The organism is Exiguobacterium sp. UBA6282, assembly GCF_002440475.1.
Taxonomy (GTDB): domain Bacteria; phylum Bacillota; class Bacilli; order Exiguobacteriales; family Exiguobacteriaceae; genus Exiguobacterium_A.
Map to the genome: position 1 here is coordinate 1 of NZ_DJUM01000016.1, position 42,854 is coordinate 42,854.

General features: G+C 46.6%; 48 protein-coding genes and 3 pseudogenes. 23 read left to right on the forward strand and 28 right to left on the reverse strand.

Annotated elements, in window-relative coordinates; translation table 11 throughout:
• From B2751_RS04505 to B2751_RS04520, 4 genes and pseudogenes are all read right to left on the reverse strand, one after another.
• Positions 1 to 216: pseudogene (locus tag B2751_RS04505) on the reverse strand (dehydrogenase); the annotation flags it as partial.
• A 15-nt stretch (positions 217 to 231) separates the two neighbouring features.
• The gene (locus tag B2751_RS04510; protein ID WP_290773140.1) at positions 232 to 1,527 is read right to left on the reverse strand and encodes an arsenic transporter; all 1,296 of its coding nucleotides are present in this window, start codon (positions 1,525 to 1,527) and stop codon (positions 232 to 234) included.
• A 19-nt stretch (positions 1,528 to 1,546) separates the two neighbouring features.
• Positions 1,547 to 1,876 carry an ArsR/SmtB family transcription factor gene (locus B2751_RS04515; protein ID WP_052019022.1) on the reverse strand — a complete coding sequence of 110 codons (330 nt, stop codon included), beginning with the start codon at positions 1,874 to 1,876 and terminating at the stop codon, positions 1,547 to 1,549.
• Positions 1,877 to 1,955: 79 nt separating this feature from the next.
• Positions 1,956 to 2,396, reverse strand: a complete 441-nt coding sequence (locus tag B2751_RS04520) for a VOC family protein (protein WP_290773143.1) — start codon at positions 2,394 to 2,396, stop codon at positions 1,956 to 1,958.
• Between the two features lie 477 nt (positions 2,397 to 2,873).
• Between B2751_RS04520 and B2751_RS04525 the strand changes: the two genes are divergently transcribed.
• Complete coding sequence (locus tag B2751_RS04525) at positions 2,874 to 3,377, forward strand: DNA topology modulation protein (protein ID WP_035408072.1); 504 nt, start codon at positions 2,874 to 2,876, stop codon at positions 3,375 to 3,377.
• A gap of 142 nt (positions 3,378 to 3,519) precedes the next feature.
• Here the strand turns inward: B2751_RS04525 and B2751_RS04530 are convergent, their stop codons facing one another.
• Positions 3,520 to 5,226 carry a methyl-accepting chemotaxis protein gene (locus B2751_RS04530; protein WP_290773148.1) on the reverse strand — a complete coding sequence of 569 codons (1,707 nt, stop codon included), beginning with the start codon at positions 5,224 to 5,226 and terminating at the stop codon, positions 3,520 to 3,522.
• A 162-nt stretch (positions 5,227 to 5,388) separates the two neighbouring features.
• Here B2751_RS04530 and B2751_RS04535 point away from each other — a divergent pair, with 162 nt between their 5' ends.
• Entirely contained in the window at positions 5,389 to 6,441 is a 1,053-nt protein-coding gene (locus B2751_RS04535) for a C45 family autoproteolytic acyltransferase/hydolase (RefSeq protein WP_290773151.1), read from the forward strand.
• A 39-nt stretch (positions 6,442 to 6,480) separates the two neighbouring features.
• Here B2751_RS04535 and B2751_RS04540 read toward each other — a convergent pair whose 3' ends face one another.
• From B2751_RS04540 to B2751_RS04555, 4 genes are all read right to left on the reverse strand, one after another.
• A complete protein-coding gene (locus B2751_RS04540) occupies positions 6,481 to 6,957 on the reverse strand; it encodes a GNAT family N-acetyltransferase (RefSeq protein ID WP_290773154.1) in 477 nt (158 codons plus the stop codon).
• Positions 6,939 to 7,517 carry a GNAT family N-acetyltransferase gene (locus tag B2751_RS04545; protein WP_290773157.1) on the reverse strand — a complete coding sequence of 193 codons (579 nt, stop codon included), beginning with the start codon at positions 7,515 to 7,517 and terminating at the stop codon, positions 6,939 to 6,941. The genes B2751_RS04540 and B2751_RS04545 overlap by 19 nt, the downstream gene beginning before the upstream one ends.
• A gap of 34 nt (positions 7,518 to 7,551) precedes the next feature.
• Entirely contained in the window at positions 7,552 to 8,040 is a 489-nt protein-coding gene (locus B2751_RS04550; protein ID WP_214853615.1) for a GNAT family N-acetyltransferase, read from the reverse strand.
• Positions 8,041 to 8,149: 109 nt separating this feature from the next.
• Positions 8,150 to 9,055 (reverse strand): methyl-accepting chemotaxis protein, encoded by a 906-nt coding sequence (locus tag B2751_RS04555; RefSeq protein WP_035408084.1) that lies wholly within the window; start codon positions 9,053 to 9,055, stop codon positions 8,150 to 8,152.
• A 260-nt stretch (positions 9,056 to 9,315) separates the two neighbouring features.
• Between B2751_RS04555 and B2751_RS04560 the strand changes: the two genes are divergently transcribed.
• The 3 genes and pseudogenes from B2751_RS04560 to B2751_RS04570 all read left to right on the forward strand — a co-directional run bounded on the left by B2751_RS04560 (position 9,316) and on the right by B2751_RS04570 (position 11,855).
• Entirely contained in the window at positions 9,316 to 10,299 is a 984-nt protein-coding gene (locus tag B2751_RS04560; RefSeq protein ID WP_290773160.1) for an ROK family protein, read from the forward strand.
• A pseudogene (locus B2751_RS04565) lies at positions 10,296 to 11,460 on the forward strand (MFS transporter). Before B2751_RS04560 ends, B2751_RS04565 begins: the two are co-directional and overlap by 4 nt.
• Before the next feature lie 17 nt (positions 11,461 to 11,477).
• The gene (locus B2751_RS04570; protein ID WP_290773163.1) at positions 11,478 to 11,855 is read left to right on the forward strand and encodes a VOC family protein; all 378 of its coding nucleotides are present in this window, start codon (positions 11,478 to 11,480) and stop codon (positions 11,853 to 11,855) included.
• Between the two features lie 65 nt (positions 11,856 to 11,920).
• Here B2751_RS04570 and B2751_RS04575 read toward each other — a convergent pair whose 3' ends face one another.
• Positions 11,921 to 12,394 carry a hypothetical protein gene (locus B2751_RS04575; RefSeq protein WP_290773166.1) on the reverse strand — a complete coding sequence of 158 codons (474 nt, stop codon included), beginning with the start codon at positions 12,392 to 12,394 and terminating at the stop codon, positions 11,921 to 11,923.
• Between the two features lie 1,775 nt (positions 12,395 to 14,169).
• Here B2751_RS04575 and B2751_RS04580 point away from each other — a divergent pair.
• Positions 14,170 to 15,969, forward strand: coding sequence for an ABC transporter permease (locus tag B2751_RS04580; protein ID WP_290773169.1), 1,800 nt, complete (start codon positions 14,170 to 14,172; stop codon positions 15,967 to 15,969).
• A 141-nt stretch (positions 15,970 to 16,110) separates the two neighbouring features.
• Here B2751_RS04580 and B2751_RS04585 read toward each other — a convergent pair whose 3' ends face one another.
• Entirely contained in the window at positions 16,111 to 16,395 is a 285-nt protein-coding gene (locus B2751_RS04585) for a hypothetical protein (RefSeq protein ID WP_035408095.1), read from the reverse strand.
• A complete protein-coding gene (locus tag B2751_RS04590) occupies positions 16,392 to 16,694 on the reverse strand; it encodes a DUF2089 family protein (protein ID WP_056061265.1) in 303 nt (100 codons plus the stop codon). Before B2751_RS04590 ends, B2751_RS04585 begins: the two co-directional genes overlap by 4 nt.
• 187 nt (positions 16,695 to 16,881) lie before the next feature.
• Between B2751_RS04590 and B2751_RS04595 the strand changes: the two genes are divergently transcribed.
• Genes B2751_RS04595 through B2751_RS04605 form a run of 3 tightly spaced genes read left to right on the forward strand, consistent with a single transcriptional unit; the run spans position 16,882 to position 18,942 of the window.
• Entirely contained in the window at positions 16,882 to 17,295 is a 414-nt protein-coding gene (locus B2751_RS04595; protein ID WP_056061264.1) for a DUF4064 domain-containing protein, read from the forward strand.
• Positions 17,296 to 17,323: 28 nt separating this feature from the next.
• A complete protein-coding gene (locus tag B2751_RS04600; protein ID WP_290750222.1) occupies positions 17,324 to 18,013 on the forward strand; it encodes an ABC transporter permease in 690 nt (229 codons plus the stop codon).
• Positions 18,013 to 18,942 carry an ABC transporter ATP-binding protein gene (locus B2751_RS04605; protein ID WP_290773173.1) on the forward strand — a complete coding sequence of 310 codons (930 nt, stop codon included), beginning with the start codon at positions 18,013 to 18,015 and terminating at the stop codon, positions 18,940 to 18,942. Before B2751_RS04600 ends, B2751_RS04605 begins: the two co-directional genes overlap by 1 nt.
• 118 nt (positions 18,943 to 19,060) lie before the next feature.
• Here B2751_RS04605 and B2751_RS04610 read toward each other — a convergent pair whose 3' ends face one another.
• Positions 19,061 to 19,393, reverse strand: coding sequence for a hypothetical protein (locus B2751_RS04610; protein ID WP_056061255.1), 333 nt, complete (start codon positions 19,391 to 19,393; stop codon positions 19,061 to 19,063).
• A gap of 75 nt (positions 19,394 to 19,468) precedes the next feature.
• Between B2751_RS04610 and B2751_RS04615 the strand changes: the two genes are divergently transcribed.
• The gene (locus B2751_RS04615; protein ID WP_290773178.1) at positions 19,469 to 20,044 is read left to right on the forward strand and encodes a hypothetical protein; all 576 of its coding nucleotides are present in this window, start codon (positions 19,469 to 19,471) and stop codon (positions 20,042 to 20,044) included.
• A gap of 105 nt (positions 20,045 to 20,149) precedes the next feature.
• Here the strand turns inward: B2751_RS04615 and B2751_RS04620 are convergent, their stop codons facing one another.
• The 3 genes from B2751_RS04620 to B2751_RS04630 are packed head-to-tail and all read right to left on the reverse strand — an operon-like array spanning position 20,150 to position 23,077.
• Complete coding sequence (locus B2751_RS04620; RefSeq protein ID WP_290773229.1) at positions 20,150 to 21,109, reverse strand: FecCD family ABC transporter permease; 960 nt, start codon at positions 21,107 to 21,109, stop codon at positions 20,150 to 20,152.
• Positions 21,110 to 21,114: 5 nt separating this feature from the next.
• Positions 21,115 to 22,098, reverse strand: coding sequence for a FecCD family ABC transporter permease (locus B2751_RS04625; RefSeq protein WP_290773181.1), 984 nt, complete (start codon positions 22,096 to 22,098; stop codon positions 21,115 to 21,117).
• 58 nt (positions 22,099 to 22,156) lie between these two features.
• On the reverse strand, positions 22,157 to 23,077 hold the full coding sequence (locus B2751_RS04630; protein ID WP_290773184.1) for an ABC transporter substrate-binding protein: 921 nt from the start codon (positions 23,075 to 23,077) through the stop codon (positions 22,157 to 22,159).
• A gap of 183 nt (positions 23,078 to 23,260) precedes the next feature.
• Here B2751_RS04630 and B2751_RS04635 point away from each other — a divergent pair, with 183 nt between their 5' ends.
• Positions 23,261 to 24,004, forward strand: coding sequence for an arylamine N-acetyltransferase family protein (locus B2751_RS04635; protein ID WP_290773187.1), 744 nt, complete (start codon positions 23,261 to 23,263; stop codon positions 24,002 to 24,004).
• A 5-nt stretch (positions 24,005 to 24,009) separates the two neighbouring features.
• Positions 24,010 to 24,480 carry an NUDIX hydrolase gene (locus B2751_RS04640; protein WP_290773190.1) on the forward strand — a complete coding sequence of 157 codons (471 nt, stop codon included), beginning with the start codon at positions 24,010 to 24,012 and terminating at the stop codon, positions 24,478 to 24,480.
• A 31-nt stretch (positions 24,481 to 24,511) separates the two neighbouring features.
• On the opposite strand, the pseudogene B2751_RS04645 reads toward B2751_RS04640, so the two are convergent.
• From B2751_RS04645 to B2751_RS04655, 3 genes and pseudogenes are all read right to left on the reverse strand, one after another.
• A pseudogene (locus B2751_RS04645) lies at positions 24,512 to 25,208 on the reverse strand (DUF554 domain-containing protein).
• 16 nt (positions 25,209 to 25,224) lie between these two features.
• Positions 25,225 to 26,157: a multidrug resistance efflux transporter family protein gene (locus B2751_RS04650; protein ID WP_290773193.1), complete on the reverse strand. Its 933-nt coding sequence runs from the start codon at positions 26,155 to 26,157 to the stop codon at positions 25,225 to 25,227.
• Positions 26,157 to 26,822, reverse strand: coding sequence for a GntR family transcriptional regulator (locus B2751_RS04655; protein ID WP_290773196.1), 666 nt, complete (start codon positions 26,820 to 26,822; stop codon positions 26,157 to 26,159). Before B2751_RS04655 ends, B2751_RS04650 begins: the two co-directional genes overlap by 1 nt.
• Positions 26,823 to 26,963: 141 nt before the next feature.
• Here B2751_RS04655 and B2751_RS04660 point away from each other — a divergent pair, with 141 nt between their 5' ends.
• From B2751_RS04660 to B2751_RS04685, 6 genes are all read left to right on the forward strand, one after another.
• Positions 26,964 to 27,287 carry a PadR family transcriptional regulator gene (locus B2751_RS04660; RefSeq protein ID WP_056061231.1) on the forward strand — a complete coding sequence of 108 codons (324 nt, stop codon included), beginning with the start codon at positions 26,964 to 26,966 and terminating at the stop codon, positions 27,285 to 27,287.
• Between the two features lies 1 nt (position 27,288).
• Complete coding sequence (locus B2751_RS04665; protein WP_290773199.1) at positions 27,289 to 28,047, forward strand: hypothetical protein; 759 nt, start codon at positions 27,289 to 27,291, stop codon at positions 28,045 to 28,047.
• 123 nt (positions 28,048 to 28,170) lie between these two features.
• Positions 28,171 to 28,587 carry an SRPBCC domain-containing protein gene (locus B2751_RS04670; protein ID WP_308101496.1) on the forward strand — a complete coding sequence of 139 codons (417 nt, stop codon included), beginning with the start codon at positions 28,171 to 28,173 and terminating at the stop codon, positions 28,585 to 28,587.
• A 113-nt stretch (positions 28,588 to 28,700) separates the two neighbouring features.
• Complete coding sequence (locus tag B2751_RS04675; RefSeq protein ID WP_349679881.1) at positions 28,701 to 28,904, forward strand: DUF2164 family protein; 204 nt, start codon at positions 28,701 to 28,703, stop codon at positions 28,902 to 28,904.
• Between the two features lie 713 nt (positions 28,905 to 29,617).
• Positions 29,618 to 30,523 (forward strand): helix-turn-helix transcriptional regulator, encoded by a 906-nt coding sequence (locus B2751_RS04680; RefSeq protein WP_035408125.1) that lies wholly within the window; start codon positions 29,618 to 29,620, stop codon positions 30,521 to 30,523.
• Positions 30,524 to 30,599: 76 nt separating this feature from the next.
• Entirely contained in the window at positions 30,600 to 31,115 is a 516-nt protein-coding gene (locus tag B2751_RS04685) for a DinB family protein (RefSeq protein ID WP_035408126.1), read from the forward strand.
• Between the two features lie 92 nt (positions 31,116 to 31,207).
• Here the strand turns inward: B2751_RS04685 and B2751_RS04690 are convergent, their stop codons facing one another.
• Together B2751_RS04690 and B2751_RS04695 are read right to left on the reverse strand one after the other, a co-directional pair.
• A complete protein-coding gene (locus B2751_RS04690) occupies positions 31,208 to 31,771 on the reverse strand; it encodes a GNAT family N-acetyltransferase (protein WP_290773202.1) in 564 nt (187 codons plus the stop codon).
• Between the two features lie 15 nt (positions 31,772 to 31,786).
• Complete coding sequence (locus tag B2751_RS04695; RefSeq protein WP_290773205.1) at positions 31,787 to 33,022, reverse strand: MDR family MFS transporter; 1,236 nt, start codon at positions 33,020 to 33,022, stop codon at positions 31,787 to 31,789.
• A gap of 99 nt (positions 33,023 to 33,121) precedes the next feature.
• Here B2751_RS04695 and B2751_RS04700 point away from each other — a divergent pair, with 99 nt between their 5' ends.
• Together B2751_RS04700 and B2751_RS04705 are read left to right on the forward strand one after the other, a co-directional pair.
• Complete coding sequence (locus tag B2751_RS04700) at positions 33,122 to 34,756, forward strand: ABC transporter substrate-binding protein (RefSeq protein ID WP_290773208.1); 1,635 nt, start codon at positions 33,122 to 33,124, stop codon at positions 34,754 to 34,756.
• Positions 34,757 to 34,895: 139 nt separating this feature from the next.
• Positions 34,896 to 36,035 (forward strand): globin domain-containing protein, encoded by a 1,140-nt coding sequence (locus tag B2751_RS04705; protein WP_290773211.1) that lies wholly within the window; start codon positions 34,896 to 34,898, stop codon positions 36,033 to 36,035.
• Between the two features lie 49 nt (positions 36,036 to 36,084).
• On the opposite strand, the gene B2751_RS04710 is transcribed toward B2751_RS04705, so the two are convergent.
• The 3 genes from B2751_RS04710 to B2751_RS04720 all read right to left on the reverse strand — a co-directional run bounded on the left by B2751_RS04710 (position 36,085) and on the right by B2751_RS04720 (position 38,972).
• Positions 36,085 to 36,825, reverse strand: a complete 741-nt coding sequence (locus tag B2751_RS04710) for a sugar nucleotide-binding protein (protein WP_290773213.1) — start codon at positions 36,823 to 36,825, stop codon at positions 36,085 to 36,087.
• A 23-nt stretch (positions 36,826 to 36,848) separates the two neighbouring features.
• On the reverse strand, positions 36,849 to 37,487 hold the full coding sequence (locus B2751_RS04715; protein ID WP_056061209.1) for a hypothetical protein: 639 nt from the start codon (positions 37,485 to 37,487) through the stop codon (positions 36,849 to 36,851).
• A 285-nt stretch (positions 37,488 to 37,772) separates the two neighbouring features.
• Positions 37,773 to 38,972, reverse strand: coding sequence for an MFS transporter (locus B2751_RS04720; RefSeq protein WP_290773216.1), 1,200 nt, complete (start codon positions 38,970 to 38,972; stop codon positions 37,773 to 37,775).
• Between the two features lie 175 nt (positions 38,973 to 39,147).
• Between B2751_RS04720 and B2751_RS04725 the strand changes: the two genes are divergently transcribed.
• Complete coding sequence (locus B2751_RS04725) at positions 39,148 to 39,465, forward strand: hypothetical protein (RefSeq protein ID WP_023468204.1); 318 nt, start codon at positions 39,148 to 39,150, stop codon at positions 39,463 to 39,465.
• Between the two features lie 47 nt (positions 39,466 to 39,512).
• Here the strand turns inward: B2751_RS04725 and B2751_RS04730 are convergent, their stop codons facing one another.
• Positions 39,513 to 40,448, reverse strand: coding sequence for a cation diffusion facilitator family transporter (locus B2751_RS04730; protein ID WP_290773218.1), 936 nt, complete (start codon positions 40,446 to 40,448; stop codon positions 39,513 to 39,515).
• Between the two features lie 144 nt (positions 40,449 to 40,592).
• Positions 40,593 to 40,979 carry a class I SAM-dependent methyltransferase gene (locus tag B2751_RS04735; protein WP_349679882.1) on the reverse strand — a complete coding sequence of 129 codons (387 nt, stop codon included), beginning with the start codon at positions 40,977 to 40,979 and terminating at the stop codon, positions 40,593 to 40,595.
• An 85-nt stretch (positions 40,980 to 41,064) separates the two neighbouring features.
• On the opposite strand from B2751_RS04735, the gene B2751_RS04740 reads away from it, so the two are divergent.
• Both B2751_RS04740 and B2751_RS04745 read left to right on the forward strand, forming a co-directional pair.
• Positions 41,065 to 41,574, forward strand: a complete 510-nt coding sequence (locus B2751_RS04740; RefSeq protein ID WP_290773220.1) for a hypothetical protein — start codon at positions 41,065 to 41,067, stop codon at positions 41,572 to 41,574.
• A 71-nt stretch (positions 41,575 to 41,645) separates the two neighbouring features.
• Positions 41,646 to 41,972, forward strand: a complete 327-nt coding sequence (locus B2751_RS04745; RefSeq protein WP_214853536.1) for a DUF3139 domain-containing protein — start codon at positions 41,646 to 41,648, stop codon at positions 41,970 to 41,972.
• A 66-nt stretch (positions 41,973 to 42,038) separates the two neighbouring features.
• On the opposite strand, the gene B2751_RS04750 is transcribed toward B2751_RS04745, so the two are convergent.
• Together B2751_RS04750 and B2751_RS04755 are read right to left on the reverse strand one after the other, a co-directional pair.
• Positions 42,039 to 42,287: a hypothetical protein gene (locus B2751_RS04750; protein WP_290773223.1), complete on the reverse strand. Its 249-nt coding sequence runs from the start codon at positions 42,285 to 42,287 to the stop codon at positions 42,039 to 42,041.
• Between the two features lie 250 nt (positions 42,288 to 42,537).
• The coding region (locus tag B2751_RS04755; protein ID WP_290773226.1) for a DUF3139 domain-containing protein at positions 42,538 to 42,854 on the reverse strand (317 nt) is incomplete at its 5' end.

The window sequence follows — 42,854 nt, forward strand, 5'->3', positions numbered from 1 at the left end:
GTTGTAACGTTTCTTGAAGAACGCTGCGTCGCGTGGCGTCAATTCATCGAGCTCAGCGACTTCACCGCCGACGAAATAGGGAATCCCACAACCGGAATAGGAAATGTCCTCGTCCCGGTCGTAGATCGTGATCTCTAAGTCTTCGCTATTACGGCGTGCCTTCGCCCCAACTGATGTGCCGGCAGCGACCGAGCCGATGATAAGTAGTTTCGCCATATTCATGTCCTCCTCTTAATAGAGTAATAAACTGATGTAGAGCCCGAGCAACGCGATGGCGAGCGTCGGAATCGTCAAGACGGTACCAATTTTGAAATATTGTCCCCAACCGATCCGGACCCCTTTCGAGCGCAAGACATGGAGCCACAGTAAGGTTGCAAGACTTCCGATCGGCGTGATCTTTGGACCGAGATCGCTACCGATGACATTCGCGTAGATTAAGGCGTCACGAATCGCTCCCGTCGTTGCCGTATGCTCGATCGACAACGCATTGATCATGACGGTCGGCATATTGTTCATGACAGAAGACAACAGAGCGGCAAGGAAGCCCATTCCAAACGTCGCCGATGCGAGGTTCGTCGCCATCCACTCGATCAACTCCGCAAGGACTTGGGTCAGTCCCGCATTGCGCAGACCGTAGACGACGATATACATACCGAGCGAGAAGAAGACGATCGCCCACGGGGCACCGGCAAGGACCTTCTTCGTCGGAACACTCGGTGATTTTTGCGCCAGTAATAAGAAAAAGACAGCGATGATGCCAGCAACGAGACTGACCGGAATGCCAATCGCATCACTCGTAAAGTATCCGACGAGCAACAAGCCAAGGACGATCCATGAAGCACGGAACATCCGCATATCGCGAATCGCAGACGTCGGTTGCGCCAAATCCTCGACGGCATAGACTTTCGGGATCTGCTTCTTGAAATAGAGATACAAGACGAGCAGACTTCCCGCGACTGAAAAGACGTTGACGAAGACCATCCGCGCCGCATACGCCGTAAAGCCGATGTGAAAGAAGTCCGCCGAAACGATGTTGACGAGGTTCGAGATGACGAACGGAAGACTTGCCGTGTCGGCGATAAAGCCGGAGGCGAAGACATATGCCAGGACGACCGCATCCGGTAACTTCAAGTGACGGACCATCGCGAGGACGATCGGTGTCAGAATCAAGGCAGCCCCATCATTCGCGAACAAGGCCGAGACAAGGGCACCGAGTAACGTCATGTAGATGAAGAGTTTCAGACCGCCACCGCGGGCGATTCGGGCCATATGTAACGCGGCCCATTCAAAGAAGCCGATCTCATCTAAGATCAATGAGATGACGATCAAGGCGATGAAGGTGAACGTCGCGTTCCAGATGATCCCCCAGACGGTCGCGACGTCTCCCAGTTCGACGACGCCCGTTAAAAGTGCGACAATCGCCATTCCGATCGCCGAGTACCCGATACCGAGCCCTTTCGGTTGTTTGATGATTAAAAATAAGGTGATCAGAAATATTCCGATCGCAAGCCATTGTGATGCTGTCAATTAATTCACTTCATTTCTGTTAGATTTCTAATACGGTACAGGAACTGGAGCGCACATCTGCTGTATCCAGCCGTCTTAGCATCCATTCCAGTTGACCGTAATAAGGATGTTCCCGATTTAAGCGATAATAGATCCATTGCCGATCGCGGCGTTCGGAGATGATCGCTTGTTCTCGAAGTCGTTTTAAATGTCGACTGATCGCGGGTTGTGAAATATCGAATGCCGCGGTCAAATCACAGACACAGTGTTCGCGCACCTGTAATCGACGTAAGATATCCAGCCGTACCGGATCACTTAACCCTTTGAGATACTGACTCATCGTTTCTATTTCTGGATCAAATCGTGTCATGAGTTTCCCGTCCTTTCTTCATCAGGATATAATATAACCATTTGGTTATACAACAAGAAATAAAAAATCGATCCCGTGTTTATACGGAATCGATTTTTTCTGCTAGCTCTATGATCACACCTTCAGGTCCTCTTACGTAACATAGGCGATACTCATTTTCGTAATTCGCGACGTCCCCAATCGGTTGATATCCTTGATCCGCTAATCGTTCGAGGAGTGCATTGAGTCCTGTCACTTCAAAACAGAGATGACGCAATCCGCTGGCATAAACGGGCTGAACGACAGTGGACGTCTCAACTGGTCGTTTGAACCGAACCAGTTCGAGCCAGATTGCTTCACCTGGTAACCCAAGAGCGACACATTCCGTCTTTGCCCCGTCTAGATTCAACAAACGATCGAGCAACTTCCCTTCCATTTCCCATCGTCCACGTACTTCGAGCCCGCAAAGCGAAAAAAAGTGAATCGCTTCTTCTAGGTTCACGACGTTCAGACTGATATGATCCGTTCGTTTAATTGGCATCCGTCATTCCTCCTCAAGTGTGTCAAAATGTTTTCAAAACGGTGATAGAAAGCACATCTAGAGCGTTTCGAAGTGGTGGCTGAAGTTTGTATCGTCAGTTGCTATTTCATGAAACAAGCCGTTGGTGACTCCGGATCATTATCGAAAATTGATGGCTTTCTGACTGAAATCCTCTACATCGACTGGCTCGTGACGACCCCGCTCCTCTTGAATATGTCATCAGTTGTATCGCTTAGTTATATATCACTTAACTGCTGTTTACGAATGTCACAAAAGCTGCTCAAGATAACCCGACACCGATTCATAAAGCTTTGTTTCAGATACGCTTGTTCTGCATCCCAGTAAGAGAAATAGAAAAACAATCGTCATCCCTTCGATTATGAAATTTGGTACCATCTCATTCACTCCTTTCGTTCTATCCTCGACTAGAAAACCGTGATATGATCAATTCCTATGACAAAAAATAGGAGGTCTATGATGCGAAAAATCATCCTGATTGGTTCTGGTGGGTCCGGTAAATCGACGCTTGCCCGCGAGATGGGAAAAAAACTAAGTTATCCCGTTGATCACCTCGACAGCTTATTGTGGCGTCCGAACTGGGAGGCGGTTTCGCGTGAGGAACAACGCCAGATTCAACAAACACTCATATCGCGTGATACATGGATCATCGACGGTAATTACGGTGGAACGCTTGACTTACGAATCGATGCCGCTGATACGGTCATCTTCCTTGATCTGCCGCGGACGCTTTGTCTGTACCGTGCGCTGAAACGGACCTTGCGCTATCGTAAGACCGGCCGACCGGATATGGCGGCAGGCTGTCCCGAGAAACTGTCGCTTGATTTTCTGAAATGGATTTGGCGGTTTCCGATCGATAAGCGACCGAGTATCCTTTCAACGCTTAAAGCGACGTCCGATAAACAAATCGTTCATTTGCGGTCCCGCCGCGCTGTCAAACAGTTTCTTCAATCACTTTCATAACATCCGTCCATCTGTTACCTTTCGTCATCCTTAGTGATGTACATACGACGAAACAAACTTACTCTCCTGCCCGTTTTCCAGTCATTACCACAAATAAAAAAACGACCATGACGGTTACCCCTCATGGTCGTAGTGCAATATCTTACACGCTGAATCTGCCTGTGACTTGTTTTAAATCATCCGCCATCGTCGCGAGCGATTGCGATGCAGACGAAATTTCTTCCATCGACGCCATCTGCTCCTCGGTCGAAGCGGAGATGTTTTGTGTCCCGGCAGCGGTTCCTTCCGTCACCGCTTGAATCGTCCGCATGACAGAAGCGATTTGTTCACTCGCTGCCGCCATTTCCTGAACGGCGCCGGACACTTCTTCGACGTGCCCTGTCACGTCGGTGATCGCTGTCTCGATTTCCGAGAAGGATGTCCCTGCCTGATCGACGACGGCAATCCCGCTCGTCATCTCGGTCGAGACCTTCTCCATCGAGGCGACCGATGCTTCTGTCTCTTGTTGGATGACCCGAATCAAGGACTCGATCTGTTTTGCCGAGACCGCCGATTGTTCCGCAAGCGTCTTGACTTCCGCTGCGACGACGGCAAATCCGCGTCCTTGTTCACCAGCGCGTGCTGCCTCGATTGCTGCGTTTAAAGCGAGGAGGTTCGTCTGTGCCGCGACACCTTTGATCGAATCCGTGATTTGACCGATTTCCTGTGATCGGTTGCCAAGACCATCAATGACTTGGCTGAGACGCGACACGTCTTCTTGAATACGTCCCATCTGCGTTCCGAGTGATCCGACGACCTTCCCCCCGAGTGCGACTTTTTCCATCGCGTCTGTCGTCCGTTGCGTCATCTGTTGCGCATTGCCGGCGACGTAGCGGACGGACGTCGTCAACTCTTCAATCGTCCGTGAAGCATCGGACACTTGATGCAGCTGTTGACTTGCACCGCTTGCCATCTCTTCCATCGTCACAGCGACCATCTCTGTTGCTTTCGTCGTTGATTCCGCATTGACGCTAAGCTCATCCGACGCAACGGCGACGCGGTCTGCCGTTCCCGTCAGTTCAAGGACGACTTGTTGTTGTGAGGCGATCATTTCATTAAACGATGTCGTCAATTGACCAAGTTCGTCTTTCGAATCATAGTGACCTCGGACAGTCAAGTCACCTTTACCTGACTGATTCATCCAACCCTGCAGTTGACGAATCGGACGCGTGATGAGACGTGTGATGTATAAGGCAAGTCCTGCAAACAAGAGGACCGCCAGTAAAAAGATACCGAGCATTAAGTAAAAGGCGGTTTGTTTTTCCGCTTGATTCTGGGCATCTAACATCTTCGCTTGTTTCGTCATTGAGGCCATTAATGCTTTTGCCGAGTTCGCGACGTTATCCCGGACTTGTTCCAAACCATCGGAATACGCCGTGTAGGCTTCTTCCTCTTCATTTCGTGTCGCCGCATCTTGAACGAGCGTCATCGAGTTGTCGTAGGCGAGGACATTATCCTTCAACTCCTCGAGTTGTTTCTTTTCTCGCGCATCAAATTGTCCCGTTTTTTCAACCTTCGTGACCGACGATCGAATCTGAGCCTGTCGCGTATCGATATCGGCTTGGAGTTCCGTGATTCGTGCTTCATCCTTCGTTAGGATCATCTCCACTAAAAAGGAATCGAGAGCCCGTGTATCGATCCGAATCTGTGCCACTTCTTGGATCGGAATCAAGTTCTCCTGATACATCGCTCGGGAAGCGTTTGACATCTGGTTCAAGAAATAGAGTCCTGCTCCCGCAATGAGTAGCATCGCAACGACGGCTGTTGCGATCAAAGCTTGTATCTTCCGTCTGACTGACATATGTTTCATTCCATCCCCTCCCGTTTTTGTTATCGGTTCAGGATTGAAAAAGTTGACTATTTTTTCAATATTCCCATACTTTAGATGTGCTTTAGTAAAGACTTGCCATACGACTTTCTCCCTTGCGTTCGATATAATCAGCATACAGCAGTTGAAGAAAGGATGAGTCCCATGCAACGAGTAGCCAATGAAATCACGCAATTCCGCGGCAGTCATTATGAGTTCGGTCGCGAACAAGGGCGTTACGTCAAACGAAATCAGTTGCTCCATAACCGAGAGGACAACTGGAAAATCCGTGTTCCTCGCTTTCAAGTCGATCCGGTCGAGACGAAGGAGATGTTCCTTCGGTATGCTCCGCACATCTGGGACGAGTTGCTCGGACTGCAAGACGAACTCGAACTATCATTGCCAGACACCTTACTCCATTTCGGACATTACCGTGTTGAAGGTCCTAAAAGTGGTTGTTCGATCATGACCGGTGATAATTTTCTCGTTCGCAATTATGATTATCATCCGATGACGTACGACGGACGATTTTCCGTCTTTCAACCGAACGATGGCGGTTCAGCGATCATCGGCCCGGCATCTCGGGTGACCGGTCGAATGGACGGGATGAACGAACATGGTCTTGCGATGGGTTATAACTTCATCAATCGTCGGCGGCCGGGAGATGGATTCGTCAGCTTCATGATCGGACGGATCATCCTCGAGATGTGTACGTCGGTCGACGATGCGATCTCACTCGTCAAAGAGATTCCACATCGCGGATCGTTCACGTACGTCGTCCACGATAAATCCGCGCGTTCGTTTGTCATCGAGGCGACGGCACGCGACGTCCAAGTGCGGGAATCGAACATGTGTACCAATCACTTCGATTTGCTACAGCACGAAAACCGCTATCACCTGGATGACTCAAAACGTCGGATGATGGAGCTAAAGACACATCAACATATGATTCAAGATGCGGAATCCGCTTTCCGACTCTTGAACGATACTGATAAAGGCGTCTTCGCTGATTTATATGCGCAGTGGGCAGGAACGATCCATACGTCTGCCTACTTCCCGGAAGAGTTAAAGGTATGGTTCGCGCTCGGTGGTGATCAGGAACCGGTCACGTTCGACTTTTCTGACTGGCTCGCCGGCAATGACTTCACAGCAAGTGAAATCACAGGAGAACTTGAGACGACCATCCAGTTTGCAAATACACTTCAGACATGGCGTTAAACGAAAAAGATGCCTCCTGCTTGCGCAAGAGGCATCTTTTTACTGGGAAACGTCTAGTCGTTTCGACATATAATAATCCGTTTTCTCATACCCAAGCGAGTCATACACATGAATCGCCCGTTCGTTATGCGCGAAGACGTGTAACGAAATCTTTTTGACGTTCATCCGTTTTAACATCACTTCCAGTAATCGGAGTGCTTCTTTGCCGTACCCTTGGTTTTGTTTATCGGACGTAATCTTGACATCGAAGATGAAAGCGGAACGTCCGCGTGATTCTTCTTTTACGTGAACCCAGACCATTCCAATGTCGCTGTCTGTCTCGTCACGAAACGTAAACAAATAATGATCCTTCGTTTTCAGACCTTCAGGCAACAACGTCGCAAACTCATCTGTCGACTTAATATGCGCCTCGTTCTCTGACCACGTACCGGCGCGACACTTATCTGCCGCATATTCCTCGATTGCCACGGGTAGATACACCTCATAGGTCGCTTGTTTCATTGGCTCGATGCGCATGCTGCTACCTCCTGCGTTTTCGTCCAGTCCCGTCGTAACATCGCATAGACCTGGAGGTCGTGATAAGTCCCGTACAATTTCTCAGCGTCCCGTAAGACGCCTTCTTCCGTGAACCCGAGTCGTTCCGGGATCCGTCTGCTCCGGACGTTTCCAGTCGCACACTCGATGACGACGCGGTTCAAGCCGAGCGTCTCGAAACAATAATGCGTGACGAACCGGACGACGTCCGTCATGACACCTTTCCCGAGTCCTTTTTCTCCTAAGTAATAGCCGATCGACGTTTGCCCGAGATGCCGATCGATTGCATGCAAACCGATCGTTCCGACGAGCTCCTCCTGAAGATAGATGCCACACGTAAAGCCGTTGCCATCGGCGAACTGTTGCAGCCATGCTGGGATGACTACTTCCTGATATGTAATGGTATCTGTTGTACCATCAACCCAACCGAGCCATTCGCGAAGATGTGAGCGATTGGCATCGACGAGGGCGAATAATTCTTCCGCATGGTGCCGTTCGAACAATTGAAGCGATACGTGATCGGACACTTGTAACCTGAACATGACCTCTCCCCTTTCTAGTAACTGTTGTTTGACGTCACGACGTCGTTTCCCTGCTAGACGTCACGTTCCATTCCATCCGTCTTGAGCGGACAGACATTCCGAGTGCCTCGTAAAAGGCGATCGCTTCTTGATTGGCGTCATCGACGCCGAGTTCGATCCGGTCGCAACCAATTGTTTCCGCATGCGCGTAAGCGGCTTGCATCAATCGCTTGCCGACGCCTTGCTTCTGATGCGTATCCGCAACGACGAGACTGATGACCCGTAAGTAATGTTTATCAAAGACGAAGCCGCTCCCTTCGATGATATCTTCCTTTAAGACGATCACACCGGCAAGTCCTTTGTATTCCGCGACGAGGATTTCGAAATCTGATCGGTCGAGTTGCGACAAAAATAAGTCTTCCGAAACCGGCATCTCGTGCGGACGGTAGTGATCGGGGCGTAAAGCTACATGCTGCTCATGAATTTGTTGGAATAGCGGAATCAACGCCTGAAAATCGTCAGGGCGGGCAGTACGGATATTCATCAGAAATTCGCTCCCTTTTCGTTTTGTAGTATATTAACATATTATTCCAAAGTGTAGGGGTACTTTTTATACAAAACGGCACTCCGTTTATCGGAATGCCGTCTCTCACTTAAATTGCTTTTGTAAAATCTCGCGCTGTCTCCGTTAACGACGATGCTGCACTCTGCACGTCATGGAAACGATCAACCGTTTCCGCAACGACGATGACGCTTGCTTGTGCATCGGTCGTTGCTTGCGTCATCGCACGGGCAATCCGCTGTAGTTCATCGTTCATTCGCTGTGTCGTTTGCCGGACATCAACGACGGCTTGCTCGACGAGTTTCGAGAGATTGCGGACCTCTGTCGCGACGACATTGAACCCTTTCCCGTGTTCACCGGCTCGTGCTGCTTCAATCGAGGCATTGAGTGACAAGAGATTCGTCTGGGACGCGATCGTTTTAATCGTCTCGGTCACTTGGGCGATATCTTGCGCCTGGCGCTGCAAGCGTTCAATCGTCTGATGGTTATCACGGGTCGTCTCAGCCATCTGCTCGATTGTTTGCCGTAACGCTTTGCTCTCCCGCTCGCCATGCGTCGACCGCGTGTTCAGATCACTGGCGATCGCATCAAACGAAGTCGCGAATTGTTGAATCGTCTGCTGACGATCGGTGATATCAGAGGCGATCTTCAAGACACCGGTCACTTCTGTTCCATCGTATATCGGCATATAGGTCGCTTCTAGCCAAATCGATTGACCATACGCATCGATCCGTTCAATTTTATCCGCCGTACTGAAGCCGCTGAAAAGCTTCTGCCAAAATGCTTGATAATTGTCGCTCATTGCGAACTCCGTCGTACAGAATAGATGATGTTGCATCCCAATCATCTCTTCTCGTTTATATTTCATCGTCTTCGCGAACAAGCCATTGACATCAACGACACGACGTTGCCGATCGAATCGAATCATCGCGACGTTATCGCGCAGGGAGGCTACAATATCTTGGGATCCTAGGTCGGTTGATAGTTGTGTGGTCATGATTACAAACTCCTCTCGCCATCTACCTCCCGTTACAGGCTATCCAAGATATTACAAATCGGAATAGTATGAATTAAAGATATATGACTAAAATTTTTTCACTTCTTTTATTATTATCCAGAGAGAGTAAGAATGAAACATGATTTTCAGTGGATTTATTTCTTTCCTCTTTTTTGTTGTCTATATTTCCCGACCTGCTATACTTAAATCAAAACTTATTAAAATATTTTAATAAGTAATCCAAATTGGAGGTTTATCCTTTGACTGAAGTCCTCTCTCGTACGCGTCACGCTTTTTTGATCGACCATCTCGATACGATTCCGGTGATTCGGAACGTCCTAGACGTCAGTTTTCCGACTGCGAGCAAACAGATTGATCAGATGATCACTGCTCGGGAAATTGAAGAGACACCACTTGAATTGGTTCGCGGTGGTCGTCCGGCAAAACGGTATAGCTATCGCGTGAATCACTTTCACGGACTCGCTCTTTATCTCGAACGAACGTATCTGCAGTATCGCATCCACGACGTCGGTGGACATGTGATCGCAACGGATCGCCTGAACTTCGATTCGACGGATCATGTATCTGTTTTATTGAGCACGCTGACAGCATTACTTAACGATCATCCACGTATTCAGACGCTTTCGATTGGTGTCGCCGGTGCCGTTGATACGACCGGCACAATCCTATTCGCCCCGGATTATCCGACGCTAGACGGTCGCCCCTTACAACAAGAACTGACTGAACGGTTCGGGCGACCCGTCATCGTCGAAAATGATATGAACGCTGCGGTCCGTGCGCAAGCTTCTGATAACGAGACGACCGTCTATATGTATCTCGGAACGAACGGACCGGGAGCCGGTGTCGCCGTTTCAGGTCATGTCGTCCACGGAGCGCATCACTTCGCTGGAGAGATCTCGTTCATCCCGTTTGACGACAAGCGAAATGTCGGACAAGTCCTCGCGACGACTACACCACACTCTGACGACTGGTATGAGGCGTTAAGTCGAATCATCCTCTCGTTTAGCGCCACCTTAAATCCGGATGTTATCTTGTTCGCAGCGTCAGATGTCTCGGATGACGGGTTAGCTCGATTGACGGATCGATGCGCCAAGCGATTTCCGCTCAGCAAATTACCTCAGTTGCGAAAAGGCGACTGGGAAACCGATTATTTAGATGGTTTGATGCAACTCAGCATCCAGTCATTCATTGAACAAATTCCGTTAGGAGGTCTCGCCCGATGACCCGTCTACTATTACCTTTGATTTATCTCGCTTTTATCAGTCTTGGTCTTCCAGATGCGTTACTCGGTACGGCGTGGCCTGTGATGCGGCTCGATCTCGACGCCTCGCTCGACATGGCAGGTTGGCTCTTCATGACGATCGCTGCCGGAACGATCGTCTCGAGTCTGTTTAGCGGTCGACTGATCGAACGTTATTCAACAGGTCCGATCACGGCAGCTTCTGCCGGTTTGACGGCTCTGGCATTGATTGGTTTTTACGTTGCTCCGTCCTTGATTTGGCTCTTCGTCCTTGCGATTCCGCTTGGACTGGGCGCTGGAGTCGTCGACGCGGCGTTGAATCATTTCGTCGCCACGCATTATCAAGCGCATCATATGAACTGGCTCCATTGCTTCTGGGGCATCGGTGCGACGGCTGGTCCGCTCATCATGGCTGGTGTATTGCTCGATTCCGGCTGGCGTTTTGGTTACCTCGTCGTCGGCGCATTGCAACTCGTCTTGATGATTGTCTTAATCGTCAGCTTACCCCTCTGGAAGCGGGCTCCGAAACACGTGTCTGAACAGGTTCAGACCGTAAATACGTCGTCCGGAAAACCACGCGGATTGATTGCCGCTCTCGCTGCCTTCTGCTTTTATTGTGGAGCCGAAGCGGTCGTCGGGCTGTGGGGCAGCAGTTATCTTGTCCAAGTCCGGTCCTTTTCCGTAACATCAGCAGCGACGTGGATTTCCGTCTACTACGGAAGTATCACCGCGGGGCGCTTTATCAGTGGTTTTCTATCGCTGCGCTGGTCGAATCGTCGTTTGATTCGTGTCGGTCAATGGACGGCATTCGTCGGAGCCACCTGTTTCATCCTCGCACCTGCTGCCTGGATGCCGCTTGGTTTCGTACTTGTCGGGCTTGGTCTCGCACCGATTTATCCGGCAATGCTCCATGAGACGCCGGTTCGCTTCGGGGAGGCCGCGGCGCAACGGCTGATGGGGGGTACAAATGGCATTCGCCTATACCGGTAGTACCTTCATGCCGCCATTGTTCGGATGGCTGGCGACGTCCTACTCCTTATCGTTGTTCCATTGGTTCACGATCAGTCTCATCTTCTTGATGCTGATCGCTACGGAAGGATTGAACCGGATGTTATTCAGACAGCGATTGGCAAAAGCGTCTTGAAAAAAGGAGGAATGGAGATGAAGATTGAACATATCGCCCTTTGGGTGGCAGACCTGGAAGGGATGCGTCAATTCTACGAAACACATTTTGATGCTACGACAGGCGAGCGATATCATAATCCGATGAAAGGGTTCACGTCATATTTCCTGACGTTCTCGAGTGGTGCGCGTCTTGAATTGATGCAACGGACGGATATCACGGAACGGACGATGAATGCGCTCGGTTATGCCCACCTCGCCTTTTCGCTCGGCAGTAAACAAGCAGTCGATGACTGGACAGCTCGGTTACAGGATGAAGGTATACAACATCTTGACGGTCCTCGGACGACGGGTGACGGGTATTATGAAAGTACGATCGCGGACCCGGAAGGTAATGTGATTGAATTGACGGTCTAATAGATGAAACGAAACAATCCCTCATTCTGATTAGAGTGAGGGATTGTTTGTCGGTCGATGACTGTTCAATTGTTTTCTGCTTGTTGGTATTTCTCTTGACGAGCAGACTTCCGACGATTGATCATTCGTTCAAATACGAGAAGAGACCCTACTGGGTAGAACAATAAGAAGATTACTTTCAATAGAATCTCCGTATCCATACACGCTGAAAATGGTGGCAAGATGCCAAATAGAAGAAGAATTAATAATGTCAGAACTCCTCCTAACAGCAGGTGCAGGACGATCGACCATCTACGCTTATGCTTTTGCTGACTCACGATATATTCAATCCCTAATGATAGCGGTGTCCCGATCCCTAAAAAAATCAAACTCGTATAAAAGACCGTCACGACATAGACCTCGATCAGAACGAATATCGTCATGAACAGATTTTCTTCAACACTCCCGAGGTTCACTGGATTCATCAATAAATAGATGAATCCAAAATGAAGACTCATCAACAGAATTGCCTTCATTTTCTGCAATACTCGCTTTTTCATAGATGCCTCCCCCTTTCGAAAATAGTAAAAGACAGTAAAAGCCTCTATGAACTGAGGTTCCTACTGTCTTTATCGTTCGATTCACCTACCTTAAAATAACGTATAGTTCTGTAAAACATTGACAACGTTCGTTTAATAATTCATCCATTACATTTCAGAAAAGCAGTCGCTCATCCTAGTCCATTTATTTGGTAAATATGTAAATTGACTAATTTTTCAGTTATTAACTTTCTCTTTTCATTTTATCTATGGTTATAATTAGGTAGTTATTGGATTTATTTACTTACATATGGAATTTAAATCGTCATTAAGGAGGTTTTACGTATGACCAATTCGTTACACGCATTCAGTCATACTTCACTTCAGTCGATGCTTAACGCAAGATCGACTCATCGAAATCCGTTAATAACGAGACCGTACATTCAAACGCAGGAGGTTTTTGCCGATGCTTAAGTTCATCTGGAATTCCTGGTGGCGCAATAAAGAGCGCTTCATCCTGCTGCTCGTCGGTGTCCTGATCGTCAGTACCGGACTGAGTTATTTGATCGGTACGACGCAAGCCAATAACGGGACTGTCGTCGATGAGCTACAAAAGCGTTGGGGATCTTCTTACGACATCGTCGTCCGCCCGGAAGGCAGCCGGAGCGTAACGGAAGACTTGAAGTTACTTGAGCCCAACTATATGAGTGGTCTCGATGGTGGGATCACCCGCAAACAATACGAGACGATCAAAAAAGTCACTGACGTCGAGGTCGCTGCCCCGATCGCGATGATCGGCTACAATCAAACAGTTTCGAGTGTCGGTACGCACACGATCGATCAAGAAGGGATTTATAAACTGACGATCAAAGATACGCAAGATACCGGATTACAAAACGAATCATCGAGTGGGGTCACCTACTTAGCAGCAGGATGGGAACCCACAGGGGATGCAAAAAAATCAGGGGTGTCTCCCCTCCTCCTTGGAAAGCAGCCACTTTTTGAGTATGGGAGCCAAGTCATGATTGCAGGGGTTGATCCCGAAGCGGAAGCCGCACTCATCGGCTTGGACCAAGCGACGACAAAAGGAACCTATAGTAACTATTTTTCAAAAGATGATCAGGTCATCTCGTTCGGGGAAGACGGTGTTCAAATCCCAATCTTGTTGAACAATCGTGAATATGTCGATGCGTCACGCATCTACACGTACGAAAAAGTCGAGCTTCCGTCTAAAAAGAAATCCATCAACGACATGGTACAACAAGTCGAACAAAAAGGCGGAAAAGAATACTTAGACTCCTTACCGACAAGCGATGCGAAACGTTATACGATCACGACACAAGATGTCCAGAAGAAGCTCGTCAACGATATTTTGAAACACACGTTACCGACCGCTGAAGAGACGAACAGCAATTCCTTTACATGGATTGCCTTAAAACCGTCTCCGATCGACTACCGTTCGATCAAAAGTCCGTACGCTTCACGTTGGCCGTTCACCTATCAAGTCCAACCAAAACAAGTCGACCAAGATTCCTTGCTCGCTAAACGCAGCATGTACCGGGAAGCGAGGATGTTCGGAAAAGATAGCGTGGATTGGCCCAAAGTCAACTTGAACTATATTGGGGTCTTCGATCCGAAGAAATTGAATATCTCGAAAGACCCGCTGACAGAACTGCCGATGGAGACGTACTTCCCGTCGAAAGCTCAGTGGGTGATGGACAAGAATGAACGTCCCGTCAATCCGGTCCGAGACGTCAAACCNNGCCATCCGCGTCAACGTCAAAGGTGTCGAGACGATGAACGCTGCTAGCGAGAAGAAGCTCCAGCAAGTCGCAACAGAAATCGAACAGAAGACCGGACTGATCACGGACGTGACACTCGGTTCCTCGCCGCAGCTCGCCTTGACCTATTTACCGGGACTAAAAGACGAATCAGCGCTCGGCTGGGTCCAACAACCGTGGATCAAGCTCGGGTCCTCGATCGCCATTTTCCAAGAAGCAAAAGTCGGGATGAGCGGCATCATCGCTAGTGTCATCGCCGTTGCACTCGTCTATGTCTTCAGCTCGAATATCATCTTACTCTACGCTCGAAAAAAAGAGTTCGCGATTTTACTATCGCTCGGTTGGCGCCCGCGTCAGCTTTCGAAACTGCTGTTCCTCGAAGCAACAATACTTGGTACACTCGTCGTCTTGATTGCTTGGACGATTCTCGGTTCGTTCTGGGTCACGACGGACAATCCGATCGCAATCGGTCGGATTCTATTGATCGGTCTTGCTGGTTTACTCATTTACTGGGGTGGAACGCTTGTACCGATGACGCTCATCCGACACATCAAACCGTATGAAAGCATGCGTTCTGGTGAAGTCTCAAAAGGTCGTCGTTTCGTCCGCGCGCGTAGCGTGCTTGGGATGAGTACCAATCAGCTTGTCACCTACTGGCAACGAACATTGCTATCGGTCGTCGCGATTGCCTTACCGACGAGTCTGTTCATCTTCTTTCTCTTCATCACGTTCCGCTTAAAAGGCGTCTTGTACGCAACGTGGCTCGGCGAATATGTCGCGCTCGAAGTCGGGACGATGCATTACGTCGCGATGGGCGTCGCTCTATTAATCGCTATTCTAACGACGACCGAAATCATGTGGCAAAACGTTAATGAACGCAAGAGTCAGCTTGCCGTCCTCAAAGCAACCGGCTGGCAAGACAGACAAGTTCGTTTACTCGTACTAAGTGAAGGGATGATGACGGGACTCTGTGCTGGTGTGATTGGTCTTTTGACTGCACTTGGAATGATCGGTTTCGTTTACGGACAATTCCCGGTCCAAGAGCTTGGTTTCCTCAGCATCATGCTCTTGATTCCTGTGATCACTGGCGTATTAGGTGCCTTACTTCCTGCCGAGCGCGCTGTCCGGATTACACCGAATGCGGCACTCGGTAGTGTCGTTGAAAATACACAGGCGACAGAACGACGTTTCAAATGGGTTCTCGGATCGATTGCTGCTTCCTTGTGTATCGGGGTTGCGAGCCTGTTCTTGTTCGCCTCAACCGAATCCTCGACGACTACACCACAGAGTGCGTCGCCGAAACAACAGACGAGCGGACAAAAATTAAGAGACTTGGCTTCGGAAACAAAAACATCCGCTGACAAGAAAACAGACGATCAAAAAGCACTTAAAAAACTGATGAAGAAAGGAGTCATCCAAACGTATCCGGGCGATCCGGAAGCAACTTCTGAACTGTTCTATGCTAAATCACTCATTCCAACACCGAAAGAACTCGATTTAAAGGAAAAGAGCGGTTATCGGTTCGTTACGGTTCCTGTTGTCATGTACGATCCCGATAATAGAGTAAAAGGCGCTTATGCTATTTACCGACCTGGCACCTTTACATTGACGTCGCTCGACGGAAAAGAATATGAAACCGTTGATTACGTTAATCATAATAAGAAAGCATTCAGAAACAGTTATCAGTATCTCTCACCATATAAGTCAACCGTTGATTTAGTCTATCAAGTTCCTGATGACCAGAAGGTATTCGTTCTCTTTGCTGCGGATGATGCGTTTCCAAAGGATACGACAGTGAAGATTGAACTCGATTAATATGCCGTAATATGAATCTAGCACGGAACATGTAAATGAGAGTCGCCTCGGTTTCATCATCGAAACCGAAGCGACTCTCATTTTTCATGAAAAAAACGATCTCTTTCAAGATCGTCTGTATGTGAAACTATATGTACGACTTTACAGCGTATCGTGCACGCGCATTCGTTCTAGTTCTTTTTCTTGATTCTTTTTTAAAGCTTTTCGACCACGCGACCATTGTTCCCAAAGTGAAATCAACCCGATTCCTAAAATCAACACGTAGGCTAATAGGCTATTATATCTACCATCAAAGTAACGCCACGTCATCACGATCACTAAAATGATCGGCATGATGATGCCGAGATATGGATTGTGACGACTCGATAAGAAATACTGTATTCCTAAACAGATACTGATAAGTAGAGCAGAAACGAAGAAATTCATTGATTGTTACCCCTCTCAAGTCGATATTTTTCAATTATTTTTTTTGCATCCTCAATCGTGATGCGATCCTCGATTGCCATTTGTTTAATATATGTGATGAACGGTTCATTCTCGATTTTCTCATTCACTTCGATTTTCTGAATGATACGATCGACACGAATTCGGACGGTCGGATAGGACACATCATAATGTTTTGCTAGTTCCTTCAAGGAACCTGAGCTTACGATGAATTTTTTCACGAATTCCACTTCTTCCAATTCTAGAGATAAAATCCAATCGGGAACATCATCTTTCTTCATTTACCATTTCCCTCCTATGTATTCACAATAGCATTTATTTAAATAAAGTTAAAGTATTTTTGATATTAATTAAACATTTAACCAATAAAAAATTAAAATATATTCATTTTTCCACTTGTCATAGAGATTCAAGTCATGGTAGTTTAGGAATGTCAAATCGGAAAAATAAGGAAAAGGAGTGTTTTACTTGAAAAGAACAACAGAGTACATATTTGCAGTCATCGGTATCGTTTTGTTTGGATCATTGTGCTTAGGCGGTTTTCTATTGTCTGGCTCGATTGCGGATCACGCTGGCATGAAAGATTTGGTTGATCAATTCATTCGCGATGAGAACATCACGGATGTCACGGCTAATCAAATCCTCACATCCTTTCAACAATTCTTCTTGTACCTTGGTGCCGTCTCGCTCTTATGTACATTAGGAGGCATCTTCTCAATCGTCCGGATTCGCAAAAACGGTTCTGCTGGAAAGCTATTGATCATTACAGCGATTCTCGGGGGAATCTTTACGTTACTCGCCGGCGCCTTCGGTTCAATCGCTTACTTGATTGCCGGTATCACGAATGTATCGAAGAATAAGAAGCTAGCGCGACAATATTAATCTTACTTAGAGAAAGGTGCGTCTACATATGTTTGCCATTACGCTTCGCGAATTCAAATCACTTTTTCAAAGCATCCGCGCCATCCTGATCATCGTCGTCTTGTTCGGCGTGACGACTGGTTCTGCTAAACTCGTCAGCCAGTTCAAAGGGCAACTCAGTGATCTTGGTCTAGGTAACAATGCGTATATCATCGGATTGATGTTACTTCTGTTTTTAGCTGCTCCTTTATTCGTGACAAGTATTTCTCATAGTAGTGTCAATAAAGAGATCGAGTCGAAGACGATTCGTTTTCTTGCAACAAAAACGTCCCGTGAAAACATCATTTTCGGGAAGTTTTTAGGCAACGTATCGTTTTGGGTCCTCTGCCTGACAGTTGCCCTCATATTAATCGTTCCATTTTCAAAGTCGTTTCATTTCGTCGATTTGATTCAAAGCATCATCTTCGTCTCTTATTTCATTGGATTGTCGTTGTTTCTTTCAACAGTCGTCAATAATTCCTCGATGACGATGTTCGTCGGAATCTTCATCTCGATCGCGCTTCCGGTCATCGGGATGTGGAGTCTTATTTCGAAGAATGTCATCGTTGATACGTTGTCTTACTTAACGCCGTATTATTACTATACGCAAGAAAACACTGCTTATACTTACCTTGTTTTGATTCATATCGCTGTTTTCGTCTTGACGACTCTGATTATCTTTAAAAGGAGAGATCTCTGATGTTAGCCCTTCGTGCAACCAATTTAACGAAACAATACGGCAATAAGACCGTTGTCAACCAGTTGAATCTCGAGATCGAGCAAGGGGCCATCTTCGGATTCCTTGGTCAAAATGGCGCCGGTAAATCAACGTTCATCAATATGATCACTGGACTGGTCCGCCCGACGTCCGGAACATTCGAGTTACTCGGAGCGCCGAACGATTCCTTGAAAGATGTCCGGACACGGATTGGTGTTCTACCTGATTACTCGACCTTTTACGAAAACTTCACGGCGCTCGATCACTTGAAGTATTTCAGTAAAGTCCTTGGTCTGAAGACGACGATCGACGAGTTGAAGCAACTTCTGCGTGATGTACAACTCGAAGACGCAATCGATATGAAAACGAAGAACTACTCGTTCGGGATGAAAAAAAAGCTTGGTATTGCCCAAGCTTTAATCAATCGACCGGATATCTTATTTTTAGATGAACCGACATCTGGCGTTGATGCCAACTCGATTCTTGGAATTCACTCTTTGATTCGCAAGATTGCAGCAGACGGAACGACGATATTTCTAACGTCCCACAACTTGGACGAGGTCGAAAAACTATGTACGGAGATTGCAATCATGCAGGCTGGATCAATCCAAACGCAAGGTACGATGGAGGAGTTACGGGAACAATATGAGAAAAACATCACTGTTCATGTCAAACATGCGTTGCTCGACAATGAGATGCAACTACACTTGCAGTCTAAGTTGTCGACGCTTGCGAAAGACGTCAATGTTTCCCTGACTCAGTCAACGTTCATCGTCCAAAGTGAACAGGATATTGCGACGATCAATTCTTATCTTGTCTCACAACAGATCCATGTCTATCGACTCGAAGTAGAAGAAGCGTCCTTAGAAGAAATCTTCTTGAATCTAGGCACAGAAAGTCGCTCGGCTTAAACACTCGTTTTGAATCGATACATTATGAATTAAAAATCAGGCTTCCTAGCATCGTGAATATACGATGTCAGGAAGCCTGATTTATGTAGCTCAATTCTATTTTATATAAGATACCACTTTAAGGACCCGTACCGCAGGAAACAGCATACTTTTCCGCGTTTACCTTCTTTGAATAACAGATAAAAGGTGTTCCTCCCGTTTCACTTTTCCAATCATACCAAAACATATGGTACCGTTCTGCAACAGGATCTTGTTCCGTAATGACCGCAAAGTAATTTTGATAGTAATAGCCTTGTTTGTATAGTTCGTGTCTAAGAGCACCTTTAGGCGTAGCATCCGTAAACAGAATAGGTGATAGTACCGGCATGAGTAATACAATGAGGGCTATAACTCCTAAAAATAGTACCAATACTTTCTTTTTCCTTTTTTTCTTAAAATTCGATTTACTCATTTTTATACCCTTTCCTTTTTTGGTTTTTTTTGTTATATAATAACATGAACCAAACAATAGAAAGAGGTCACGATCGTGAAAAAAACTATTTTTTCATCCCTCACTTTAGGTGTCATCCTATATGCTGGTTTCTTATGGAGTAATGCGATTGCCGATTCTAATGTTGCACAAGAAAAATCTAAGAGTAGCATCACAGAGGAACAAGCTTTCGATTTTTTCACTACAGTGCTTGAGCAACAAAAAGCAGATTTCTTGAACAATACTCCGTTAGCGCATACTAACCTTTCAAAGTTATCTGAAGGGGACGAGGCTGTATTGATTTTTCTATCCACTACGGAAGTCGATAAAATTCAGCTGAATTCATTCAAATACAACATTTCTGATGTCAAAGTCTATTCAGAGAATCAAAAAAATTATGCTGAAGCGTATGTCACACGAACTTTTAACTTCGGAAAAAGTGGTCTTGAAACGGGTTTAGGTGATCAATTGGTACTTGAAATTCCATCACATGTAGACGATCAAAGCACATCGATTTCTTCGAGTAAATTAACCATTGAATCGAATCCAAACGCTAATAACGTTTCAGTTGATGAATTTTTAGAAAAGTATAAAGAGGAAGTAGAAAAATCAAACCAACTTGAAGCCAAATAAATATAGAAAGATGTCGCCATGATTCGTCAAGTGCGTACTTCTTTCCTTTCATAAAAATGGAGTCCTTCGCGTAATCGCTAGGACTCCATTTTGGTAGATCGAACATCATGCCGTCCGTTCTCTCCGTAAAAGATACAGGAAATACGGCACACCGATGATCGCTGTGATCAATCCGGCTGGTACTTCAAGTGGTGGATGTATCCCTCGACCGAGTGCATCCGCGACGACGAGTAACCCTCCGCCGAGCAACAGCGCCATCGGCAACACAGCAAGATGCTTATGACCAACGAGACGCCGTGCCATATGTGGCGCAATCAGTCCGATGAAACCAATCGCACCGACCGTCGCGACGGCAACACCAGCTAGAATGACCGCGAGCGCCAAGAAGATGTGCCGCGTCCGCTGAATTGGTAACCCAAGACCGATACTGACTTCTTCACTTAGTGATAAGACATCGAGTTGACGATGGCGATAGAAGATGATTGCACCAATCACGACGAGCACGGGCGCTAAGATCATCACTTCCTGCCACCCTTTCCCGAACAGACTCCCAGCGAGCCAGACGAGTGAATCGTTTGTCTGAAGTGGAAACTTGATCAACAAGTATTCCGTCCCGGAAGCACAAATCGCACTGACCGCGATTCCAAGTAACGCAAACGAACTACGAGAGACATTCCCGCCCCGCTCAAGCATCATTAAGGCGATCATGACAAGTGCTGCTCCGATGAAAGCAGCGATTGGTGTTAACAAGAGCGGACCATCCGGCACGAGGGCAATCGTTAAAACGGCGAACAGTGACGCACCATTCGTCACACCGATCACGTCAGGCGAAATCAATGGATTACGGATGACACTTTGTAAGATGACTCCGGCAAGTGAGAAACTCGCACCTGCTAAGAAAGCAAGGACAGTTCGCGGCAGACGGTAATTTTGGACGATGAAGGCATCCTTTCCACCAAAGAACGACTGCCATAGTTCCGATAACGATAACTGAATCGAGCCGACCGACAGTAAGGCAAAACTCGCGAAGAACACGAGCACCGCAACAATCAAAATCCGACCCATGTCTTTCATCGTAATCCCCCTTTCATCTGACGACGTGCCAGAACAAGGAAGAATGGTGCACCGAGCAATGACGTCACGATGCCGACCGGTGACTCATACGGATAGGCGATGAACCGCGCGAGGACATCGGCATACGTCAGCAGAAGTCCACCGATGACGGCAGCGACCGGCAGAACGATCCGGTAATCTTCCCCGACGAGGCGCCGCGTGATGTGCGGAACCATTAATCCAATGAAACCGATCGCTCCGGCGACGGCAACGGTGACGCCTGCGAGTAAGACGACACTGATGCCGGCAAGCAAACGGATTCGCGTCACTTTTTGCCCGAGACCGACCGCGACGTCTTGCCCCAGTTGGAAGACAGCGAGCGATTTCGCGAGACTCGCCGCAAGAAGCAAACCAGCAATCGACCATGGGAGGACGATCCGTAGTTCAAGCCAGCTCGCGTCACTGAGCGAACCGGACAACCAGTACAAGACGTTCGTGATCCGGTCGTTAAAGAGAATCAAGCCTTTCGTCAGCGACGTCAACAAGAGATGAATCGCCATCCCGACGAGGGCAAGTTTTAATGCTGTCATCCCGCGAACGGAGGCGAACGAAAAGACAAGCACTCCACCGACTAAGGCACCGGCAAAGGCGAAGTAGATCAAATTTGCCGTTCCGAGCGACGGAAAGACGAGCAGGCTTAAGACGACGAGAAATGACGCACCGGCATTGACACCAAAGACTTGCGGTGAAGCGAGCGGATTTCGTGTCACGGCTTGCATGATTGCCCCTGCAACGGCAAGATTCGCTCCGAGCAACAATCCGAGTAAGAGCCGCGGTAAGCGCAGATTTGTCAGGACGAGTCCTGCTTTTGATGTCGTGCCACTGATCCACTCCTGGACTAAGTGAATCGGATTCATCTGTGTGATGCCAAAGAACAGGCTACTATAAACCGCCAAGCAACCGAGTAATATGAGTACAAAAATCAGACGTTTCCGCTGCACCGGATGGTTCCCCTTTCATCAAGACGAAAAGCCAGATTGCTCCGGCTTTTGTCGTTCATTATTTCTGTTGTAACAATTGAATCGCTTCGTCAACAATCTGTTCTGCAGCGTCAAGTCCTCGATAGCGTGTCCAAAGGTCACGATTGACTTCATAAACTTCTTTGTTCTTAACCGCTGTGATCTGATTCCAGAGCGGGTTGTTTTTCCACTCCTTCAGCAGTTTCGGATCGGCTTCCGCCATGAAGATGACGTCCGGATCCCATTTGACCATCTGCTCTAACGTAATCGTAACGGTAGGTTCCGCTGTTTTCGTAACAGCGTTCTCGATACCGATCTTCTCGAGTAATTCACCATCAAACGACGTCTCACCGTGTGCCGTCAGTGAATCGGCGCGGAAGACACCAACCATCACTTTTCGGTCGTCGTTTGGATCCACCTTTTTCTTCGCTACATTCAATCGTTCTTCATGCAGGGCAAGTCGGTCATCCATCTGTTTAGTTTTCCCGACTGCTTCCGCAATCGTCTTGAACGATTCGATGTTCTCTTCGTACGTCGCATTCCGACTCTTCAAGATGATCGTCGGTGCGATTTTTTGCAGTTGCTTGTAGATTCCTTTATGGCGGTTGAAGTCGCCGATGATTAAATCCGGCTGCAAGGAACTGATTACTTCAAGATTCGGTTGTTGACGTGTACCGACTTCCGTGAACGCGATGTCTTTTCCGAGTAATCCGGAGACATCGGTCTTATTTTCTTGTGCGATTCCGACTGGTGTAATCCCAAGTTCGTCTAACGCATCAACGAATGAGTATTCAAGTGCGACAATCTTCTTCGGGTGCTCCGGCACTTTCGTTTTTCCTGCCTCATGCGTAATCGTCCGCGTCTTTTCGTTTGTTTGTTCTGCTTGACCTGAACAGGCCGCAAGCATCAAACTGCTCAACACGAGGAGCGTCAACGCTGTCATCCAAGTTTTCCGTCTCATGATGAGACCTCCTTTAGTTCGTGATTCGACATTGAGAATCATTCTTAATTAATCCTATTTCAGCATATCAAAGATTCCCATCGAACAAAAGGGTTATCCTTATTTTCAGATAATATATGCTCAAATCCACATTTTCTGAAGCAATATGGGATAATCAGGTAGTATATAAAGGAGGGATTACAAATGGATTGGATGAAGGACTTGGAACAACGGCTCGGATTTCCGCTTGAGACGATAACGTTTGATCAGTTACCTCGCTTACTCGAAGCCTTTGCCTACCAGTTACCGTTTGAGAATACAACTGTGCTTGAGAAACGAATCCGTCCGTTTAACGACGAGCGCTTCATTGAAACGTTTCTGACGGAGCGACGTGGTGGTGTCTGTTATGACTTGAACGGACTGCTGCACCGGGTCCTGCAGGAACTGAATTGTCCCGTTCGCCTCGTACAAGCGACCGTCTATGATCAGAAATCAGCAGCCTGGTCAGCGACGGGACCGACACACGTTGCAATTATTTGGAATGAGACACACCTACTTGATACCGGCTTCGGTGTCAATTTACCGCTCGTTCCGGTTCCCTTGAGTGGGGAGACGGTTCATTCCGCTAGCGGTAGTTACCGGATTGGCAAAGGTGATGTTCTCGAAATGCAGCGGACAGGACAAGCCGAGTTCGTGACTGGTTACAAGTTCGACCGTGAGAAGGCAATTACAAAGGGTGACTTATCGAAGATGGAACAGATCATCCAGCAAAGCGAAGCTTCACCGTTCAACAAAGGTCGTCTCATCGCAATGCGGACTCCAAGCGGTCAAAAGACGTTGACCGAGCGGACGTTACGAATCGAAGACACGACGACGACCGAATTGCCGGTCGCAGGTCCCGCTCAATTCGAGATGCTGTATCAGACTCACTTTTTAGGACAGGAGTAATGAACATGGATCAATATACGCTTTGTTTAATTCGCCACGCGGATAGTTTTTTACTCGTCAACCGCCAAAAACGACCAGCGATGGGCATGTGGAACGGTGTCGGCGGCAAGATTGAACCGGGCGAGACACCGGAAGTTGCTGTCATCCGCGAGACGTTCGAAGAGACCGGCATCCCGTTAGATTCGGTGACACCAAAAGGCATCGTTCGCTTACACGGGGAAGAAACGTCTGGCATGTATCTCTATCTTGCTGAACTAGAAGACCGCCCGTTTCCGACACCGGTCATGACGATCGAAGGCATCCTTGATTGGAAATCGCTCGACTGGATCTTAAACGATGAAAACATGGGAATCATCAGCAATCTCCGGCATTACTTACCGGTCGCTTTGTCAACGGATCAACCGTTGTTGCATGACTTCCATTACGATGGACATACAATCACTGCTTACGAGACACACGAATTGATCGAGACATAAANNCGTCCGTTATCGGATAAGTGGGGATTTTTCATGAGAACAGATGGAGACCGGTGACGATAACTGCGACGATGACGATACCCGGTAACAAGTTCGCAACACGAATCTTCGTGATGCCAGCGAGATTAAGACCGATTGCCGCAATCATCACCCCACCAGTCGCTGTCATCTCAAGAATAAATTCCTGCAGTGCGGCGTCGGGAATGAATTTCGTGATCGCAACGGCACTTAATGCAATCGCCCCTTGATAGAGAAAGACGGGAATCGCTGAGAACATGACACCGATCCCGAGCGTTGAACTAAGGACGAGTGCCGTAAAACCGTCAATCAATCCTTTTGTATAAAGGACGTCGTGATCCTGACGTAGTCCACCGTCGAGGGCTCCTAACACACCCATCGCGCCAATGACGAAAATTAACGTCGCTGTCACGAATCCTTCCGCGATGTTCGACGGACGACCCCGACTGATCTTACGTTCGAGCCACGCTCCCATCCGGTCGGNNGAGCCGGAACCACTCGCCGATTGCACCACCGAGAACAAGACTACCGATGACGATCAAGAAGTTCGTGCTTTTCATCCCCATCTGCATTCCGAGCACGACGACAGCAAGTCCAATCGCCTGCAGGACGGTCTCCTTCATGCGTTCCGGAATCCGGTGGAACATTAATCCAAGCAACGTCCCGATGATGATCAGGACGGTATTGACGAGTGTACCTGTTAAAACCATCTGACAGCCTACTTTCTCAATTGATTTTTCGTTTAGCGGAACGAACGACGGTTCGCTCTGCCTGATTCAAACTATGCAACGTCATCCCGAGCATGACGAGGATGATTCCGAGTGTCGCGAGTCCCGTTGGTAGTGCCGCGTGAAGGAAAAGAATCTCTCCGAATACGGTAAAGACAATCTCGAACGATTGCGTTGCTTCGATCGCTGCTAACCGGATCGGATCTGTCCGAACGAGCGACGTCGCGTAGAAGAAAAGCGACGTTGCGATGACGCCGGAGAACAACGCGACGAATCCGGACTGGGTCACTTGATTGACACTCGGCAAGCCGACCTGTATGTAGGCAATCACAGAAAGAACGATCCAAAACGGTAGACTGGCAAGTGTCATTCCGAGAATCCGTTCAAACACATCGAGCTCGTTCCCATAGCGTCCCATCATTTTCCGGTTCCCGAGTGGATAGGCAATTGCCGCGACGAGGACCGGTAAGGCACCGAACAACAGTGACTGTAGCGATAGGCTTCCCGCGACCGATAGTTGCATGACGACGACACCGAGGACGATCAGGACGGAATACTTCAGTGCTGACCACGGGATCCGTTGGTTGAACAAGGGGGCAAGCAACGGTCCCGCTAAAATCGTCAACTGCCATGTCCCGGCAATCAACCAGCCTGGTGCGTAGTCAGCAGCAAAACAGATGCTGCCGTAGAACAGTCCGAAGCCGATCGTTCCATACAGTAACCAAAAGCCGATATCGGCTCGAAGCGCCTGGAAGACGCGCCCGATCCCCCGTCGCATCATGACGATGACGATAAAGAACGGCAACATCAGGAAAAAGCGGAGCGACGCACTATAAATCCAGTGACCGCCTGCCCCTTGCATCGATTGATTCAAGATGAAGGTGACGGCAAAAAACATTGCCGCTAAAATTCCATAAATGATCGGTCGCATCAGCTCTCCTCCTTTAGTGTCGAGACGAGTAGACGCCCGAGCCCGTTCCAATTATGCTCCGTCGCCTGGACGAGTTGCTCGACATCCTGTTGTTGACATGCATCTAAAATCGCTGCATGGTCGGCAATCGACTGGCGTCCGAGACGATCAAACTGAGCATATTCGAGCCGGCGGATCAACGGTGTCAACCGACGGATTGTCTCTCGTAGTTGATCGTTTTGACTGCGCTGCACGAAGACATCGTGAAAGGCATCGTCAAGTGCTAGTGCCGCCTCTGTATCCTGCTGATCAATTGCCGTCGTGAATTGTTGATGAATCGACTTTAGACTCGTTAGATCGTCATCCGTCAGCATTGGTCCTGCTAAACGCGCCGCTAACCCATGCAGTGTCGCAATGATTGGATAGGTTTGCTGTGCCTGTTCGGCATCGAGTTCCGTCACGATCGTCCGTGAACCCCGTTTTGCTAAAATCAATCCCTCCTCTTCGAGTCGTTTCAAGGCTTCGCGGACCGGTGTCCGACTGACACCGAACGCTTCCGCGAGTGCTTGATCGTTCACCTTTTCTCCTGGGGCAAGACGTAAGGTGATGATGTGGTGTTGCAAGCGTCGATACACTTCCTCACTTAAAGGAAGTCGTACAATGGCTAAATCATTTGTAGGTTTCATACAAGTAATATATTACATATCAATTCATCGCGAAAGCACCATCCTAAAATTCATTGGATTTATTTTACTCACTACCTTGCAATACAAAATAGCATAGCGTATGATTACCTTGTAATACCAAGTAGCGAAAGGAAGATGCGGATGTCATCGACGCAAATGTTAAAAGGAATTCTCGACGGTTGCTTACTCGCACTGATTGCGGAAGAAGAGATTTATGGCTATGAACTGGCGACGAAACTGAAAGCGTACGGATTCGCCGACATCAGTGAGGGAACGATCTATCCTCTATTGATTCGGATGCAAAAACTGGACTGGATCGAAGCAACCTCTCGCGTCTCCCCGTCCGGTCCAAAACGAAAGTATTATTCGATCACGACGAGCGGTGTTGAAGAACTCGCCGCTTTCAAACAAAGATGGCATCACCTTTCAACGAGTGTCGAAAGCATTTTAAAGGAGGACGAATGAGATGACCCTATCGACGGAATCAACACGATTTTTGGAAGACTTAAAGGTATACCTACTTGCTTCGGGTAAAAATGAATTGGCGACGAACGAGATTGTCAAAGAACTCGAAGATCACCTGATCGAAGCGGAAGCAGACGGAAAATCCGTTCGCGCGATCACGGGTGATAGTCCCGCCGATTACATCCAATCGATTTCTAAAGAGATGGCATTTGATCCAAAAGAAGCGTTTTGGATCGTCTTGCAAGTTTTTCTCGGCGCATCCAGTTTTCTCTATCTTCAAAACCTCTTGAATGGTACAACGACGTTCAGTATCTTGCTCGTTGGCGGTTTCCTGTTGATTAGTGCCGTTTACCTGACCACCTTGGCGTTTCTCTTCCGTCAAGATGCTTTACGTGATGGCGCGCGCCCTCGTATCATGCGTTACGGCATTCATGGTAGTATTCATTTTCTGTTAATCATCGGACTATTGATCGTCAACGGACTTGTTGATTCACCAAAGATCACGTTATTCCCAAGCGTCGGCTGGATGATTGGTGCCCTATTGATTATCTGGATTCTTGTCACGGCATGGAAGACGAAGACATGGATTTTGCCGATTGCATTGCTCGTCTATTTTGTTCCCCAAATCATTCTCCGTTCTGTATTTGATTGGTCGGAATTGACCTCTGGACTTGTCGGATATGCTGTTGCTGCCATTACAATGACAGTCGCTTTTATTCGCGAATCTAAACAAGATCAGTCAAACGTCTCAAAGCACTGAAGCAACGATTTGGTTCTGATACTTAAAATGACCTCAGCGCTAAGATCATTTTTGTATATCATTGAGAAAAAATTGAGGATAGAATTAGAATAAAATATATTAAAAAAGAATAGGTGGTTGTAAATGATGCATCAATCTGTGAAAGATATTCAACATTCCATTAAGATCAATAAGCCCATTGAACAGGTATGGGAGAACATCTCGACGGCTCGCTCTTTATCTAAATGGTTTATGCCAAACGACCTTGTCGCACAAACGGGATGTGTGTTTCATATTCAATCTCCTTTTGGTCCATCTCCTTGCACGGTATTAAACGTACAACCAGAAAGAGAATTATCGTTTAGTTGGGATGAAGATGGATGGATCGTGACCTTCTCCCTAACTCCATTGAACGACCTTACCCTTTTCACTGTGACACACAGCGGATGGAAAAACGCTGATGACCTTGTGCCGAAAGCAAATCAGCCACAAGGTCGTGTCCGTAACTTTATGGACCAAGGTTGGGATGGGATGCTTCAGAAATTGAAAGCAACATTTTAAAGGAAGGCATGTACATTTTTTTACGACAAAATATAGACTGTGATTTTAAAATACATTCTCTTGTAATTTTTTTAGATCATTCAGAGATCAACAAAAATAAAGAGAGTGTCGTTATGTTCAATCGATTTAGTAAAGAACAACAACAAATTATCCAGTCTATTCAAGATTTTTTCTTAGAAGTGCCATCTGACTTCGCCGCAGAACGTGTTTTTGATTTCATCAAAGAGTCAGTTGCTATTCACTTTTATAATATTGGAATTCAAGACGCTCATGCGGCTGTGTTAAGTCATTCGCGTCACTCGACGATGAATTGTTAACGCTCAAGCGTCCCGTATCTCCATAATATATTTTTTAGCAGAGATCTTTTGTCATCCTCTACAAAAAAGTATGCGCCGGCGCATACTTTTTTGCTCTTTAGCATTCACTTTCAACTATGTTTCATTAAAATGTATCTCATTATTTTTTTATCGAACCATCCATTGTTCATTTTATAGGATGACGGATCATTTCAGTCGAATGTATTGAATCATTTTGTAAATAAAGTATAAAACGACTATAAAAATAAAGACGTTTCCTAGCATACTTATGGCTGCAACCTGATTCATTTTTTCCCACTCTCCTTCTTATTTAGATAAGGACTTTATTTGAATTGAACCGAATTTTAACATACTTCCTTTTCCATACGTAACCCTTGATTTTACATTTTTATGATTCATAAGTAATTTTCATTTTTTTGGTGTTAGCTTCCCGACTTCAAAGTGGTAGCTGTCTTATCGCCGAATAAATTCTTAAAGAAATAGGTCAAAATTACATATTGAATTAGATTCACAACTCAAACATATCTAATAAGATAAGGAAAACCACAAAAAGTATGCGCGATGCATACTTTTTTCTTTGGATTTTGATTCAATTCATTACGAAGTACTTTTTAATCTCTCCATAGAACGAATAAATCAATTATACTAAACGTAATTATTTGTATGGAATGACGGTTCAAACTATAGTCGTGCTTAATACAAAGGAGAATTTTTTGAAACTCGAACGATTACTGACTATCATATTTAAGTTACTGCATCGCTCTACGATCTCGGCCGCTCAATTAGCTAGTGAATTAAATGTCTCTCAGAGAACGATTTATCGAGATATCGAAACCATTAGTGCAGCTGGAATTCCCGTTACTTCTTATCATGGAACTAATGGAGGTTTCGGTATTATTGAGAATTATAAATGGGATAAGACCTTTTTAAATGCGTCTTCTATGGTCGATGTTCTATCTTTAATGAAAAGTTTATCAGCGCAATTACATGATCAAGATTTAAAAAATACGCTAGAACGGCTATCGATTCTTACAACAGAAGAACAAAATAACCATTTACACATTGATTTAGCTGATCAATCCATTGAGCCTACTTTCTTAATTGATCTTCAAAAGAGTATCAAAGAATCAAAAAGAGTTCTGTTTCAATACATCAGTGCTCAAAAGGAACAGACCATTCGAGAAGTAGATCCCATTTTTCTACGATATAAATTTCGTACATGGTACCTTTATGCTTATTGTTATTTAAGAAATGATTACCGCGAATTCAAAGTGTCACATATGCTCAACCTTCAAAGACTTTCAACATCTATTCAGGATAACCATCCCATTCCTGGAGACAGAGCTGTCGTGAAACCCGCACGGGAAAGTATCACGTTAAGAGTTCATCCTGAATCCATTCATGTAGTCTTAAACCATTTTCAGCATCAATCGATGGTTTTTGAAGAAGATGGTAGTGTTACGATGACTTTATTGTTACCTTCACCTTTACATGCGGAATGGTTAATCAACATTTTATTAAGCTTCAGATCAGGTGTAGTTGTTATTCATCCCTTGTACTTACAAGACATATTAAGAAATGAAGCCAAAAAAATAGTTAATCTATATGAGGATATATGACACTCAGATGTCATATATCCTTTTTTATAATGAACGTAGTTAGACAGTTCTTACTACAATTAAAGGAGCGATTTGGATGAATGCCGGAAAAACGATGTATGAATATCACAACTGGGCGATGCAGTTGATGTTAGATCATATGGATGCATTACCTGAAAATCTATTAAATAAAGAGGTGAAAAGCTCTTATCCGACAATCGCTAAAACACTTAGTCATATTCTTGCAGTTGATACTATGTGGATTCATGTTTTAGAAAAAGTAGAATTTCAACAAGCGCTACAAGATGCGATGAGTCAATTACCATTAACTGATGCATATACAATTGAAGAATTCAAAACAGCATTCAAAAATATAGCATCAAAGTATCAACTATTTATAAATCAGAACTCAAATCTTACTATGACGATACATGTGGATAATCCTTGGTCTGGTCCACGGGAAACGACTTTTGAAGAAATTCTTTTACATGTAGCCAATCACGGTACGTATCACCTGGGGAACATTACTACCATGTTAAGGCAGCAAAATGAATCCTCATTGATGATGGATTATTCTCTTTTTTGGTATGAAGATATGAAAGTTAAGCCATAACAGAATGTATTCGTTTTTAATGTCTATTTAGACATCACTAGATAAAATAAAAAGGCGTGCACCGGTGCACGCCTTTTTATTTTATCTATTTATCAATTCCCTTGTATTGCTTCATACCGCTCACGCGTCCAGTTATAGACATGACTCGTTACGGTCCGTCCGTCGATTCGCTCTAATACGAATGGTCGGTCAAGAACAGGTGTAAAACCGAGTTTCTCAACGACACGGCGTGACTGGTCATTAAAATCAAAGTGACCACACCAAACGACATCGATCGGCAGTTCCCGGAAGATGAAATCAAGTATTGCTTCAACGATTTCCGGCATCCGCCCTTCTCCCCAGTAGTTAGGCGCGAGGACATAGCCGATCTCGACTTGACGGTCATGCGTGATCGCTTCGTCCGGCCGACGATTAAAGTGAAATCCGAAGCTCCCGATGACTGCCCCCGTCTCCTTATCGGTCACGGCATACTCGCCGGGCGACGCTTGAAAGATCCCAATCACTTCCTGGCTTTCGTCAAGTGACGCGTGCGGCGCCCAGCCTGCTTTTGGTCCAACATTTGGATCCTTGGCGTAAGCATACAATGCGGCTGCATCGTTTTCTTGCCAACGGCGTAACAGGTGCCGTGGTGTTTCGATAGTATCTGGTAAGTTCATCTGTATTCCCCCTTATTAAGATACGTTTCGCTCTCGTTCGACCGATTCCTTCACGAATAGACTCGTATAGACTAATCCAAATCCCGTCAAGAGGATCAATCCGAGGTATACACTCATCATCGACGGGATCAAGAATGTCCCGACTAGAATCGTCGACCGAGAGAGTAAGTCTGCTCCAGCAAACGACGTTCCGGCGAACGCTGAGTACGCTCCGCGTTGATCCGCCGGCATCATGTTCGCTTTTTGTGTGTTTAAGACCGGAGAGTAGAGCAACTCGCCAATCGTTGCGATGAAGATGAAGACCATCAGTGCCGTCATACTGTTGGCACTCGTCACGACGACGTAACCGATCGTGTACAGCATCAGACCTGCAGCGAGCGTCCGGCGCGGAGACAGACGCTTCGCAAGCCGCTGGACGATGAACGTCAACGTGACGACGAGCAACGTATTTTCGATGTTGATGATACTCATCATCCGAACCCCGTTGATCGACCACCCGGTAAACGATAGTGGTTCAAACGAATCAGCGAGGCGGACAGCGACGTAACTCCCCATCGAAAACTCAGCCGCTAAGATACACATCGAACCAAAGACGACCTTGACGAACGGACGGTCCCGCCAAGCGAGTTGATAGCTTGTAAAGATATCCGTGATGACACCACGTAGTTTCTGACGTTGCCACGTCCGTGGTGTGTCGTCGAGAAACAGGTAGTACGCAATCGGTAAAACGGACGACGTAAAGCTCAAGATCCAAAGCAACAGCAATTGATTACTGACGTAGAGCCAACCTCCGAGCGCCGTTCCGATGGCGATCGAGAGATTGATCAACCAGTAGTCGAGCGCGTAGACCGCTTGGCGGTTCTCCTTCGTCGTCGCATCGATGATAATCGCCCCCATTGCCGGACGACCAAGATTACTCGTCACCGAGAAGACGGCGTAAATGACCATGAACAGCAGCATCCAGTCGAGCGTCAACGAGATCGCCATCGTGATGAACGTCAACGCTGTGAGCGCAGATGTCGTGACGAGTAGGCGTTTACGAGAGAAGCGGTCGGCGAGATATCCGCCGAGTAGATTGGTGATGAAGCTGACGAAGACCATCGCGATCAAAAACGCACCGGCGATGACTTCGTTGAATGCCTTGACGAACAAGAGAGCCATGAACGGCATGATCGAAAACGAGACAGCGCGGTTGAAAAACGATGTGATGAGACGTACTTTAATTGGTTTCGGTATTTCTTTCCATTTCATATTGTCACCTTCCATTCTCTACCTTTATCATAAACAAGACAATACATAAGAAAAATGGACGTCATATAAAAAAGATGTCCCCTTTTAAGGAGGATGAACATGATGGATGCTTATCTTTTTATGTTATGGAAGACTTGCCGAAATGGACACTACTCGATTGCGACGCTTGCCGACGCCATCCATCTCAGTCCTAAACAAACGAAACGATATCTCAATAAATGGCAGGAAGAAGGCTGGATGAATTACACGAGTGGTCGCGGACGGGGCAACTTAAGTGAACTCGTCTGGTTACGCCACGTCGAACGGGAGTATGCGAAACGGATGCTCGAGCGGATCGACCGTGATTCGATCGAATCAGTGACGGAAGAACTGTCGTGGGACTGGTCACCGGCCCAAGCAGGACGCTTCATGCGCCAACTCGAGCGAAAGTTCGGCTATACGCAAACGACATCGGACGCCTTGCTGATTCCTCGGAAGCGCAACTTCTTGACGACACACCCGTTAGAAGCAGCTGACATTCATAGTGCTCACCTCGTCCAAAACGTCTTCAACCGTTTGTTTACGATTGACGTCGACGGCAACATCCAAGGCGAACTGGCACATCACTATGCCTGGAATGGTCCGATGCTCAGTCTCTTCTTACGTAAGGACGTCCGCTTTCATGATGGTTCCCTCCTGACGAGTAAGGAAGTGACGAAGAGTCTCCGTGCTCTGATCAACTATCCGGCTTATGCCTCTTCTTATCGGCACGTCAAACAGATCGTCTCAAACGGTCCGTACCGGGTCGATCTCACACTCGATCAGCGCAGGAGTTCGATTTTGCCGCAGCTCGCCTCGATACATACGAGCATCATCAAAGATGGCATTGGAACGGGACCATTTCAACTCACGCAACATGACGATAAGAAAACCGTTCTGACGGCATTTCCGAATTACTTTGGCATCCGCGCCCTGCTCGACCGAATTGAGTTCATCCAGATGCCGGAGCAATATGACCCGGTCTACCGGACATCAGCATCTGACTCCAGTCCGATTGATACGATCGCGACGCAGTCCGGATTTGGTCTCGTCTTTCTCCATCCACGCGCCGGTGGTCCGTTTGAATCAAAAGCAGCGCGACATTATATCCATCGGCTCATCAAGGAAGTCCGTGATGGCATTCATGACTTCCATGAACGGACACAACCGAACGACTCTGGTTTTCTTGAGACCTATAGTCCATCGTATACCGTCCCGGACGGTCCTGCTGTTTTGTTCACGCAACCAATTCGGATCAAGTTGACTGATTTTACGGACAAAGTAACACGTTGGCTCTGTCAGCGATTTGATCAGGACGGGATTCCGTATGAGTTCGTCGAAGTCGGATTCGAAGAGAGTATTACGGATTTTCATGTCTACGATACGATCGATCTCGCCATTCATGCCGAAGTGTTCGAGCGGAATGTCCAGTACGCCTTCTATCAGTTCATGACGAATACTTTTTCACCACCGATCCGGCTATTTCAGCAGATGCCAAAGATGCTGACATGGATTGAACAATACGATGCAACACCGTTCGAAGACTGGCTTCCGATTCATCAAGCAATCGAACGCTACTTGATTAACGAATCGTATTTCATCCCGTTCTATCACGATACACGACTAATTCCGTATCCGATCGAGCTGCAAAATATCACGATCGACTCGTTCGGTTATTTTGATTTCTCAAAGCTCTGGATATCCAATCAATCGTGACGAATCCTTGTCGATATTTTGACTTGCTTGTGACAAAACGCACGAAGTTCTTTAATCTAGTATTTTAAATGTTGTATTAATGACGAGGCTACGAAATACTAAGACTGTGTTCATTACTTAGTGAAAAGGAAGTGGTCTTATGTTATCAACCTCTACCATTCAAATCGTTCAATCAACCGTCCCGGTCCTTGCATCGCATGGCGCCGCAATTACGAAAGTCTTTTATCAACGTTTATTTCAAGCTCATCCAGAACTCAAACATGTCTTCAATCAATCGAATCAACGGAGTGACCGACAATCGCAAGCACTCGCTACAGCCGTTTATGCCGCTGCTGCTCACATCGATCGACTCGAGACGTTAAAACCGGTCTTATTACCAGTGCTGCATAAACATCGGAGTCTACAAATCAAGCCGGAGATGTATCCACTCGTCGGTCAAGAATTACTCGGAGCGATGCAAGACGTCTTAGGGGAAGCCGCAACGCCTGCAATCCTGCAAGCATGGGGCGAAGCGTACGGGGAGATTGCCGATTTGTTCATCACACTCGAAGCCGAACTATACACGCAGGACGAACAGGCGAAAGACTTTTCCGGTTATCAGTCCGTCAAGATTTCGGATATCCAGGAACAAGCAGACGGCATCCGCTCGCTGACTTTCAAAACGGACAATCCGCTCCCTGATTATCGAGCAGGGCAATACATCACGGTACGGATTCAAGATCAAGATGGCTTATGGCACAATCGTCAGTACAGTCTGACGACGGCATCAAACACGACGACTTATACGATTGGTGTCAAACGAGAAGGCATCGTCTCGAACTACTTACATGCAGCTCGAATCGGTGATACGGTGTTAATCAGTGCGCCAGCTGGGGCCTTCACGCTTGATGCATCAGGTGAACCCGTCGTTCTGATTGCTGGTGGAATCGGCATCACACCGATGCTTGCAATGGCAGACGAAGCGTTAGCTGCTGGTCGCCACGTGACGTTACATCACGCCGTCCAAGATGAACGCAATCGTCCGTTTACAGAACAACTCGCCCTGCTTGAGCAGCGTGGCGCTCGCGTCATTCGTTACGCAGAGCACCAGGCGACGGATCAAGCGGGACGTCTACCGAAAGACGTCATCGCAAGCATCACGGATCCGACATATGTCTGTGGTCCGGAAGCAATGATTCAATACGTCATTAAACACTTCACGGCGTCTTCGGACAAACTACATTACGAAATCTTTTCGCCGGCACTCGCTTTTGCCGCGGAAACGCCAGTCACGCAGTAAAAAACATCCCGCTCTCTTTGATACACGTCAAGGAGAGCGGGATGTTTGATTAGAGTGGCAATCGTTCTGACAACGGACGGACCAAAACGACATCTGTCGCCATCCGGTTATCTCGGCGCGGTTCATCGACTGGTTCAATCGTCCAGTTTTTCGCGTGGAGTGTATTTAAGGCATGCGCTAAATCGTACATCGAATAACGATCGTTTCCGTTCAACTGATAGAGCCCCGCTTCGCGTTCAAGTAAAATCGTAACGAGCGCTTCTGCTGTATCTTCAAGCAACGAACTCGACGGATACCAGTTTCGACTTGCTTGAATGACACCGTGTTGCTTCATCTCGTTCGTAAAGAAGTCGACCATGTTGTTCGAACCTGCCTCCGTCCCGATCTGCCAGCCGATTCGGACGATTTTTGCTTGAGGATCAATTGCTTGAATCGCTTGCTCGCAAGCAATCTTATAGGCACCATACTCATCGGTCGCATCCGGTACAGCGTCCTTGTCAATCGGTGCCGGCACGTCGTCCGAAAATACAGACACCGTACTCGTGAAGAAGAACGGAATCTTATATTCTTGGCACAAGCGAACGAGCGCTTCCGTCCAACTGACGGACCCCATCCCAATATGTAGGAAATAATCCGGTCGTTCCGTTTCTAAAAACGTCCGCATCTGAGACTCGTCAGTCGTCGAGACTTTCGTCCGATCCCACGCGACTGTCTCGATATCGTGCTTTGCTAAGACGTCCGCAACGACAGGCGCTACCGTACCATTCATGCCTGTAATAATCGCTTTCATGATGATCCATCCTCTCTTGTCATCTACTCATTTTGATTGATGTCTAAACTTTGAATCGCTCGACCTATCGCTGGTAACGAATAAGCGAGATCGATCCATGTATTCAGTACCTCTTCATAGTATAATCCATCGTTTCGCATGACTTCCTCAGTGTTATGACGATCCTCCTCAAAATCTAAGACAAGACTCATCAAATCATAGTGATTGCTTGAAAAATCGTTTACTTCCCAATACAGATATTCTTCTTCTTTGACGGCAGGCAACTGCCTCATTTCGGTCTGGAATTGTTCACTCGCTTCACCATATCGATTTCGTGTCTCGTCAATCGAGGAAGGATACACTTGAAAAGGGGTTTCGTCATATAAATGCTTCTGGTAAAACCATTCCCAAATGATCTGCCAATTTTGTCTCAGCATGAAAAAATACTCATAGTTTGTATCCCAGTGACTCCAGGCAAAATCAAACGAGCGAAACATGGTTTTGTCAGCCGTTCGGGCACGAAATACTACCTTATCCGGTAAACGCTCTTTCAGTAATTCGTGTTCTAAAAAGTTTTCGTTGCTACGTATGTAAAATTGCTCGATTGTTTCTCTTCTTTGTTCGACGATCCAATAAAAGAAGATATCCAATTGATCGATTTGTAGCGGACTCATTTTCTTCATGTTATCCATTCCCCATAATCAAGACATCATACTCACTTCACTAAAAAAAGAACCTGAACAAGGTGTTCAAGTTCTTGTTACTTTCATCCTATTTTACTTCGAAACGCCTTCCGTTGCCATTCGGCGCCACAGTACATTCAAGAAGACCGTCATCCCACTGATCGGAATCAAAAACAATAATGCCGTGATCCATAAACTCTCCATCGACTCCACTCCTCATCGTTCATTTCTATCTCTAGTGTACATAAGCGCGAAACCGCTTACCTCCACCTCAAGGCGGATATTTCATCCGACCTTGTCCTGTCGTGCCTCGGTAAAGGAAACGTTACGATGAATGAGTAACCAGATAGCTGTCAACACGAGACCACTTAAGGAAAACAGTAGGAAAACAAACGAGATGCTAAAGAGCGACGTCAAGTACGATGATAATCCGTAACAGAGTGCAGAACACGCCGTTGATGTTGCGACCATCGCCGTTCGAACCCGTCCGAGCAAGTGCGCAGGCGTCGAGCGTTGTAACAATGTCGCAAACGGAATCCCGAACAATGTCAGCGCCATGCCGAGTAAAACGAATCCGCCAATCGCAAGGGGCACGGACGACATATAAGCAACGATTGCAATCGCGAGTCCTTGCAGTACGACTGCGATCCGAAACAGCTTATCCTGTCTGATCGAGACGACCCACTTGCTGTAAAGGAGCGACATCGTGATCCCCCCGATCACCGTCGCTAGCTCAAGTGCGGAAAAGGTTTGGGCATTCCCCGATAAGACGTTCTTGGCATATGGTGCAAGTAAGGTATTCATCGGTGTGATCATCCAGTTCGCAAGGATCGCACAACCAAGGATCCATTTTAAGCGACCGTCACGCGCGACGTAATGAATCCCTTCGAGTAACGCTTCGCGGTACGATCCGACACGCGCTCCTTCTGCGACTTGCCCTGTCATATGTCGAACGAGTAACCAGGCGGTGAGATGCAGTCCCAGATCGAGCCACAAGATACTCGCAATCGAGAAGTGGGCAATCATCATCCCACCGAGTAAAAATCCGCTCAACGTACCGATCCGTTCTATCGTTGCAAGATACGCATTCGCTTGCGGCAATTGGTCATCTTCGACTAAATCAACGACCCATGTGAAGACGGCATTGCCGCCAATGATTTGCAGAATCGTCTGAACGACGAGTAAGCCGAGTAACCACGGTAGGACGACGTCCGTCAGACCGATTCCCGCTAACGCGATCCCAAGCGCAAGCAAGCGAATGAGTAAGGACGTTTGATACAACGATGCGCTGACGAAACGGTCAATCCACGGTCCAACGAACGTTGAGACGAGAAAACGAATCAAAAACACACCTGTTGCAAGCAAGGCGACACCTGAAGCACTAATCTGTTCCGCGCTCAACCAGTAAATCGCAATATAAACAAAACTCGTTCCGACAGTCGATAACAAATCGGAGACATACATAAAACGAAACGCACGTGACATGATGCTTTATTCCTTTCCTAAAACGACTTCTTGTTCATCTTACAATTTTTCTCAATTGCTGCCCATTCTTTTTTCGTCATCACATCGTCATCGTATGTTAAGGCATTCTTACCCATCTGTAACAGAGCCGACATGTTCATTCGCTATACTAAAACGCATAGGGAGGTGAAGATCCATGAAAACGCAAACGCGTTATGACTATGAAACCGAACAGGAACAGGTCGACGTCCCGTCTGAGGCACGTCTAGGTTACTACTTTCTTTTGATTGTCCTGCCGCTTGGTCTCGCGCATCTTGTCCAGTCGCTTGCTCCTTCGCCGGATCAACACCACTCGTCCGTATTGACGGGTTTGACGTTCTTATCCATCGTCTTTTTCATGTACTTAGGTAACCGAGCGGCTGGAAATGCCAAAACGACCTTTTTCGGATACTCGATGTTCTTGAGTATCAGTCTGTTCGCGACGCTGTTTCTACCAACGGTGCCGATCATTTGAGCATAAGCAAACGAGCACATGTCCGACTTTGGACGTGTGCTCGTTTTTTAATGCGTATGCGATTCGTGTTTGCCGTCACAATACAACGTATTGCCATGTGCATGTTGATCCGTCTCGACCTGGATGGTCGCGTGGGTAATACCGACATGTTTTAAGTCGTGATCAATCTGTTCGCGAATCGACTCCGACTCCCGGACGGTCATGTTCTCCTTGACGACGACGTGACACGATAATGCGTTATAACCACTCGTGATCGACCAGATGTGTAGATCATGTAGTCCGAGAACGGCTTCGTTCGTCTGAATCGTCGAAACGACCTCATCAATGTCGACATCACTCGGCGTTCCTTCCATCAAGACGTGAACAGATGCCTTCGTCACGTAATAGCCGCTCCGTAAGACGAGGATCGCTACGATGATACTCGCAAGTGGATCCGCCCATCCCCAACCGAAGAACATGATCAGAAGAGCAGCTGCAATCGCACCGACCGATCCAAGCATGTCGCTTAAGACGTGCAGATACGCACCGCGCATGTTGAGGTTATGTTCGTGCCCACCGCCGCGTGTCATGATCCAGGCAACTAAAATGTTGACGAGCAACCCGAGGACACTAATGATCAGCATCCCCGTCGTTGCGACAGCGGGTGGATCGATGAAGCGTTGAATGGCTTCAATGAAAATATAGAGAGCAATGACAATCAGCGTCACGCCATTTAGGATTGCGGCTAAGATTTCAAAGCGTTTTGAACCGAACGTCTTGTTCGCATCCGGTGCTTGACTCGAGAACTGGAAGGCTAACAGGGCAATCGCAAGTGAAATCGAATCACTTAACATGTGCCCGGCGTCTGATAATAATGCCAAACTGTTCGTCCAAATTCCGCCGATGACCTCGACGATCATGAACACAGTAATGATCAGGAACGACAGCCCGAGTACCTTTTTATTATCCGTATGATGATGGTGGTGATGATGATCATGTGCCATGACATTGCCTCCTTTTACCTTTCATTCAAACGTCTACGTGAATTATAACGTGCCACTGTTCTTTGGTCAACGGGCTCATCCTTTATATCCCACAAGGGCTACTGTGTGAAACGACCGAATGACCGGTCCACGTTTCAAAATGACTTATTCGAATCCCCTTTTGTTTGCAAGCAGGATGAATTCCCGTTCGATCCGCTCATGTAATTCTTCCCCCTCTTCCCCTGCTTTTCCATCACAGTATGTTAAAACGAATCGTCCGCCTGGTCGTAAGGCTCGATACATTTCTTGAAGCGTTCGATCGACGGATTCCCAAAAATAGATCGTATAAATACTATAAATACCATCGACCGTCTCATGCACTAACTTCAAGTGAATCAGATTGGCTCGCTGAATCGTCGCTCGGTTTGCTTGAATGGCTTGTCGATTACGAAGCGTCGCAGAACGAACCATTGTCTTCGAGAAATCAAGTCCCATAACATGCGTTGCATCCGTTTGCGAAAGGAGAATGATTGAAAAGTAAATTTCCGATATCCCTTATCACTGAAACCTAACACTATGAAATCAGAGAAACATGTAATACTATACATAGACGTTTTTTTATGGAAGGAGTCAGCAAATGAACCGTTTGAAACAGTTACAGATTGTCTTGTTAGTGTTAATAACGATTTGTGCTTTTTTCTTCTGGGCAGGACATGGATTTGAAGTAAGTTCTCATCAGATCAGCGGAAACGGCAATCCAGGAATTTTATTTGCTTACATCATCGTTTTCCTGTTTCCACTTATCGTATTAGGAATCATCGTTCTTTTTTATTTGATTGACGCTCGTCCCCTCTCTTTGATGACTACGATTATTTTAGCCGCTATCTATACCTACATCGGTTATTTTCATCAGCGGGAAAGCTACGTTACATATCAGCATCTCAAAAGACAACAAATGATCGATGCCGGATTAGCTTTAGATTACATCGATGATGTTTTAGTCAGATTCTCCATTTATCTAAACTCACAATTTTTTAATCTGAACACATTTCTGATATATATCTGTTTGGTATTAATGACCGCGTCCGCTTTGTATCTTCTTCTTTCTACCATGATTCGTTTGATACAAATAATTCGATTTCGTTAAATGACTCAGACGAGCGACCTTTTTCAAACGACTTTTATATCTATACCATCAAATTGACGGGAAGTGATCGCATGAAAAAAGAAGTACGTCCACTAGTCTATACCCTTGTCGTTCTCGTCATGCTAATTGCCGCCTATCCAACGTATCGATTAGGATCTAAGGTGATTACGGAAATCAAGATTGAACGTTTGTTGGCTGAAACAGGATACGATCAGGATATCTCTAAAAAAGAAACGGTCTATGATTCAAAAACTGGAAGATATGAGATGAAAATCACATACACGAATGAACTGGATCACACATACTACTATGAAATCATTGAGGGGCATGTACTGACGACCGTATACGACCAGCATAATGTTGAAGTGACTGTCCCTGGTCAACATGAATTAAAGTAACTTGTCTTTTCAAATCAAAAACGAGGCCTCTCCACGATTTTCGTGAATGGACTCGTTTTTGGTAACTTAACATTCTTCTTTCATGTTCAATGATTCTGCCGAGCGGATCGTAATCTGTTTTGCAGCATCATCGATGGATATGACACAATCCCACGTCGGCTTTAATTGCAGTGTGCCTTTTTGATCCAACCACAAGACTGCAGTTAGATCGATGAAGTTTCCCATGACTATCATTTTTCTCGCCTTCTCATCAATGACGGCATATAGTTCATCATCCAAGCTGATTTTCCAGTCAAAGAATTCATTCTCATTCATCCTTTATCTCTCCCAATCCTTCATACACTCTCAAAATCATTCCGCTGTAGTAAACGTAATTTTCCATTTCTTCCGCGCAATCAATACAACGATTAGCGAAATCAACAGAGATATTTTAAGCGTTGTATCATCGATAAGGTGTACTCCGTAATGAAGCGAAAAAAGTACCGTTAGTAGAGCAACGACGCTTCCTAAAAAGATCATGTTTTTCATTCTATCACCTCGTTTTTTCAATGGATTTAACGTGTTGTCAATCCTTTGAAATATACCGTCCTTCTTGTTTGTTCGTAATCTGTACGCCGTCTTTATATCCCGTGACGTCAATATGACTCGATCCCGATTGATAAATCTCATATTCATTATTCGGTTCATCTTCGAACACGACGCGTGCGAAGAATTCTCCTGTGCTCGTATCATAGCGAATTTCTTTGTTCTTCACGTGTGTCATATAATCATGTCGCTTCAGATAGTGATTGATTGATTGAGTGACCTCTTGTTTTTCATCATAGTACAACGACTTATAGGCTGAAGCACCGATGATGCCGACTCCTAGAATCATCAATAACA

Bases quoted from the DNA above. Each gene is read 5' to 3' on its own strand.
- B2751_RS04515 (WP_052019022.1), bottom strand. From the start codon at position 1,876: ATGACACGATTTGATCCAGAAATAGAAACGATGAGTCAGTATCTCAAA.
- B2751_RS04520 (WP_290773143.1), bottom strand. From the start codon at position 2,396: ATGCCAATTAAACGAACGGATCATATCAGTCTGAACGTCGTGAACCTA.
- B2751_RS04525 (WP_035408072.1), top strand. From the start codon at position 2,874: ATGCGAAAAATCATCCTGATTGGTTCTGGTGGGTCCGGTAAATCGACG.
- B2751_RS04530 (WP_290773148.1), bottom strand. From the start codon at position 5,226: ATGAAACATATGTCAGTCAGACGGAAGATACAAGCTTTGATCGCAACA.
- B2751_RS04535 (WP_290773151.1), top strand. From the start codon at position 5,389: ATGCAACGAGTAGCCAATGAAATCACGCAATTCCGCGGCAGTCATTAT.
- B2751_RS04540 (WP_290773154.1), bottom strand. From the start codon at position 6,957: ATGCGCATCGAGCCAATGAAACAAGCGACCTATGAGGTGTATCTACCC.
- B2751_RS04545 (WP_290773157.1), bottom strand. From the start codon at position 7,517: ATGTTCAGGTTACAAGTGTCCGATCACGTATCGCTTCAATTGTTCGAA.
- B2751_RS04550 (WP_214853615.1), bottom strand. From the start codon at position 8,040: ATGAATATCCGTACTGCCCGCCCTGACGATTTTCAGGCGTTGATTCCG.
- B2751_RS04555 (WP_035408084.1), bottom strand. From the start codon at position 9,055: ATGACCACACAACTATCAACCGACCTAGGATCCCAAGATATTGTAGCC.
- B2751_RS04570 (WP_290773163.1), top strand. From the start codon at position 11,478: ATGAAGATTGAACATATCGCCCTTTGGGTGGCAGACCTGGAAGGGATG.
- B2751_RS04575 (WP_290773166.1), bottom strand. From the start codon at position 12,394: ATGAAAAAGCGAGTATTGCAGAAAATGAAGGCAATTCTGTTGATGAGT.
- B2751_RS04580 (WP_290773169.1), top strand. From the start codon at position 14,170: ATGAACGCTGCTAGCGAGAAGAAGCTCCAGCAAGTCGCAACAGAAATC.
- B2751_RS04585 (WP_035408095.1), bottom strand. From the start codon at position 16,395: ATGAATTTCTTCGTTTCTGCTCTACTTATCAGTATCTGTTTAGGAATA.
- B2751_RS04590 (WP_056061265.1), bottom strand. From the start codon at position 16,694: ATGAAGAAAGATGATGTTCCCGATTGGATTTTATCTCTAGAATTGGAA.
- B2751_RS04600 (WP_290750222.1), top strand. From the start codon at position 17,324: ATGTTTGCCATTACGCTTCGCGAATTCAAATCACTTTTTCAAAGCATC.
- B2751_RS04605 (WP_290773173.1), top strand. From the start codon at position 18,013: ATGTTAGCCCTTCGTGCAACCAATTTAACGAAACAATACGGCAATAAG.
- B2751_RS04610 (WP_056061255.1), bottom strand. From the start codon at position 19,393: ATGAGTAAATCGAATTTTAAGAAAAAAAGGAAAAAGAAAGTATTGGTA.
- B2751_RS04620 (WP_290773229.1), bottom strand. From the start codon at position 21,109: ATGGGTCGGATTTTGATTGTTGCGGTGCTCGTGTTCTTCGCGAGTTTT.
- B2751_RS04630 (WP_290773184.1), bottom strand. From the start codon at position 23,077: ATGAGACGGAAAACTTGGATGACAGCGTTGACGCTCCTCGTGTTGAGC.
- B2751_RS04635 (WP_290773187.1), top strand. From the start codon at position 23,261: ATGGATTGGATGAAGGACTTGGAACAACGGCTCGGATTTCCGCTTGAG.
- B2751_RS04640 (WP_290773190.1), top strand. From the start codon at position 24,010: ATGGATCAATATACGCTTTGTTTAATTCGCCACGCGGATAGTTTTTTA.
- B2751_RS04650 (WP_290773193.1), bottom strand. From the start codon at position 26,157: ATGCGACCGATCATTTATGGAATTTTAGCGGCAATGTTTTTTGCCGTC.
- B2751_RS04655 (WP_290773196.1), bottom strand. From the start codon at position 26,822: ATGAAACCTACAAATGATTTAGCCATTGTACGACTTCCTTTAAGTGAG.
- B2751_RS04660 (WP_056061231.1), top strand. From the start codon at position 26,964: ATGTCATCGACGCAAATGTTAAAAGGAATTCTCGACGGTTGCTTACTC.
- B2751_RS04665 (WP_290773199.1), top strand. From the start codon at position 27,289: ATGACCCTATCGACGGAATCAACACGATTTTTGGAAGACTTAAAGGTA.
- B2751_RS04670 (WP_308101496.1), top strand. From the start codon at position 28,171: ATGATGCATCAATCTGTGAAAGATATTCAACATTCCATTAAGATCAAT.
- B2751_RS04675 (WP_349679881.1), top strand. From the start codon at position 28,701: ATGTTCAATCGATTTAGTAAAGAACAACAACAAATTATCCAGTCTATT.
- B2751_RS04685 (WP_035408126.1), top strand. From the start codon at position 30,600: ATGAATGCCGGAAAAACGATGTATGAATATCACAACTGGGCGATGCAG.
- B2751_RS04690 (WP_290773202.1), bottom strand. From the start codon at position 31,771: ATGAACTTACCAGATACTATCGAAACACCACGGCACCTGTTACGCCGT.
- B2751_RS04695 (WP_290773205.1), bottom strand. From the start codon at position 33,022: ATGAAATGGAAAGAAATACCGAAACCAATTAAAGTACGTCTCATCACA.
- B2751_RS04700 (WP_290773208.1), top strand. From the start codon at position 33,122: ATGATGGATGCTTATCTTTTTATGTTATGGAAGACTTGCCGAAATGGA.
- B2751_RS04705 (WP_290773211.1), top strand. From the start codon at position 34,896: ATGTTATCAACCTCTACCATTCAAATCGTTCAATCAACCGTCCCGGTC.
- B2751_RS04710 (WP_290773213.1), bottom strand. From the start codon at position 36,825: ATGAAAGCGATTATTACAGGCATGAATGGTACGGTAGCGCCTGTCGTT.
- B2751_RS04715 (WP_056061209.1), bottom strand. From the start codon at position 37,487: ATGAAGAAAATGAGTCCGCTACAAATCGATCAATTGGATATCTTCTTT.
- B2751_RS04720 (WP_290773216.1), bottom strand. From the start codon at position 38,972: ATGTCACGTGCGTTTCGTTTTATGTATGTCTCCGATTTGTTATCGACT.
- B2751_RS04725 (WP_023468204.1), top strand. From the start codon at position 39,148: ATGAAAACGCAAACGCGTTATGACTATGAAACCGAACAGGAACAGGTC.
- B2751_RS04730 (WP_290773218.1), bottom strand. From the start codon at position 40,448: ATGGCACATGATCATCATCACCACCATCATCATACGGATAATAAAAAG.
- B2751_RS04740 (WP_290773220.1), top strand. From the start codon at position 41,065: ATGAACCGTTTGAAACAGTTACAGATTGTCTTGTTAGTGTTAATAACG.
- B2751_RS04745 (WP_214853536.1), top strand. From the start codon at position 41,646: ATGAAAAAAGAAGTACGTCCACTAGTCTATACCCTTGTCGTTCTCGTC.
- B2751_RS04750 (WP_290773223.1), bottom strand. From the start codon at position 42,287: ATGAATGAGAATGAATTCTTTGACTGGAAAATCAGCTTGGATGATGAA.